This window comes from Streptomyces sp. CNH189, from assembly GCF_000527195.1.
Genome location: NZ_AZUS01000007.1, coordinates 1 through 55,377 on the forward strand (window position 1 = coordinate 1; position 55,377 = coordinate 55,377).

56 protein-coding genes and 2 pseudogenes (1 of these 58 only partly in view) are annotated in these 55,377 nt (G+C 73.3%); 31 read left to right on the plus strand and 27 right to left on the minus strand.

Going from position 1 to position 55,377, the window contains the following annotated elements; genetic code table 11:
- Positions 1-363 (minus strand): annotated as a pseudogene (locus B100_RS37575) (protein phosphatase 2C domain-containing protein); the annotation flags it as partial.
- A 182-nt stretch (positions 364-545) separates the two neighbouring features.
- On the opposite strand from B100_RS37575, the gene B100_RS0111520 reads away from it, so the two are divergent.
- Positions 546-1,028, plus strand: coding sequence for a DUF456 domain-containing protein (locus B100_RS0111520; RefSeq protein WP_024884586.1), 483 nt, complete (start codon positions 546-548; stop codon positions 1,026-1,028).
- 18 nt (positions 1,029-1,046) lie between these two features.
- Here the strand turns inward: B100_RS0111520 and B100_RS0111525 are convergent, their stop codons facing one another.
- Together B100_RS0111525 and B100_RS0111530 are read right to left on the minus strand one after the other, a co-directional pair.
- Positions 1,047-1,544, minus strand: coding sequence for a methylated-DNA--[protein]-cysteine S-methyltransferase (locus B100_RS0111525; RefSeq protein ID WP_024884587.1), 498 nt, complete (start codon positions 1,542-1,544; stop codon positions 1,047-1,049).
- 2 nt (positions 1,545-1,546) lie between these two features.
- Positions 1,547-2,932: an AlkA N-terminal domain-containing protein gene (locus B100_RS0111530; protein WP_024884588.1), complete on the minus strand. Its 1,386-nt coding sequence runs from the start codon at positions 2,930-2,932 to the stop codon at positions 1,547-1,549.
- A gap of 147 nt (positions 2,933-3,079) precedes the next feature.
- Here B100_RS0111530 and B100_RS33870 point away from each other — a divergent pair.
- A pseudogene (locus B100_RS33870) lies at positions 3,080-3,742 on the plus strand (HEAT repeat domain-containing protein); the annotation flags it as partial.
- Positions 3,743-4,029: 287 nt separating this feature from the next.
- Positions 4,030-5,034: a MerR family transcriptional regulator gene (locus tag B100_RS0111540; protein WP_024884590.1), complete on the plus strand. Its 1,005-nt coding sequence runs from the start codon at positions 4,030-4,032 to the stop codon at positions 5,032-5,034.
- Positions 5,035-5,105: 71 nt separating this feature from the next.
- On the opposite strand, the gene rsgA is transcribed toward B100_RS0111540, so the two are convergent.
- Entirely contained in the window at positions 5,106-6,107 is a 1,002-nt protein-coding gene (gene rsgA / locus B100_RS0111545; protein ID WP_486585632.1) for a ribosome small subunit-dependent GTPase A, read from the minus strand.
- Positions 6,108-6,922: 815 nt separating this feature from the next.
- Positions 6,923-7,369 (minus strand): anthrone oxygenase family protein, encoded by a 447-nt coding sequence (locus tag B100_RS0111550; protein ID WP_024884592.1) that lies wholly within the window; start codon positions 7,367-7,369, stop codon positions 6,923-6,925.
- 89 nt (positions 7,370-7,458) lie between these two features.
- On the opposite strand from B100_RS0111550, the gene B100_RS0111555 reads away from it, so the two are divergent.
- Entirely contained in the window at positions 7,459-8,037 is a 579-nt protein-coding gene (locus B100_RS0111555; protein ID WP_024884593.1) for a TetR/AcrR family transcriptional regulator, read from the plus strand.
- A 218-nt stretch (positions 8,038-8,255) separates the two neighbouring features.
- Here B100_RS0111555 and B100_RS0111560 read toward each other — a convergent pair whose 3' ends face one another.
- The gene (locus B100_RS0111560; protein WP_024884594.1) at positions 8,256-8,726 is read right to left on the minus strand and encodes a nuclear transport factor 2 family protein; all 471 of its coding nucleotides are present in this window, start codon (positions 8,724-8,726) and stop codon (positions 8,256-8,258) included.
- A 161-nt stretch (positions 8,727-8,887) separates the two neighbouring features.
- Between B100_RS0111560 and B100_RS0111565 the strand changes: the two genes are divergently transcribed.
- On the plus strand, positions 8,888-9,331 hold the full coding sequence (locus B100_RS0111565) for an Rrf2 family transcriptional regulator (RefSeq protein ID WP_024884595.1): 444 nt from the start codon (positions 8,888-8,890) through the stop codon (positions 9,329-9,331).
- Positions 9,332-9,429: 98 nt separating this feature from the next.
- Here B100_RS0111565 and B100_RS0111570 read toward each other — a convergent pair whose 3' ends face one another.
- A complete protein-coding gene (locus tag B100_RS0111570; RefSeq protein WP_024884596.1) occupies positions 9,430-10,944 on the minus strand; it encodes a cellulose binding domain-containing protein in 1,515 nt (504 codons plus the stop codon).
- Positions 10,945-11,183: 239 nt separating this feature from the next.
- Positions 11,184-12,506, minus strand: a complete 1,323-nt coding sequence (locus B100_RS0111575) for a radical SAM protein (protein ID WP_024884597.1) — start codon at positions 12,504-12,506, stop codon at positions 11,184-11,186.
- Between the two features lie 153 nt (positions 12,507-12,659).
- Here B100_RS0111575 and B100_RS0111580 point away from each other — a divergent pair, with 153 nt between their 5' ends.
- Entirely contained in the window at positions 12,660-13,913 is a 1,254-nt protein-coding gene (locus B100_RS0111580) for an FAD-binding protein (RefSeq protein WP_024884598.1), read from the plus strand.
- Between the two features lie 115 nt (positions 13,914-14,028).
- Here B100_RS0111580 and B100_RS0111585 read toward each other — a convergent pair whose 3' ends face one another.
- Positions 14,029-15,738 (minus strand): PHP domain-containing protein, encoded by a 1,710-nt coding sequence (locus tag B100_RS0111585; RefSeq protein WP_024884599.1) that lies wholly within the window; start codon positions 15,736-15,738, stop codon positions 14,029-14,031.
- A gap of 260 nt (positions 15,739-15,998) precedes the next feature.
- Between B100_RS0111585 and B100_RS0111590 the strand changes: the two genes are divergently transcribed.
- Positions 15,999-16,577, plus strand: a complete 579-nt coding sequence (locus tag B100_RS0111590; protein ID WP_024884600.1) for a TetR-like C-terminal domain-containing protein — start codon at positions 15,999-16,001, stop codon at positions 16,575-16,577.
- A 13-nt stretch (positions 16,578-16,590) separates the two neighbouring features.
- Here B100_RS0111590 and B100_RS0111595 read toward each other — a convergent pair whose 3' ends face one another.
- The 4 genes from B100_RS0111595 to B100_RS0111610 form a co-directional block, all read right to left on the minus strand.
- Positions 16,591-17,370, minus strand: a complete 780-nt coding sequence (locus B100_RS0111595) for an isocitrate lyase/PEP mutase family protein (protein ID WP_024884601.1) — start codon at positions 17,368-17,370, stop codon at positions 16,591-16,593.
- A 146-nt stretch (positions 17,371-17,516) separates the two neighbouring features.
- Positions 17,517-18,350, minus strand: a complete 834-nt coding sequence (locus B100_RS0111600; protein WP_024884602.1) for a class II glutamine amidotransferase — start codon at positions 18,348-18,350, stop codon at positions 17,517-17,519.
- A 148-nt stretch (positions 18,351-18,498) separates the two neighbouring features.
- Positions 18,499-18,921 (minus strand): DUF7144 family membrane protein, encoded by a 423-nt coding sequence (locus B100_RS0111605; protein WP_024884603.1) that lies wholly within the window; start codon positions 18,919-18,921, stop codon positions 18,499-18,501.
- 79 nt (positions 18,922-19,000) lie between these two features.
- On the minus strand, positions 19,001-19,438 hold the full coding sequence (locus tag B100_RS0111610) for an SHOCT domain-containing protein (RefSeq protein WP_024884604.1): 438 nt from the start codon (positions 19,436-19,438) through the stop codon (positions 19,001-19,003).
- 182 nt (positions 19,439-19,620) lie between these two features.
- Here B100_RS0111610 and B100_RS0111615 point away from each other — a divergent pair, with 182 nt between their 5' ends.
- Complete coding sequence (locus tag B100_RS0111615) at positions 19,621-21,027, plus strand: DUF2252 domain-containing protein (RefSeq protein ID WP_024884605.1); 1,407 nt, start codon at positions 19,621-19,623, stop codon at positions 21,025-21,027.
- 121 nt (positions 21,028-21,148) lie between these two features.
- On the opposite strand, the gene B100_RS0111620 is transcribed toward B100_RS0111615, so the two are convergent.
- The 3 genes from B100_RS0111620 to B100_RS0111630 form a co-directional block, all read right to left on the minus strand.
- The gene (locus B100_RS0111620; protein WP_024884606.1) at positions 21,149-21,346 is read right to left on the minus strand and encodes a hypothetical protein; all 198 of its coding nucleotides are present in this window, start codon (positions 21,344-21,346) and stop codon (positions 21,149-21,151) included.
- A 118-nt stretch (positions 21,347-21,464) separates the two neighbouring features.
- Positions 21,465-21,989 (minus strand): hypothetical protein, encoded by a 525-nt coding sequence (locus tag B100_RS0111625; RefSeq protein ID WP_037722645.1) that lies wholly within the window; start codon positions 21,987-21,989, stop codon positions 21,465-21,467.
- Positions 21,990-22,056: 67 nt separating this feature from the next.
- Positions 22,057-24,735: a winged helix-turn-helix domain-containing protein gene (locus B100_RS0111630; RefSeq protein WP_051489979.1), complete on the minus strand. Its 2,679-nt coding sequence runs from the start codon at positions 24,733-24,735 to the stop codon at positions 22,057-22,059.
- A 141-nt stretch (positions 24,736-24,876) separates the two neighbouring features.
- Here B100_RS0111630 and mmuM point away from each other — a divergent pair, with 141 nt between their 5' ends.
- Both mmuM and rho read left to right on the plus strand, forming a co-directional pair.
- On the plus strand, positions 24,877-25,791 hold the full coding sequence (mmuM, locus tag B100_RS0111635) for a homocysteine S-methyltransferase (RefSeq protein ID WP_024884609.1): 915 nt from the start codon (positions 24,877-24,879) through the stop codon (positions 25,789-25,791).
- A gap of 372 nt (positions 25,792-26,163) precedes the next feature.
- A complete protein-coding gene (gene rho / locus B100_RS0111640; RefSeq protein WP_024884610.1) occupies positions 26,164-27,333 on the plus strand; it encodes a transcription termination factor Rho in 1,170 nt (389 codons plus the stop codon).
- A 40-nt stretch (positions 27,334-27,373) separates the two neighbouring features.
- Here rho and B100_RS0111645 read toward each other — a convergent pair whose 3' ends face one another.
- The gene (locus tag B100_RS0111645) at positions 27,374-27,898 is read right to left on the minus strand and encodes a hypothetical protein (protein ID WP_024884611.1); all 525 of its coding nucleotides are present in this window, start codon (positions 27,896-27,898) and stop codon (positions 27,374-27,376) included.
- A 44-nt stretch (positions 27,899-27,942) separates the two neighbouring features.
- On the minus strand, positions 27,943-28,353 hold the full coding sequence (gene arr / locus B100_RS0111650; RefSeq protein WP_024884612.1) for an NAD(+)--rifampin ADP-ribosyltransferase: 411 nt from the start codon (positions 28,351-28,353) through the stop codon (positions 27,943-27,945).
- 173 nt (positions 28,354-28,526) lie between these two features.
- On the opposite strand from arr, the gene B100_RS0111655 reads away from it, so the two are divergent.
- Positions 28,527-29,360 (plus strand): hypothetical protein, encoded by an 834-nt coding sequence (locus B100_RS0111655; protein WP_024884613.1) that lies wholly within the window; start codon positions 28,527-28,529, stop codon positions 29,358-29,360.
- Positions 29,361-29,807: 447 nt separating this feature from the next.
- Positions 29,808-30,326: a GNAT family N-acetyltransferase gene (locus tag B100_RS0111660; protein WP_024884614.1), complete on the plus strand. Its 519-nt coding sequence runs from the start codon at positions 29,808-29,810 to the stop codon at positions 30,324-30,326.
- A 50-nt stretch (positions 30,327-30,376) separates the two neighbouring features.
- Here the strand turns inward: B100_RS0111660 and B100_RS0111665 are convergent, their stop codons facing one another.
- The gene (locus B100_RS0111665) at positions 30,377-30,910 is read right to left on the minus strand and encodes a 2'-5' RNA ligase family protein (RefSeq protein WP_024884615.1); all 534 of its coding nucleotides are present in this window, start codon (positions 30,908-30,910) and stop codon (positions 30,377-30,379) included.
- A gap of 324 nt (positions 30,911-31,234) precedes the next feature.
- Between B100_RS0111665 and B100_RS0111670 the strand changes: the two genes are divergently transcribed.
- Positions 31,235-32,695: a GAF domain-containing SpoIIE family protein phosphatase gene (locus tag B100_RS0111670; RefSeq protein ID WP_078540859.1), complete on the plus strand. Its 1,461-nt coding sequence runs from the start codon at positions 31,235-31,237 to the stop codon at positions 32,693-32,695.
- A 16-nt stretch (positions 32,696-32,711) separates the two neighbouring features.
- On the opposite strand, the gene B100_RS0111675 is transcribed toward B100_RS0111670, so the two are convergent.
- A complete protein-coding gene (locus B100_RS0111675; protein ID WP_024884617.1) occupies positions 32,712-34,262 on the minus strand; it encodes a carboxylesterase family protein in 1,551 nt (516 codons plus the stop codon).
- Positions 34,263-34,585: 323 nt separating this feature from the next.
- Entirely contained in the window at positions 34,586-35,233 is a 648-nt protein-coding gene (locus B100_RS0111680; protein WP_024884618.1) for a ThuA domain-containing protein, read from the minus strand.
- Between the two features lie 184 nt (positions 35,234-35,417).
- Here B100_RS0111680 and B100_RS0111685 point away from each other — a divergent pair, with 184 nt between their 5' ends.
- Complete coding sequence (locus tag B100_RS0111685) at positions 35,418-36,326, plus strand: LysR family transcriptional regulator (protein WP_024884619.1); 909 nt, start codon at positions 35,418-35,420, stop codon at positions 36,324-36,326.
- A 71-nt stretch (positions 36,327-36,397) separates the two neighbouring features.
- On the opposite strand, the gene B100_RS0111690 is transcribed toward B100_RS0111685, so the two are convergent.
- Positions 36,398-37,165 carry an SDR family oxidoreductase gene (locus tag B100_RS0111690; RefSeq protein ID WP_024884620.1) on the minus strand — a complete coding sequence of 256 codons (768 nt, stop codon included), beginning with the start codon at positions 37,163-37,165 and terminating at the stop codon, positions 36,398-36,400.
- A gap of 200 nt (positions 37,166-37,365) precedes the next feature.
- Here B100_RS0111690 and B100_RS0111695 point away from each other — a divergent pair, with 200 nt between their 5' ends.
- Positions 37,366-37,767, plus strand: a complete 402-nt coding sequence (locus tag B100_RS0111695) for a VOC family protein (protein WP_024884621.1) — start codon at positions 37,366-37,368, stop codon at positions 37,765-37,767.
- Positions 37,768-37,823: 56 nt separating this feature from the next.
- Here the strand turns inward: B100_RS0111695 and B100_RS0111700 are convergent, their stop codons facing one another.
- A complete protein-coding gene (locus B100_RS0111700; RefSeq protein ID WP_486585633.1) occupies positions 37,824-38,198 on the minus strand; it encodes a DUF6193 family natural product biosynthesis protein in 375 nt (124 codons plus the stop codon).
- Between B100_RS0111700 and B100_RS35455 the strand changes: the two genes are divergently transcribed.
- Both B100_RS35455 and B100_RS35460 read left to right on the plus strand, forming a co-directional pair.
- Positions 38,168-38,572 (plus strand): transposase, encoded by a 405-nt coding sequence (locus B100_RS35455; RefSeq protein ID WP_486585626.1) that lies wholly within the window; start codon positions 38,168-38,170, stop codon positions 38,570-38,572. The two genes, B100_RS0111700 and B100_RS35455, sit on opposite strands and share 31 nt — an antisense overlap.
- Positions 38,464-38,808 (plus strand): transposase, encoded by a 345-nt coding sequence (locus B100_RS35460; protein WP_078540863.1) that lies wholly within the window; start codon positions 38,464-38,466, stop codon positions 38,806-38,808. The genes B100_RS35455 and B100_RS35460 overlap by 109 nt, the downstream gene beginning before the upstream one ends.
- A gap of 44 nt (positions 38,809-38,852) precedes the next feature.
- Here the strand turns inward: B100_RS35460 and B100_RS34820 are convergent, their stop codons facing one another.
- Positions 38,853-39,644: a hypothetical protein gene (locus tag B100_RS34820; RefSeq protein WP_158686713.1), complete on the minus strand. Its 792-nt coding sequence runs from the start codon at positions 39,642-39,644 to the stop codon at positions 38,853-38,855.
- 119 nt (positions 39,645-39,763) lie between these two features.
- On the opposite strand from B100_RS34820, the gene B100_RS0111710 reads away from it, so the two are divergent.
- Both B100_RS0111710 and B100_RS0111720 read left to right on the plus strand, forming a co-directional pair.
- Positions 39,764-40,216, plus strand: a complete 453-nt coding sequence (locus tag B100_RS0111710; protein ID WP_024884624.1) for a hypothetical protein — start codon at positions 39,764-39,766, stop codon at positions 40,214-40,216.
- A 605-nt stretch (positions 40,217-40,821) separates the two neighbouring features.
- Positions 40,822-41,103, plus strand: coding sequence for a hypothetical protein (locus B100_RS0111720; protein WP_486585627.1), 282 nt, complete (start codon positions 40,822-40,824; stop codon positions 41,101-41,103).
- A gap of 189 nt (positions 41,104-41,292) precedes the next feature.
- Here B100_RS0111720 and B100_RS0111725 read toward each other — a convergent pair whose 3' ends face one another.
- Together B100_RS0111725 and B100_RS0111730 are read right to left on the minus strand one after the other, a co-directional pair.
- Positions 41,293-41,988 (minus strand): helix-turn-helix domain-containing protein, encoded by a 696-nt coding sequence (locus tag B100_RS0111725; protein WP_024884625.1) that lies wholly within the window; start codon positions 41,986-41,988, stop codon positions 41,293-41,295.
- Positions 41,989-41,998: 10 nt separating this feature from the next.
- Positions 41,999-42,937 (minus strand): AraC family transcriptional regulator, encoded by a 939-nt coding sequence (locus tag B100_RS0111730; protein ID WP_024884626.1) that lies wholly within the window; start codon positions 42,935-42,937, stop codon positions 41,999-42,001.
- A gap of 81 nt (positions 42,938-43,018) precedes the next feature.
- Between B100_RS0111730 and B100_RS0111735 the strand changes: the two genes are divergently transcribed.
- Positions 43,019-43,858, plus strand: coding sequence for an NmrA family NAD(P)-binding protein (locus B100_RS0111735; protein ID WP_024884627.1), 840 nt, complete (start codon positions 43,019-43,021; stop codon positions 43,856-43,858).
- A 165-nt stretch (positions 43,859-44,023) separates the two neighbouring features.
- On the opposite strand, the gene B100_RS0111740 is transcribed toward B100_RS0111735, so the two are convergent.
- The gene (locus B100_RS0111740; protein WP_078540865.1) at positions 44,024-45,172 is read right to left on the minus strand and encodes a YihY/virulence factor BrkB family protein; all 1,149 of its coding nucleotides are present in this window, start codon (positions 45,170-45,172) and stop codon (positions 44,024-44,026) included.
- Between the two features lie 112 nt (positions 45,173-45,284).
- On the opposite strand from B100_RS0111740, the gene B100_RS0111745 reads away from it, so the two are divergent.
- The 11 genes from B100_RS0111745 to B100_RS0111790 all read left to right on the plus strand — a co-directional run.
- Complete coding sequence (locus B100_RS0111745; protein ID WP_024884629.1) at positions 45,285-46,919, plus strand: acyl-CoA dehydrogenase family protein; 1,635 nt, start codon at positions 45,285-45,287, stop codon at positions 46,917-46,919.
- A gap of 349 nt (positions 46,920-47,268) precedes the next feature.
- Positions 47,269-48,606 (plus strand): GAF domain-containing protein, encoded by a 1,338-nt coding sequence (locus tag B100_RS0111750; RefSeq protein ID WP_024884630.1) that lies wholly within the window; start codon positions 47,269-47,271, stop codon positions 48,604-48,606.
- Positions 48,607-48,817: 211 nt separating this feature from the next.
- Positions 48,818-50,092 (plus strand): hypothetical protein, encoded by a 1,275-nt coding sequence (locus tag B100_RS0111755; protein ID WP_024884631.1) that lies wholly within the window; start codon positions 48,818-48,820, stop codon positions 50,090-50,092.
- An 87-nt stretch (positions 50,093-50,179) separates the two neighbouring features.
- Positions 50,180-50,752 (plus strand): GNAT family N-acetyltransferase, encoded by a 573-nt coding sequence (locus tag B100_RS0111760; RefSeq protein ID WP_024884632.1) that lies wholly within the window; start codon positions 50,180-50,182, stop codon positions 50,750-50,752.
- A gap of 127 nt (positions 50,753-50,879) precedes the next feature.
- Entirely contained in the window at positions 50,880-50,963 is an 84-nt protein-coding gene (locus B100_RS37580; protein WP_311136957.1) for a putative leader peptide, read from the plus strand.
- A 159-nt stretch (positions 50,964-51,122) separates the two neighbouring features.
- On the plus strand, positions 51,123-52,838 hold the full coding sequence (locus B100_RS0111765) for a nitrite/sulfite reductase (RefSeq protein WP_024884633.1): 1,716 nt from the start codon (positions 51,123-51,125) through the stop codon (positions 52,836-52,838).
- The gene (locus tag B100_RS0111770; RefSeq protein WP_024884634.1) at positions 52,835-53,014 is read left to right on the plus strand and encodes a hypothetical protein; all 180 of its coding nucleotides are present in this window, start codon (positions 52,835-52,837) and stop codon (positions 53,012-53,014) included. Before B100_RS0111765 ends, B100_RS0111770 begins: the two co-directional genes overlap by 4 nt.
- Positions 53,011-53,721 carry a phosphoadenylyl-sulfate reductase gene (locus B100_RS0111775; protein WP_024884635.1) on the plus strand — a complete coding sequence of 237 codons (711 nt, stop codon included), beginning with the start codon at positions 53,011-53,013 and terminating at the stop codon, positions 53,719-53,721. Before B100_RS0111770 ends, B100_RS0111775 begins: the two co-directional genes overlap by 4 nt.
- Positions 53,722-53,726: 5 nt before the next feature.
- The gene (gene cysC, locus B100_RS0111780) at positions 53,727-54,296 is read left to right on the plus strand and encodes an adenylyl-sulfate kinase (RefSeq protein ID WP_078540867.1); all 570 of its coding nucleotides are present in this window, start codon (positions 53,727-53,729) and stop codon (positions 54,294-54,296) included.
- Positions 54,293-55,231, plus strand: a complete 939-nt coding sequence (gene cysD / locus B100_RS0111785) for a sulfate adenylyltransferase subunit CysD (RefSeq protein ID WP_024884637.1) — start codon at positions 54,293-54,295, stop codon at positions 55,229-55,231. Before cysC ends, cysD begins: the two co-directional genes overlap by 4 nt.
- 2 nt (positions 55,232-55,233) lie before the next feature.
- Positions 55,234-55,377, plus strand: partial view of a GTP-binding protein gene (locus tag B100_RS0111790; RefSeq protein ID WP_024884638.1) — the 5' portion only. The gene runs 1,188 nt beyond the window's last position; the window shows 144 of its 1,332 coding nt (coding positions 1-144); it begins with the start codon at positions 55,234-55,236; its stop codon lies beyond the right edge, outside the window.

The following is a 55,377-nucleotide window of genomic DNA, read 5'->3' on the forward strand; positions in this document are numbered from 1 at the left end:
GGAGGGCGGGGGGTCCCAGGGGGCGCGCGGCGGTGTGACGGTGGCGTGGGGTGGTGCGGCGGGGGTGCGGGGAGGCGTCGCGGGGGCGCGCGGAGGGGTGTCCTCCGGCGCACGCGCCGGGGTCGGCCGGGGGGCCGGCACCGCCGGGGTGCCCGGGACGTCCCGGGGCGGAGGGGCCTCCGGAGGACGCGCGCGGTCGGGCGGCGCGTCCGGGTGCAGTGTGCCGGACGCCGACGCGAAACGATCGTCCAGGGAATCGGGCGCCGGTGCCGGGCCCGTGTCGTCGGAGGCGTCGTCGTAGAGCTGCCCCCACCAGTCGTCCTCGGGACCAGGACCGGCGGGCCTTCCCCCCTGCTGACTCATGCCCTCAATTGTCCACCGCACGGGCCGGATGAAAACGGGGCATCGGGAAAATCCCCACCCCGCTCCGCCAACCGGCACAAGCTCCCGTGTTCGCCCACGGGACAGGTGTGCGACCGAGGGCGACGGGGCACCGGCCCCGTCCTCGTTCTGCGCCGTCCCGCGCCCTCCTGCACCCTGGACAGATGGGAGCGTGGGACCTCCTGCTGGCCGGTTTGGTGCTCCTGCTCGGTCTGTGCGGAGTGCTGGTGCCAGGGGTGCCCGGGTCCTGGCTGGTGTGGGCCGCGGTCCTGTGGTGGGCGCTGAAGGACCCGCAGCCCGTCGCGTGGTGGGTGCTGGTGGGCGCGACCGTGGTGCTGTTCCTGGCCCAGGTGGTGCGCTGGGCGCTGCCGCCGCGCAAGCTGCGGGCGGGTGGCGCCGATGCCCGGGTGCTGTCCTACGCGGGTTGCGGCTCGTTCGCCGGGTTCGTCCTGCTGCCGGTGATCGGCGCGGTCCCGGGCTTCCTCGCCGGCGTCTACGTCCACGAGCGGCGCCGGCTGGGCCGCCGCGCCGAGGCGGTGGCGGCGGTGCGCACGGTGATGCGGTCGGGTGGCTGGAGCCTGCTGACGGAGCTGTTCACCTGCCAGCTGATCGCCGCCGCGTGGCTCGGCGCGGTCTTCTGGGGCTGAGCGGCGCCGACGGCGGGGTCAGGGGCGCGGCAGCACGCCCTCGTGGGTGAGCAGCCGTACCTTGCGCTCCAGGCCTCCCGCGTAGCCGGTGAGGGAGCCGTCGGCGCCGATCACCCGGTGGCAGGGGCGCAGGATCAGCAGCGGGTTCGCACCGATCGCCCCGCCGACGGCCCGTACGGCGGCCCGGGGCGCGCCGATCCGCGCGGCGATCTCGCCGTACGACACCGTGCCGCCGTACGGCACGTCGTCCAGGGCGGCCCACACCTTCTCCCGGAACGGGCTGCCGGCCGCGCGCAGCGGCAGGGAGAACTCCTTGAGGTCCCCGGCGAAGTACGCGGCGAGCTGCCGCTCCGCCTCCCGGAACGGCCCGGGGTCCCGCGTCCAGTCGTCCCGCGGCACGGGCGCCTTCTTCTGGCCGGGCACGGTGAGCGAGGTCAGTTCACCGGCCGGGGTGGCGGTGAGCTGCAGCGGCCCGACCGGGCTGTCCACCCGCGTCCAGTACGTGGTCGTGGTCATGGTTACTCCAACTCCCCTGCGACACGCAGGTGGTTCAGGGCGTACGAGCGCCAGGGGCGCCAGCTGTCGGGGGCGTCCGCGCCGGGCGGCGCCACGTCGGGGTCGCCGAGCGCACGGGTGCGGATCGCCGCGATCGTACGGTCGTCGAGGCCGGGGACGGCGGCGAGGGCGTCCCGGGCCTCCTCCCGGTCGGCGCCGGGCCCGAGCCGTACGGTGCCGTCGGCCAGGGCGGCGGTGAGCGCGCCCAGGGGGCCGTCCGGTTCGGCGCCGGCGAGGGCGGCGGCTTCGGGGAACAGATGGGTGAGGCCGCCGCAGGGCGCGTCGAGGCGCTTGCCGTAGCGGCGGACCAGCTCGGTGGCCGCCTCCCGCTCCACCAGCGCCCGCACCGCCACCTCGTCCGGGTCGGCGGCGCCCGGCGAGCGCAGCCCGGGGCGGGCCGCGACCAGCGGGGCGAGCCGGGGGTCGGCGCCGAGGCGGTCGTCGACGGCGTACGGGTCGGCGTCCAGGTCGAACAGCCGGCGCAGCCGCTGCACGGCGGTGGTCAGGTCACGGAGGTCGGTGAGGTGGACGCGGGCGTCGAGCCAGCCGCCGGGGCGGGCGCCGGTGCCGGTGTGCGGGCGCTCGTCGACGGCGGCGATGCCGGTGCCGTAGGGCAGGCGCAGGGTGCGCCGGTAGGTGCGGGCGCCCGGGGCGCCGGTCACCTCCTCGACGCCGGGGACGGCCTCCCGCTCCAGCAGGTCGAAGACGGGGCGCGCCTGGTAGGGGCCCCGGTGGGCGAGCCGCAGGGGCACGCCGGCGGTGGGGGTGCCGGGGCGGGGCCGGCCCCTGCGGGGCGCGGCGGCGCGCAGTCCGGTGGGCGTGGTGGCGTACACGGCCCGGACGGTGTCGTTGAACTGCCGCACGCTGGCGAAGCCGGCGGCGAAGGCGATCTCGGTGACCGGAAGGGCGGTGGTCTGCAGCAGGACGCGGGCGGCGTGGGCCCGCTGGGCCCGGGCCAGGGCGACCGGTCCGGCGCCCAGTTCCGCGGTGAGCTGCCGCTGCACCTGGCGGGCGCTGTAGCCGAGCCGCGCGGCGAGCCCGGCGACACCCTCCCGGTCGACGACGCCGTCGGCGATCAGCCGCATCGCGCGTCCCACGGCGTCGGCCCGTACGTTCCACTCGGCGGAGCCGGGGACGGCGTCGGGCCGGCAGCGCCGGCAGGCCCGGAAGCCCGCGCCCTGAGCGGCGGCCGCCGTGGGGAAGAACCGCACGTGGGGCCGCTTGGGGGTGACCGCGGGGCAGCTGGGGCGGCAGTAGATGCCGGTGGTCTCGACGGCGAAGAAGAACGCGCCGTCGAACCGGGCGTCCCGGCTGCGCACCGCCTCGTACCTGCTGTCCTCGTCCTTCATACGGTCCAGTGTCCTCCGGCGGGGGCGGCCCGGCTGGCGGGAATCGGACATGGAGCCCGGGGCGGAGTCGGGAGGGGGCGGCCTCGTGCGGCGCTTGACCCTGACACGGTGAGAAGGTCTTCACTTGCGGCCCAGGAGGTGCTCTTGATGACCATGCCGAAGGTGGAGACGATGTCGTCACGCGTGCGCGCGGGGCTGCGGCACGAGAGTGCGTCGGTGCGGCTGCGGTCGGCGCTGGCGGCCGGCTCGGACCCGGACCCGGAGTTCATGGAGACGCTGGTGGAGCGGTGCGCGGTGGAACCGGTGTTCCATGTGCGCGACATGCTCACCTGGGCGCTCACCCGGCATCCGGCGGCCCTGACGGTTCCCCGGGTGGTCGCCGAGCTGAGCTCGCCGTCCGCCCGGGCGCGGAGTCAGGCGCTGCACACGCTGTCCAAGATCGGGGATCGTGGCGTGTGGCCGGCGATCACCCGGTCGCTGCTGACCGACGCCGACGACGAAGTGGCGCGGACCGCCTGGCGGACCGCGGCGCTGCTGGTGCCGGAGGGCGAGGTGCGGGAGCTGGCGGAGGTGCTGGTGTCGCAGCTCGGGCGCGGCGGGAGGGAGACGCATCTCAGTCTCAGCCGGGCGCTGATCGCCCTCGGTGAGCCGGTCGCTCCGCTGCTGCGGGCTGCCGCGTCCGACCGGGACCCGGCGGTGCGGGGGCACGCGCTCGCCACTCAGCAGCTGTGGCGCGACCCCGACGCCGGGTTCGCGCACGCGGTGGAGGAGGCGAAGCGGGCTGTGTCGCTGGGCCCGGAGGGGCGGGAGGCGCTGGACGCAAACGGGGCGGAGGCCGGGGACGCGGACGCGGACGCGGACGGGCAGGAGTACCCGGGCGCAGGCGGGCCGGACGCCGTGGGCGCGGACAGGCAAAGGATGCCGGGCGCGGACGGGCTGGATGTTCCGGGCGCGGACAGGCAAGGAATGCCGGGCGCGGACGGGCCGGAGGTTCCGGGCGCGGAGGGGCCGGATGTTCCGGGCGCGGACGGGCAGGGGGCGTCCGGCGTGGGCGGGCCGGAGTGACGGGCGCGGGTCGGCAGGAGGAGTGAGCAGGGGTGTTGATCGGTGAGGTGGCGCGGCGGTCCGGGGTCAGTCCCCGGATGCTGCGGCACTACGAGTCGCTGGGCCTGGTGCGGCCGACGGGCCGCACCACGGCCGGGTACCGCGCGTACACGGAGGAGGACATCCGCCGGATCTTCCACGTGGAGAGCCTGCGGTCGCTGGGCCTGTCGCTGCGGGACGTGGGCCGTGCCCTGGACGACCCCGGCTTCACACCGTCCGGTCTCGTCGCGGACCTGGCCCGGCGGACACGCGAGCGCATCGCGCGGGAGACGGAGCTGCTGACCCGGCTGCGGCGGATCGACGCGGCGGAGCCCGCCGACTGGCAGGACGTCCTCCAGGTGGTCGCCCTGCTGCGGAACCTGCGGTCGGGGGACGCCGGCATGCGGCAGCGGGCGGCGCTGTCGTCGGTGGACGCGGCGCAGGTGCCGGTGGAGGCACTGGTGGAGGCGGTGCTGAGCGAGGCGGACCCGCATGTCGCCGGGGCGCTGCGGTGGGCGCTGGCGCAGGCGGGCGAGCGGGGGCCCGAGCTGCTGGCGGCCGGTCTGGAGTCGGCGTCGCCAGAGGTGCGCGGGCGGGCGGTGCGGTGCCTGGCGGAGATCCCGGGCGACCGGGCGACGGCGCTGCTGCGGGACACCCTCGGGGACGCGGACACGGCCGTACGCCGGACCGCCGCCCTGGAACTCGGGGCGCGGGGGGTGGCCGACGCGGTGCCGGAACTTCTCGGCATGGTGGTCGAGGAGGCGAACGACGTCGACGCGGCCGACGCGCTGGGCACGCTGGCGGGTGACGCGGCCGTGGCGGACCGTGTCGTCACGGCCCTGGCCGGCCGCCTCGCCGACGGCGCGCTGGACTCCTCCGCGCGCCGCCGGCTGACGCAGGCCCTGGCCGAGATCCCCGGCCGGGCGGCCTCGGAGACGCTGACGTCCCTGACCGGGGACCGGGACCGGACGGTGGCGCTGACGGCGACGTACATCCTGGAGCTGCGGGGCTCGGGCTGACCGTCCCGCCGGGGGCCCTCCTGGACACCCGGCGGCACGGCCACACCCCGCCACCCCCGCCGGCGGCCTACTTACCGGAGCCGGCCCCGCTTGGCCTCCATCGCCGCCTTGCCGATGGCGCCCTTGCGCTTCCAGTCCTTGCGGATCTCCGCGCGGAGCCGGGCGTCGGTCTTGGCGACGATGTACTGGTTCTCCCGGAGCAGCTTGCGGTAGCTGTCCAGGCGGCGCTGCGGCAGCTCGCCGGTCTCGATGGCGTCGAGGACGGCACAGCCGGGCTCGCTCTCGTGGGCGCAGTCGTGGAACCGGCAGTTCTCCGCGAGGTCCTGGATCTCGGAGAACACCTGCCCGACGCCGGTGCCGGCGTCCCACAGGCCGACGCCGCGCAGGCCGGGGGTGTCGATGAGGACTCCCCCGCCCGGCAGTGTCAGCAGGTTGCGGGTCGTGGTGGTGTGACGGCCCTTGCCGTCGACGTCCCGGGTGGCCTGGACGTCCATGACGTCCTCGCCGAGGAGGGCGTTGGCCAGGGTGGACTTGCCCGCGCCGGACTGCCCGAGCAGGACCGAGGTCCCGCCGGCCACGACCGCGGCGAGCACGTCGAGCCCTTCCCCGTCCCGTGCGCTGACGGGGAGGACGGGCACGCCCGGCGCGCTGGTCTCCACGTCCTGCACGAGGTGGGAGCGGGTCACCGCGTCCGGCACGAGGTCGGCCTTGGTGAGCACCACGACCGGCTGCGCCCCGGACTCCCACGCCAGCGCGAGGAACCGCTCGACGCGGGCGAGGTCGAGTTCCACGGCGAGGGAGACGGCGACGACCACGTGGTCGACGTTGGCGGCGAGGATCTGTCCCTCAGACCGCTTGGAGGAGGTGGACCGCACGAACGCCGTGCGGCGCGGCAGCAGCGTGCGTACGTAGCGGGGGCGGGCACCCTCGGGGTCGACGGCGGCCCAGTCGCCCGTGCAGACGACCTTCATGGGGTCGCGGGGGACGACGTACTCGGTGTCGGCGCGGATCACGCCGTCCGGGGTGGCCATGTCGCACAGCCCTCGGTCGACCCGGACCACCCGGCCCGGCACCAGCCCCTGCGCGGCGTACGGAGCGAACGCGGCCTCCCACTCCTCGTCCCAGCCGTAGGGAGCGAGCGAGTGCGACGAAGCCGGAAGAGAGGAGGAATTCAAGGGGGAACCCTTCGAAGGGCGGCCCCGGCAGCGCGCGTCACGGACGCGCGGGAAGAGGTGAGGTCAGCCGGAGGCCACGGAGGTGAACGAATCGAACGACTGAATGCGGGCAGCGCCCATCACAGAGACAGCCATCGGTCACACCTCCCACGAACCTCGTCACGAACGGCGCCCACGGGGCACCTTGCCGACACGGCACACACTAAGCGCCCGTACGACGCCCCGCCATCGATTTATCGGGCGCACCACCACGCGCCGGCGCCGGCCGAACGCTCGCACGCGCTCCTCGGCTTCCCGCCCATCACCGCGACGGCCGGCCCGAACCTCGCGTCGGTGCGTTCCCGCTGGTGAGCGACGTACTGTCGACTGCGTTGCGAGAGGGCGGTGCGACGGCGGCGCCGGATGATCCGTCCGCCCTTGCCGGACCGGCTCGTCCCGCACACGCGGGAGGCGATCGCCCACATCCGTGCCGGGCGCCCCTATGCGGCGATGGGGTGGGAGTGACCGCGCCGGACACTCGCGATCACTGAGCCCCTCAGGCGCCCGGGCCGCTTACACCACCGGGACCCGCGGCTGCTGCACGCCTTCCTCACCGAGCAGGTCGGCGGGCTGTCCGGTGTGCGGGCGGTGGAGACCGTGCCGACCCTGCGCAGGGTCAAGACGCTCACCGTCGGCTGACAGCAAGCGGTCACTCCCCGCTCGCCCCTCTCGCATCAGCCGCGGGCCACGGCCAGCAGGGCGAAGGCGCCGGCGATGACGGCCAGGCGGCCGTAGTGGTAGCGGGCCCAGCGGTCCTGCTGCTGCTTCCAGTCGGCCGGCCGGTTCTCGGGGGTCCAGGTCTTGACGCGGTCGTTGATCGGGACGAGCAGCAGGACCGACATGAGCACGCTGAGGATCAGCAGCGCGCCGGCGGTCACGACCAGGCCGGTGCCGTGGTCGTTCCATCCCGCGACGGCCCAGAGCGCGGCGAGGACGACCGAGCCGATGTACCAGAACGGCATCACGGCGCCGAGCATGCGCCCGCCGTGGGAGTGGGCGAGCTGGGTGCTGTCCTCGGGGAGCGCGTCGAAGATGCGGTTCATGACGAAGGCGACGGAGAACTCCACGCCGACCATCAGGCCGACGACGACGACGGTGACGACCTCGAGTGTGCTGAGCATGTGACCCTCCCGGGATCTAGCATTGCTAGCTGATGGGTCAACGCTAGACCTACTGCCGCTCGATTGTCTAGCGATGCTAGGGTTCAGTCATGTCGGTACAGGAACGCAAGCAGCGTGAGCGGGCGGAGCGGGAGCGCCTGATCGTCGCGACGGCGCGCGAACTCGCCGAGCAGCAGGGGTGGGACGCGGTCACCACCCGTCGGCTCGCCGAGCGCATCGAATACAGCCAGCCCGTGCTGTACAGCCACTTCCGCGGCAAGCGGGAGATCATCGGGGCCGTGGCCCTCGAGGGTGCCGCCGAGATGGCCGCGGAGCTGCGGGCCGCGGTCGTCCCGGCGGACGGACCGCGGGGGCGGGTCACCGCGCTGGCCCGGGCCTACCTCGATTTCGCCGAGCGGAATCCTGCTGTCTACGACGCGTTGTTCCGGCTCGACACCGGGTTGGCGTTCGCGGTCGAGGACACGCCGGAGCCGTTGAAGGACGCGTTCGCCGCGTTGCTGGAGACGTTGGCGGAGGTGGCGGGGGAGGATGTGCATCCGGGATTGTTCACGGAGGTGTTCTGGGCGTCCCTGCATGGGCTGGCCACGCTGACCCGGGCGGGGCGGTTGTTGCCGGGGGACGCGGAGCGGCGGGTCGACCTGCTGGTCGAGCGGCTTGCGGTGGTGTGAGCGGGGCGCGGGCGCTTGCGTCAGCGGGGGCGTTGGCGTGACCCGGGGGGCGTTGGCCCAGCCCGGCGCCGACGGGGCGCCGCCGCGCCCACCCGTGCCGCCCCAGGCGGCACGACTGCCCGCGAGGGGCGCCGGGGCCGTGGATGCCGGGCAGGGGCGCCGGGCATGCGGCCCGAAGGACGGGTCTCTTGTCGCATACTCGGCGCTGACCGGCAGAGTTACGCCGTCGTGGCTGCTGCCCCGGCGGCTTCGACTGCGGACTTGAAGTCGGGGTGGACCCCGATTTGGTCAAGCCACACGCTCATCGAGTTGTAGCAGTTGAACCTTTCGATCTTTCCGTCACGGAGGTACCAGAGGTCCGCCGCCGGCACGTCGATCCGGTTCCCGGTCGGTGGGATCTCGCCGGCCGGAGTCGGAAACCCTCCGAGATGCGTGCCCTGGATGCGCAACTCGACGGCGACGACATCACCGAACGCGTGCACCTCGAGCAGCTCACGGTGCACATCGGGGAACGAGCGGGCGAGGCCCGCGATCACCTGAGGAATCTGCTCTCCGCGGAAACTCTGCGAGGTCGACATGTCATTGAACGACCCGTCCTCGGCGAACAAGGCCAGGAAACCGTCACCGTCGAGAACGTCCCCTTCCGCGAGCCGGTAAGCCTCGCGAATGGTCTTTTCGTTACTTTCCATTCCTGTTCTCCTTCGGGTTCGCAACACGCTCACGGTCCGCGCCTGTCTTTGATTGGCCCGTCGCGACTGTCGTAACAGTAATCATTACGACAGGTTGTCGCAACTTGCACCGTTACGACTGCGCCGTCGTAACATGGAGCGTTGCGACCGGAGGAGGGATCATGAGCGCCAACAGCAGGCTGACCATCGCCGCCCATGCGCTGGCCTGGATCGGTCTCTACCAGCGCCAGGGCCACGGGGTCGCCACCTCCGAGAAGATCGCAGCCAGCGCGAACACCAACCCGGTGGTGATCAGGCGGCTGCTCGGCGAGCTGCGCAGGGCCGGGCTCGTGGAGTCCCGGCGGGGCGCGGGAGCGGGCTGGTCGCTGGCGCGCGAGCTGGAATCGATCACCCTGCTCGACGTGTACGAGGCAGTGGAACCCGGCCCCCTGTTCGCGATGCACCGCACCGCCCCGGACCAGGGATGCGTGGTGGGTCACGGCATCCAGCCGGCCATGCAGGGCGTCTACCAGGACATCGAGGAGACCCTGAGACACGAACTGGCCCGCGTCACTCTCGAGAAGGTACTCAGGGACGTACTCGCCGCACCTCGCCGGCCTCTCTGATCAGCACGAACCCGGCGTCGTCCGTGGGTAGTTCGTCATCGCGCAGCCCCGACACGATGACCAGATGGGTGCCGCCGTCGGCGTCGCTCTCTGCGGCGTCAGGCCGCCTCGCAGGTACGGCCGTTGAGTGTGAAGTCCGATGCCTGGACGTCCGTGCCCTGCCGGGTGGCGATGAAGCCGAAGACGAGCCGGCCGCCCGCCGCGACCCTCGCGTTGTAGCCGGCCGCGGCAGCGGTCACCCGCGTGCCGTCCTGGTGCGCCGTTGCGTCCCACATCTGGGTGACCCGCCGGCCGTCGGGAAGCGTGAAGCCGACCCGCCAGGAGTCCAGCGCGTGCCGGGTCGTCACGGTGACGGCCGCCTGGAAGCCGTCGGGCCACTGGTTGACCACGCCGTAGTCGACCAGGCAGGCGGACCGCCCGCCACTCCCCCCGGCACCCGGCTCGGCGGTGGCCGAGGCGGTGCCCTGGGGCTCCGGGTCGGGTTGCGGCGTCGGACCCGCCGTGCGGGAGGACGGCGGGGCGCTGCTGGGCCTCCGGCGCACTGCGGGAAGTTCCGGCGAGCCCGGGGTGGCGTCGCCGGACGGCGCCGTACCGACCGGGGGCAGCGACGGCGCGGGCGCGGCCACGGGACCGCCGCGGTCGGTTTCGGGGACGACGGTGGCGGGCTCGCCGCTCTCGCCGAACGGCATCAGCGAGACCGCGAGCGCGAGCAGCGAGACCAGGACGGCGGCGGCCATGGGCCCGTGCCGGGCGACCCGGGCGCGAGGTCGGCCGTCCGCGGGGTCGTCGCCGTCCAGGTCGGCCCGGCCCGGGTGGCCGGCCGCCAGCCGGGCCTCGGCGGCGCGGCGGCGGCGTTCCAGGTAGGCGAGGCCGCCCCAGCCGACGACCCCGCCGGCCAGCGCGCCGGGCAGGGTGCCGCCGTGCAGGCGCAGACAGGCGGCGGCCTCGGCGCACTGCCGGCAGGTGGCGAGGTGCCGGGAGAGGTCCTCGGGGGTCTCCGCGACGGGCGAGCGGGTGACGGCGTCGAGGAGCCGGGCGTAGCTGCGGCACTCGGCGTCCATCGGCGAGTCGAGGTGGTTGCGGTGGCAGCGGTCCCGGAACAGGCGGCCGACCTGGGCGAGTTCGTCGGCGGTGGTGGCGGGGTCGAGGCCCAGTCGGCGGGCCACCAGGGGCAGCGGCAGGGCCTCCGCCTCGGCCAGCCACAGCAGTTCGGCGTCCGCCTGCTGGAGGTCGCGCAGTCCGCGCAGGGCGACGGGGCGTTCGAGGGGCGGTCCGGTGTAGCGGGCGGCCTCGTCGGAGTGCAGCCACAGCCGCAGGTCGGGGTCGAGCTTGTGGCCCTGTCCGTCCCGCTCCCAGGCGGCCGCCGTGGTGCGCACCGCCGTCAGCAGCAGGGGGATCCGGGGCAGTCGGGAGGACCGGCGGCCGGTGCCCCGTACGCTTGCCGATTCGGCCGCCCGCAACTGCCGTATGCCCTGGGCGAATGCCTCGCGGGCCAGTTCCGCGGCGGCGGTGGATCCCGCCGTGCACAGGTCGGCGTAGGAGAGCACCGCGTCCCAGCATTCGGAGAACAGGTCGGCCTCGGTGGCGTCCTGAGGGCTCGGCAGGTCGGACATGAGACTCCTGCGTCCACGAGCGAGGTCAACTCGCCATACCGGCGGGTGGAGTTGAAGGGGAACCTCGCGGCAGTGGACGAGAGCTTTGCACGATCTCGACACAACTGACAAGCGCTGTCTTCACTTTGCGTGGCGGCGCCGCGACCCCTCGCAGGGACCATACGCAGGAAAGGCCGGAACGTCTCGATTCCGGCCTTTCCTGTTCCGCCCGGCTTGTCCGCCGGCCCTGTCGCACCTGGTCAGACCGCCTCGACGGGCGCCTGCGCGGGGAGGCTGTCCATGAAGGAGCTGACGGAGAACACCGCGCGGCCGGGTCCGGGCGGGCCGTACCCGGGGGGCGAGGACAGACCGAAGTCCTCCATGGTCTGGCGGTACGCCTGGAGCAGCCGGATGTGGTACTCCAGCGGCGCGCCCTGCGGGTTGGCCTTGCCGAGCGGGGTGGTCGGCTCCGGGCACCAGGTGGTGAAGCGCGGGGTGATGCCCTTCGACATGAAGAAGCGCAGGCCCTCGGTGGTGGACGCGATGGCCTCGTCGACCGTCTTGAAGCCGAACGGCTCGGCCATCTCGACACCGGCCACGAAGTTGGGGATCACGTTGCGCGCGCCGAAGATCTCCGCGGAGTCGAGGATGCGCCGGTGCCACTCGTCCCGGCCGACGTACCGCTCCTTGCCGGGGCAGTACATCTTGAACAGGTACTCGTCCCACACCTCGTAGTTGGGGTGGTAGATCTGCACGCCGTAGTCCTTGAAGCGCTGCACGTCGTCCTTGGGCAGCGCCTGGGCGACGACCTTGCCGATCCAGCGGCCGGGGAAGCGCTCCTCGATGGCCTTGGCGTAGTGGCCGTAGAAGTCGGCCTCGTCACGGCCGGAGACGGTCTTGGTGATCGCGCCGCCGGTCAGCGTGTAGGCGGTGGATGCCTTCGCCGTGTCGTACCGGTCGATGATCTCCAGGGCCTCGAGGACCTCCTCGACGTCCTTCACACCGGTGTAGGGCCGGCCGGCCGCCTTGTGCTGGCGCCAGTTGTGATTGATGTCGCAGTACTGGCACTCCTCCTTGGCGCCGAAGTACTGGCACACCCGGAAGACCGTCAGGTAGATCAGGTAGCCCCACTGGATGGTGGGGGCGACCTCCATCACCGACTTCCCGTTGGACAGCTTGTGCCGGTAGTACTCCGGCATCGGCGGCACGCCGACGTCGGCGATGCGCTTGCCGTCCAGGTACAGGCCGAGCATGCCGTGCTCGTCGGCGGCGACCCGGTAGGGGGACGTCGGGTTCACCCGGACGGACACGACCGTGCGGCGCAGGTCGTAGGGGCCGCCGGTGAGGATGATCTCCTCCGGCGGGCGGCGCAGCGCGGCCTCGCCCAGCTCCGGCAGCGTGCCGTGGTCGAAGGAGAAGATGAAGTACGACTTCGGTTTGACCTCGCCGCTCTCGTTGTCACTGAGCGCGGACGGGTCGAAGGCCACACCGCCGCGCAGCAGGTCCTCCTTGAAAACGGCCTCGCGCGGAACGTGCGGGAACCGCTCCATCAGATCCTCGACCAGCGCGGTACGGCTGCCCATCGCGTGTTCTCCTCCCGGTGCCGACGTACGACTCCTCACGGTATGCCCCCGCTCGGACGTCCGGGGCGCCGGGTCCCCCCACATGGAGCGTGCCACACCCGGGATAGGTTCCGGCGGGGGCCCCTTCCGGGGCCGGACCGGGAAGGACGAGGGATGACCGAGAGCGTGACCAACTGGGCGGGCAACATCACCTACGCCGCCAAGGAGCTGCACAGGCCTCGCACCGTCGAGGCGCTGTGTGCCCTGGTCGCGGACTCCTCCCGGGTGCGGGTACTGGGCAGCGGGCACTCCTTCAACGACATCGCCGAGCCGGGCGCGGACGGCGTGCTGCTGTCCCTCGCCGCGCTGCCCCCGGTGATCGAGGTGGACGCCGAGGCGCGCACGGTACGGGTCGGCGGCGGGGTGCGGTACGCGGAGCTGGCCCGGGAGGTGCACCGGCACGGGATGGCGCTGGCGAACATGGCGTCGCTCCCCCACATCTCGGTGGCCGGGTCGGTCGCCACCGGCACGCACGGCTCGGGCGTCGGCAACGGCCCGCTCGCGTCGTCCGTGCGGGCGGTGGAGCTGGTGACGGCGGACGGCTCGACGCCGACCCTGGAGCGCGGCGACGGGCGCTTCGGCGGCGCGGTCACCGCGCTGGGCGCGCTCGGCGTGGTCACCGCGCTCACCCTGGACCTGGAGCCGGCGTACGAGGTGGAGCAGCGGGTGTACACCGAGCTGCCGCTGGAGGTGCTGGACGCGGGCACGTTCGACGCGGTGATGTCGGCCGCGTACAGCGTGAGCCTGTTCACCGACTGGCGGGAGCCCGGTTTCCGGCAGGTGTGGGTGAAGCACCGTGCCGACCGGCCGCGGACGGACTTCCCGTGGGCGGCGCCCGCGACGGAGAAGATGCACCCGGTGCCGGGGATGCCCGGCGTGAACTGCACCGAGCAGTTCGGGGTGCCGGGCCCCTGGCACGACCGGCTGCCGCACTTCCGGGCGGAGTTCACCCCGAGCAGCGGGGCGGAGCTCCAGTCGGAGTACCTGCTGCCGCGGGAGACCGCCGTGGACGCGCTGCGTGCCCTGGACGGCGTCCGGGAGACGGTCGCGCCGGTGCTCCAGACCTGCGAGGTGCGCACGGTCGCCGCCGACGACCAGTGGATGAGCCCGTCCTACGGCCGGGACACGGTGGCCCTGCACTTCACCTGGATCGAGGACACGGCGACGGTCCTGCCGGTGGTGCGGCGGGTGGAGGAGGCGCTCGCACCGTTCTCGCCGCGCCCCCACTGGGGCAAGGTGTTCGCCACCCCGCCGGCCGACCTGCACGCCCGCTACCCGCGCCTCCACGACTTCCGTGCCCTGGTGCGTGGGCTGGACCCGGAGGGTGTGTTCGGGAACGCGTTCGTGCGGGGGGTGCTGGGCGACTGACCGGACGCGCGGGCGTGGGAGGCCCGAGAAGCTCCCACGCCCTCGCGCCGTCAGTGGTCGGCGCAGCAGGGCGTCGTGTCCCGGGCGCCCGCGTCCACGGTGAGCGCGTACGCCGTCACGACGGCAGCACCCACACGGGGTTCGAATAGAACCACAGGTCGAGCCAGGGGTCGGCGTCACCGATGACGTCCAGGGCGGGTCCCGCCGGGTCGGCCTTCGCGCCCATGGCGCCGACGGCGGACCGGTTGCCGTCGGTGCCGCGCAGCCGGACGTACAGCGGGCGGTCGACCGTGCCGAGGTCGTAGGTGAGCCGCACGCCGCCCACGGACTTCCCGATGTCGTACGACCGGACGACGGCCGCCGTCGGCGCGGTGAACGTGTCCTGGTCGGAGACCGGGCCGGTGACGTCGCCCTGGATGACGTCCACTCGGGCCAGTTCGGGCGTGAAACCGGCCCAGTTGGCGTCACCGGCGAGCGCCACGTCGGCGGTCAGCGTGACCTTCGTCCCCTTGCGGACGTGCAGGGCGCCGCCGAGGGTGGTCCAGCGCCCGCCGCCGGAGACGCGGACGTCGAGGCCGCTGATGAGCTGCCCGTGGTCGACCCAGATGCGGCCGGCGCGGATGCCGTCCATGACGGCGGCGTAGGAGAAGCCGTCGGCGCCGACATGGGTGCGGCTGTACTGGCCGGGCCAGTAGTCGACCGCCTGGGTGTCGATCTTCCCGGCGTACACCGGGTCGCCGTGCCGGCCGTCGGTGGCGAAGTCGCCGGGACCGCGGGCGGTGGTGTCGGCGTACACGTGGTGGGAGTCGGAGTTGGCGGTGATCCACCAGGGGCGGCCCTCGGCGAGAAGGCTGTCCCACAGGCCGCCGACGGTGGCGGTCATCCAGTCGAAGCCGCCCCAGGTGCGGTAGCTCTCCGGCGGGTAGCCGGGGAAGGAGTTCGCGCCGGGGCGGCCGTTGTAGTACCCGCGGGCGAGGCCCGGGCCGAGAGGGGCGGGCAGTCCGGCGGCCTGGTGGCCGGGGGCGCCCTCGAAGCCGACGGCGATCGGCCGGTCCGGGCCGGTGGCGTCGCGCCAGGCGCGGATCTCGTGCGGGGAGTCGACGCCCTTGCGGGAGGGGTGGTGGGCGAGCATCAGCGCGTCGTCCACCGTGCGGCGGCGCACCTGCTCGGCGAGGAACTGGAGGCCGGCGACGGCCAGGGCCTCGTTGGCGGGGGTGGAGTCGCCCGCGCCCTTCACGATGCCGTCGTAGTCGGTCTCGAACTGCTTGAGCACGGCGACCTCGTTGCGTCCGGGGTGGACGAACACGGTGCCGTGGTCGGCGGCCGGGACGTTCCACTCCAGGCCCTGGAAGACGAGGGTGTCCCGGTGGGCGGCGCGCGCCTGCCTGATGTCCGGGTTGACCTTCTCGACGCCGATCCTCGCGTGCGTCGCGCTGCCGTGGTCGGTGATGACCAGCCAGTCCAGGCCGTGCCGGGCGCCCTGGCGGACCTGGTCGACGACGCGGTACTTGCCGTCGCTGCTGTACTGGGTGTGTATGTGGTGGTCACCCGCGAGCCACAGGAAGTCTCTCCTGGGGCCTCTGCGGTCGCCTGGAGCGGGTAATGCCGCGGCCGCGCTGCCGGACAGCACGGTGCCCGCGGCAAGGCCCGCGCCCAGCAGGCCCGCCCGGCGCAGCACGGCGCGGCGGGACGCCTGTTCGGGATCCAGTGCCTCGTCGGGCACGGAGGTGTCGAAGGCGGCGGGCAGGGGCGCCGACGCGCCGGGCCCGTGGTCGTGGTGGTGATGATGGTGCGGTCCGTGTGCGTGCCCGTGCCCGTGCCCCAAGACTGCCTCCTCGTCTCCGACGCGCCGCAGTGGAGCATTCGGGCGGCGTGTGAACCACGGTCGTGCATGGCGTGACCGGCGCATGGCACCGACACGACGGCTGCGGGCCGTCGGGGGCCGGTCGCGCGGGTCCCCGCGCCCTTGAGAGGGCGCGGGGACCGCGCGAGCAACCACTACCCACCGGCAGGTGACCCGCAACCCGCCCGCGTCGGCTACATTCACCTGTCCGAAACCCGCCCGCCCGATCCCCGGAGGACCACATCCCCCGCGCCGGACTCACCGCCGACCGCCTCGTCGCGGCCGCCGCCGACCTCGCCGACGAGGCCGGCTACGAGAACGTCACCCTGTCCGCGCTGGCCCGTCGGTTCAACGTGAAGGACGCGAGCCTGTACGCACACGTCCGCGGGCTGCGGGACCTGCGCACCCGGATGGCGCTGCTGGCGGGCGGCGAGATGATCGAGGCCATCGCGGCGGCGGTGGACGGCCGCACCGGCAAGGAGGCGCTTGCCGCGTTCGCCGGCGCGTACCGGGACTACGCCCTCACCCACCCCGGACGGTACGCCGCCACCCAGATCCGTCTGGACGAGGCCACCGTGACGGACTCCCCCGCCTTGCGCCGCACCGCCGAGGTGACCTACGGCCTGCTGCGCGCCTACGGCCTGGAGGAACCCGATCTCACCGACGCCGTACGCCTGTTGCGCAGTTCCTTCCACGGCTACTGCGCGCTGGAGTCCTCCGGCGCGTTCGGCGCTCCGCGCGACCTGGAGGCGTCGTGGGACCGGATGATCGACGCCCTGCACCTGACGTTGCGGAACTGGCCCCGCAGAGCGGCGCCTTGACCTGCCGGATGCCTCAGCCGACGAGTTCCTGCACCTCCCGGTACGTCGGCACCGTGCCCTCCCCCGCCGCACGCCCTTCCCGCACCGCGACCACCGCGTCCAGCGCCGCGCCGAGGGCCCGTCGGTACAGCAGCGAGCCGAGGCTGACGCGCCGTACGCCGGCGTCGGCGAGGCGGGCGAGGGACGGACCGCCGGGCGCGTACAGGACGTTGAGCGGGCAACTGTCCAGGGCGCTTACCAGACCGGCGACGGCGTCAAGGTCGGTGAGACCGGGCACGAACACACCGTCCGCACCCGCGTCCCGGTAGGCCAGGACCCGGTCGAGGGCGCCCTCGCCGTCACCGAGCCAGTACGCGTCCGTCCGGGCGTTGACGAAGAGACCGGGCGCGGCGGCGCGTACGGCCTCGATCTTCGCCACGTGCCGGTCGACGGGCCCGAGCCCGTCCTCGAGGTTGATCCCGACCGCGCCGCGCGCCTGCAACTCCGCTGCGAAGACGCCTACTTCGCCGGGGTCGTCGCTGAAGCCGTCCTCCGCGTCCACGGACAGCGGGCAGGGCAGCGCGCCGAGGACACCGGTGAGGCGCAGGGTTTCCTCACGGGTGGCGCGGGTCCCGTCGGGCAGGCCGGCCGCCGCGGCGACGCCCAGGCTCGTGGTGCCGACGGCGGGGAAGCCGTGGGCGTGCAGGAGGAACGCGGAGGCGTAGTCCCAGGCGTTGGGCAGCAGCAGGGGGCGGTCGGCGTGGTGCAGCGCGGCGAAGGCGTCCGCGGGGCGGACGGGGATGTCGTCGGTCATGCGTCCACGCTAGGTGCCGGACGCTTCGGCACCCGCCGAACCGTCACGGGTCCGAGGGGGACGGGCACCTGGGACGCCCCGGTTCCGGTCGGAGCGCCCCAGGTGCTCACCTTCCGGGTTCCCTCCGACGCGGACCGTCACTCCCCTCACGCGGGGGCGAACACGTGCATCTCGTCGTCGTCGCCTTCCGGCTGCACCACGCCGTACGAGCCCTCCGGGACCTCGTTCCACGCTCCCTGCAGGTCACCGAGGGGTTCGGAGACGATGAGGCGGGCGTCGTCGGCGATGTCGCGCAGGAACTCCACGTCCGGGTGGAGGGCCTTCAGCGTCTCGACCCGGGTGCTGTAGAACAGCGAGCGCGACTGCTTCTGGCTGGAGTAGCGGAACGCCCACAGCCGCACCCCGTCGGTCACCGCGACCGTCATCTGCAGGGGGTACGTCACGCCGTGCGCGTGGCCGGTGCGTTCCACCAGGCCCGCCATGCGGGCGACGGCCCCCTTCGGGTCGTCCTCCAGGCCGAAGGTGAGCGCCAGGTAGAACATCATCTCGGAGTCCGTGGACCCCTCGACCGAGGGGAACAGGTCCGGGCGGACGGCCAGGGCGAGGTCACGCCGCAGCAAGGGGAATCCGTCGATCGCCCCGTTGTGCATCCACATCCAGCGGCCGTGGCGGAAGGGATGGCAGTTGGTCTGCTGCACCGCCGTACCGGTCGAGGCACGGATGTGGGCGAAGAACAGGGGTGAGGAGACGTGTCCGGCGATCTCCCGCAGGTTGCGGTCGCTCCAGGCCGGTCCGATGTCCCTGACCACGGCGGGACTGTCCTTGTCCGGTGTGTACCAGCCCACTCCGAAGCCGTCGCCGTTGGTGGTCTCGACGCCCATCCTGGCGTGCAGACTCTGGTCGATCAGGGAGTGGACCGGTCGGTAGAGGAGATTCTCGAGCAGGATGGGTGTGCCCGAATAGGCGAGCCATCGGCACATGTGCGGCGCCTTCCCGGTCGGGTCCGAACCGTGCGTGCCGTCCGGCCGGCGCGGGCCTGTTCACCCGCGGCGGCCGGCACGGCCGACGCTCCCACCGGGTACCCGGCGCGCCGCGCGCGACGCCTCCCGCGCGGCGGGTCGTCCGGCGTCAGGTACGGGAGCGGGGGGACACGCACAGCGCCCAGATGACGAACCCGGAGAAGGCGATCATCACGACCGACCAGACCGGGTAGTACGGCAGGGACAGGAAGTTGGCGATGACGACCAGCCCGGCGATCACCACGCCCGAGATGCGGGCCCACAGGGCTCCCCTGCCCAGTCCGAGGCCGACGAGCACCGCGAGCGCGCCGAGCACGAGATGGGTCCAGCCCCAGGCCGTCAGGTCGAACTTGAAGACGTAGTTCTGCGTCGTCACGAAGACGTCGTCCTCGGCGATGCCCATGATGCCGCGGAAGATGTCCAGCACCCCCACGAGCATCAGGGTGACGGCGGCGAAGACGGTCAGGCCGCCCGCCCACTCCCGCTTCGCCGACGGCGCGTGCGCGCCGTGTGTCGGATGTGTGGCTGTCATTGCGGTGCCTCGGTTTCTTGCCATGTCCGCGTCGCCGCGGGCGCTTTCCCCCTCGGTGCCGGCGGGAGGGCCCTCCCGGTCACGAGCGCGGCCCGTGGCCGCTCAGGACCAGTTCCTTGGCCCTGCGGAACTCGTCGTCCGAGATGTCCCCGCGCGCCTTGATCTCGGAGAGCCGGGCCAGTTCGTCCACGCTGCCCGTCCCTCCCGCGGCCCCCTTCGCCGTCTCGCGGATGTAGCTGTCGAGTGCCTCCTGCTGCGCGCGTGCCTGCGCCGTCTCCCGGCGCCCCATGTTCCTGCCGCGCGCGATCACGTAGACGAAGACACCCAGGAAGGGCAGGACGATGGTGAACACCAGCCAGCCGGTCTTGGCCCAGCCGCTCAGGGAGTCGTCACGGACGATGTCGACGACGACCCGGAAGAGCAGGATGAACCACATGATCCACAGGAAGAACACCACCATCGTCAGCAGCGCGCCGAGCAGCGGATAGTCGTACGCGAGATACGTCATGCCGGTCATCTCCTCTTCCGGGTCGCGGGCCCGTCGTGCCCGCCCCTGGGCCCGCGATCGCGTGCCGAGCCCAGCGTGTGCCGCGGAGCCGCCCGGCCGCCTCACCCGGGGCGGGTGATCCGCCCCGGGCGCGGGAGCGGTGGAATGGTCGGCGAGGAGCCGTGGTCCGTGCTCGCAGGCAGGAGACAGCGATGGCCCTACCGGACGCGTTCAGCGCCTCCGTCCCCCCGGCCGAGCGGGCCTCCCACGGCAGGCGGGCGCGCGGTCGCGTGCCCCGCTCCGCCCACGCCGCGTTCACCCCGGCCCCCGGCCGGCCGGACCCCGTGGGCGTGCTGGAGCGGCAGTCCGTGACCCGGCTCCCCGAGCTGGTGCCGGTGCGCTACGGCCGGATGCTCGAATCGCCCTTCCGGTTCTACCGGGGTGCCGCCGCGATCATGGCGGCGGACCTCGGGCAACTCCCGGACACGGGCCTGACCGTGCAGCTGTGCGGCGACGCCCACCTGCTCAACTTCCGGCTGCTGGCCTCCCCCGAACGGCACCTCGTCTTCGACATCAACGACTTCGACGAGACCCACACGGGTCCGTTCGAATGGGACGTCAAGCGGCTCGCGGCCAGCTTCGCCATCTCCGGGCGGGCCAACGGCTTCACGGTCGCCGAGCAGAGCGGCGCGGTGCGCGCCTGTGTCGCGGCGTACCGGCGTCGTATGCGGGAGTTCGCCGGGATGCGCACGCTGGACATCTGGTACGCGCAGGACGACACCGACCGGCTGCGGGAGCTGATGTCCTCGTCGGTGGACGCGGAGGTCCGGCGCCGTACCGCCGAGGCGACGGAGCGCGCCCGGACCCGCACCCACCTGCAGGCCTACGCGAAACTCACCCGTCCCACGGCGGAGGGGCGGCGCATCATGGCCGACCCGCCGCTGATCACGCCCCTGGGTGACCTGCTGGACGGGGCGTCCGCCGAGGAGAGGGGCCTGCGCGCGGTCCTGGACGGCTACGCGCGGTCGCTGGCGTCGGACCGCAGGCACCTGCTCGGCCGCTACCGCCTGGTCGACGTGGCCCGCAAGGTGGTGGGCGTCGGCAGCGTCGGCACCCGCTGCTGGATCGTGCTGCTGCTCGGCCGGGACGACGACGATCCGCTGCTGCTGCAGGCCAAGGAGGCGCAGGAGTCGGTGCTCGCGCCGTTCACCGGCGGCGAGGAGCCGGACAACCAGGGCCGCCGGGTGGTGGAGGGGCAGCGGCTGATCCAGACGACGAGCGACATCCTGCTGGGCTGGACGCACGCCCTCGGCCTCGACGGCAGGCCCCGCGACTTCTACGTACGGCAGCTGCGCGACTGGAAGGGCATCGCCCGCCCGGACACCATGGACCCGGGGATGCTGGCCCTGTTCGCGCAGTTGTGCGGGGCCAGTCTGGCGCGGGCCCACGCGCGGTCCGGCGACCCCGTCGCCATCAGCGCCTACCTGGGCCGGGCCGACCGCTTCGACCGGGCGCTCGCCGCGTTCGCGCAGGACTACGCCGACCGCAACGAGCGGGACTTCGCGGCGCTGGGCGAGGCCGTACGGACCGGGCGGGTGCGGGCGGAGGGCTGCCCCTGACGCGGTGGGCACGGTGACGCGCTGACTCGGACGACGCGGTGACGCCCGTGCGTCTGCACCGTGACGCCCGTGCGTCTGCCGGGGCTTCGGGGGCTCGGGGGCTCACTCAGGGACTCGGGGCTCACTCGGGTACCTGGCGCAGTTCCAGGATGCGAAGGCCGAGGGACTGGCAGCGGGCCAGCAGCCCGTACAGGTGCGCCTCGTCGACGACGGGCCCGAACAGCAGGGTCTGGCCGGACAGCGTGACGTGGTCGAGCTCAGGGAACACCTCGATCAGCGGTTGCGAGAGATGCCCGTCGACGCGGATTTCGTAGTGCATGAGCCGCTCCCCGGTGGTGCCTGGACGAGGCGGACCACGCCCACACCCTCCGATCGTCCGGCCCGGGACGCCGAAGCGGTTCACCCCGTACAGGTGAGAGTGTGCGACCGGGGAGCGGTCAGTGTTTCAGCCACAGCTTGCTCAGCAGGATGGCCAGCCCCAGGACGAGGTTCACCAGGGCCGACAGGACCAGCATCCGCCGGGTCGCTCCCGCCTGCCGGGCCGCGGCCACCGACCAGCCCACCTGTCCCGCCACGGCGACGGCCAGCGCGAACCACTGCCCGCCCTGCACGCCGAGCCCGAGCACAGGGCTGACGCCCACGGCGATCGCCGGCGGCAGGGCGGCCTTGACGATCGTCCACTCCTCCCGGCACACCCGCAGGACGGCGGCACGGTCCGGTGGGCGCTGCGCCAGCCGCGCACCGAACAGGTGCGCGTGCACATGGGCGATCCAGAACACCCCGCCGGTGAGCAACAGCAGCAGCATCAGCTCGATCCGCGGGAAGTCGCCGAGCGTGCCGGCACCGACGATCACGGACGCGGCGAGCATCGAGCCGTAGACACCGCCGGTGTAGTCGGCGTGCGTCCGGCGCACCGCGGGGTCCCCGACGGTCGCTCCCGAGCCCTGGCCGGTGGGCGGCACGGGGTCCGCGTCGCCGGGCCGGACGGGTGCGGGCCGGTCCCGCCGGCCGGTCACGTCGGCCGCCGGGTCACAGCAGGTCCAGTTCGCGGGCGCGGCGCACCGCCTCGTTGCGGCGGCCGACGGAGAGTTTGCGGTAGGCGCTCTTGAGGTGGGTCTTCACCGTGTTCACGGAGACGTACAGATCGGCGGCGATCTCCTCCGTGGACATCGCCAGCGCCAGCCGCCGCAGCACGTCACGCTCGCGCCCGCTCAGCTCCTCGACGAGCGGGGGCGGCGGGGCCGGGTTCCCGTCCGGTCCGGTGGCCCGGGACCGGCCCACGCGGGAGGCGGGCCGGTCGGACGTCAGGTAGGGACGCAGCCACGGGCCGGCCTCGGTGAAGGGGCGCCGCAGCCGCTCCGGGCGTGCCTCCGCCACGGCCCGCGCCACGAGTCCGCGTGCGGTGGCACCGTCCCCCGCCGCGTCGGCGGCGCGGGCCCGCACCAGCGCGGCCCGCACGGTCACCGCGGGACCGGCGCGTCCCTCGGGTGCCGCCCGGTCGAGCAGCCGTACGGCCGTCCCGGGCCGGCCGGCGGCGAGCTGCACCCGCGCGGCGGCCACCACGCAGGCCACCTGGTCGCGGGGCACCTCGGACAGCAGCGCGACGGCGTCCTGTGCCCGCCCCTCCGCGAGCCGCGCGGCCGCCGCGACGAGCGCCGTCTCGCCCCGTACCCACGGCGATTCGGTGTCGGCCTGTACGCCCGTCCGCACCGCCTTCCAGGCAGCACCGGGCTCGCCGCGCGCGAGGTGCAGCCGGGCGGCCGTCAGGGCGCGGCCGGCCTCCAGGACGGGGTCGCGCAGCGCGGGGTGCGACTCGGCCGCCGTGTCGAGCAGCGCCTGCGCCTGCCCCAGTTCCTCCCGCTCCACGGCCACGGCGGCCAGGACGAGCCGTTCGACGCCGGAGCCGGCGGGCCGCGCCAGCCCGAACCGTTCGGTCTCGGCGAGGGCCTCACGCGCCGTGCGTTCGGCCCTGCGCAGCCATCCCTGCAGGCAGTCGACGAGGGCAAGCCGGCCCAGGGCGTCCTCGCGCGGCAGGGCGGTCACGGCTCCCGGGGCCAGGTCCGCGGCCCTCGCCAGCGCGGACCTCGCGCCCGCGAAGTCCCCGGCCCACAGCCGCGTGGACCCCACGTGGTCCAGCAGCAGCGCGAACAGCTCGGGGTGCCGGTCCAGCAGCTCGACGGGGACGACGTCCCGCAGCGCTTCGGCAGCCCGCACGGCGTCCTCCGCAGCATCCGGCGCCCCGGCCAGCCGGGCGGCGAGGGCCTCCAGGAAGGCGCAGCTCAGCCCGGCCGCCGCCGCGTCCGCCGGGTCCGCCGAGCCGTCGTGGTCGCGCAGGAGGCGGCGCGCCCGGGACAGGTGGACGAGGCCGCCGCCGAGCTCGCCCCGGGACAGCCGGCCGGCCGCGCGCACCAGCTCGGGGGCCGGTCCGGTGCCCTGCCGCCCCATCCGCGCGAACAGCCCGGCGAGGGTGTCGGAGCGGGGGCCGGTGAAGAACTGGCCGAGGGCGAGGTCGTCGACCAGGGCACCGGCGGTGAAGTCCCAGTCGTCGGCGGCGGCCCCGTGCCCGAGCGCGGCGGGCAGGGCACCGGTCCCGCGCAGGGAGACGGCGGCCCGCCGGTGCAGCTCGGGTTCCAGGCCCGGCCGGCGCATCCGCAGATGGGCACGGAGGATCTCCCCGAACAGCGGGTGCAGGCGGTACACCCCATGTCCCAGATGCTCGACGAAGGCGTTGCAGCGGTGCAGCCGGGCCAGGACGGCCTCGGCGTCCGCGCGGCCCGTGACGGCGTTCGCCAGCCCCGGCCCGAAGCGGTCGAGGACGCTGACCCGCAGCAGCAGTTCCTGCGTTCCGTCGTCCTGCCGTCTGAGCACCTCCGCCAGCAGGAAGTCGGCGATCGGGCTCCGGTCGGCCTCGAACTCCTTGAGGTAGATCTCGGGGTCCGGGGCCTCCCTCGCCGCGAGGGCGCACAGCCGCAGTCCCGCGGCCCACCCCCGGGTACGCCGTACGACGCCGCGCACGGCGGCCAGGGGCAGGTCGAGGCCGTGCGCCTCCAGCAGCGCGGCCGCCTCCTCGGGGGTGAAGGCGAGTTCCGCGTCCCGGATCTCCGTCACCTCGCCCGCCGCCCGGTAGCGGTGCAGGGGCAGCAGCGGTTCCGTGCGGGTGACGAGCACCAGGCGCAGCCCCCGCCCGGAGTGCCGCAGCAGGAAATCCAGTTGCTCGGCGACCTCCGGGGCGGTGACCCGGTCGAACTCGTCCAGCACCACGACCACCGGCCGGTCCCGCCCGCTCAGCGCGGCGGCGAGCCGGGCCGGCAGGGCGGCGCCCACCCGGTGCGCGTCCGCCGGGAACCCGACGTCCTCCGGCAGCGGCACCCCCGACACACGCAGGGCCTGGAGCAGGTACGCCCAGAACATCCCGGGATCCTGGCCGTCGGCGTCGGTGGTGAGCCAGGCGACGGGCAGCTCGTCGAGCCCCGCCGCCCAGTCCGCGGCCAGCAGGGTCTTCCCCGCGCCGGCGGAGCCGTCGACCATGGTCAGCGGGGTGCGCAGGGCGTGGTCGAGATGGCCGGCCAGCCGCGCCCTGCGCAGGAACGTCACGGGACGGGCGGGGACGGCCAACCGGGTCCGCAGGAAGGGGTCACCGTGGGGGTCGTACAGATCACGGGAGGCGTGCGGGTCATGCGGGGCGTGCGGGTCATGGTCGCCGTCGATGCGCTCCACGGCCGGGGGGCCGTCACTCTGATGTGCGGTCGTCACGGCACTCACCGCCCTCGTCGGGCCGCGCTCCCTCTCAGCATCCCAGCAGTGGGCCCGCTCGGCGCGCCGTGCCGGTACCTCGGCTAGCGTCGGCGTATGAGCACCACGGCATCCCTCGCCTCGGCCCTGGCGGACGGCACGGTCGTCCTGGACGGCGGCATGTCCAACCAGCTCGCGGCGGCCGGCCACGACCTTTCCGACGAGCTGTGGTCCGCGCGGCTCCTCGCGGAGGACCCGGAGGCGGTCACGGCGGCGCACCTCGCGTACTTCGAGGCGGGCGCGGACGTGGCGATCACGGCCAGCTACCAGGCGACGTTCGAGGGCTTCGCGCGCCGCGGGACCGGCCGTGAGCGGGCCTCGGAGCTGCTGGCGCTGAGCGTGGAGTGCGCCCGTACGGCCGCCTCGCGCGCCCGGGGCCCGCGCCGCCCGCTGTGGGTGGCGGCCTCCGTCGGCCCGTACGGGGCGATGCTCGCGGACGGCTCCGAGTACCGGGGCCGCTACGGGCTGACGGTCGCGGAGCTGGAACGCTTCCACCGCCCCAGGGCGGAGGTCCTGGCGTCCGCCGCCCCGGACGTCCTCGCGCTGGAGACGGTCCCCGACACCGACGAGGCCGAGGCGCTGCTGCGCGCGGTGCGCGGCCTGGGGGTGCCGGTCTGGCTGTCGTACTCGGCGGCGGGCGGCCGGACGCGGGCGGGTCAGCCGCTGGAGGACGCGTTCGCACTGGCCGCGCGGGCCGACGAGGTGATCGCGGTCGGCGTCAACTGCTGCACCCCCGAGGACGCGGACCACGCGGTCGCCGTGGCCGCCCGCGTGACGGGGAAGCCGGTCGTGGTGTACCCCAACAGCGGCGAACAGTGGGACGCCCGTGCCCGGGCGTGGACCGGCGAGGCCACCTTCGCGTCCTCCCGCGTGACGGGCTGGCGGGAGTCGGGGGCACGGCTGATCGGCGGGTGCTGCCGGGTGGGACCGGAGACGATCACGTCGATCGCGGACGCGCTCAAGGCGTCGTAAGGCCCTTTCGGCCGCACTGCCGCGCATCGCACGGCGGCACGATCGCACGGCGGCCCGGCCCCGTCCGGCGCCGGCGAGTCCTCCCGCGGGCTCCGCGCACCGTGGTACGGTGCCATGAGTGCCATGCAGCGCCGCCGTCCGGCGCCGGGCCGATCTTCATCGCCGACACCTTCTTCGCTTCGGCTTCTCTTCTTTCGCCGTCACGTCGGCCTTCGCACCGCCCACGTACGGCTTCCCCGCATGCGTCGGTTGCGTCCCGCGATGCGACCGCGGTGCGGTTCCCGCCGCTAGGGAGGCGCGCGCACGCCCTCCCCCGAAGATCGCGGCTCCCGCCCTCCTCTTCGTGTTGCTGTCCCCGAAAGGACCGACCACATGACCACCGCTCTCGACCGCCCCGCCCTTCAGACCTCCGCGCGTCAGACCTCCGCGCGTCAGCAGTCCCAGTCCGTCACCGTCACCGGCGTCCTGGACGTCGACGCCACCGGCAAGGGGCACCTGCGCGGCGCCGGTCTCACGGCCGCCTCGTCCGACCCCGTCGTATCCGCCGCCCTGGTCCGCCGGCACGGCCTGCGCAAGGGCGACCTGGTGGAGGGCGTCCTCGGCGACCGGCGCTCGCTCAGCGAGGTGGCCCGGGTCGACGGCCGTACGCCCCGATCGCTCGCGGGACGGCCGCACTTCCGTGACCTGACTCCCCTTCACCCGCACCGCCGGCTGCGCCTCGAACACCGCGCGTCCGGGCTCGCGGGCCGGGTCATCGACCTGCTCGCCCCGGTGGGCAAGGGGCAGCGCGGACTGCTCGTGGCGCCGCCCAAGACCGGCAAGACCGTCCTCATCCAGCAGCTCGCGGCAGCCGTCGCGGGCAACCACCCCGAGTGCCGGCTGATGGTGGTGCTGCTCGACGAACGCCCCGAGGAGGTCACCGACATGCGCCGCTCGGTACGCGGCGAGGTGTACGCGTCCACGTTCGACCGCCCCGCCAAGCAGCACATCGCGCTCGCCGAGCTGGTGGTGGAGCGGGCCAAGCGGCTGGCGGAGGCCGGTGAGGACGTCGTCGTACTGCTGGACTCGCTGACGCGGCTGTGCCGCGCGTACAACAACGCGGCAGGACCTGGGGGCCGCACCCTCAGCGGTGGCGTGGACGCCGGTGCGCTGCTCGGTCCGAAGCGGTTCTTCGGCGCCGCCCGGCAGACGGAGGAGGGCGGTTCGCTGACGATCCTCGCCTCCGCGCTGGTGGAGACCGGGTCGCGTGCCGACGACTTCTACTTCGAGGAGCTCAAGGGCACCGGCAACATGGAGCTGCGGCTGAGCCGCGAGTCGGCGTCACGCCGGCTGTTCCCGGCCGTCGACATCACCCTGTCGGGAACGCGTCGGGAGGAACTGCTGCTCACCCCGCAGGAGTTGTCCGCCACGCAGGGCCTGCGGCGGGCACTGCAGTCCCGGGACGGCTCGGCCGACCTGGAGACCCTGCTGGGGCGCATGCGCGAGACGCCGGACAACGCGGCCTTCCTCCACCAGGTCCGCCCGACCCTGCCGGCCGGCTGACGCCACAGCGGTCGGCTGTCGCCACGACGGTCGTACGAACTCACAGCTGGTCGCCGACGGCGGCCCGTGCCGGCGGATGCTCCCCGCCGCCGTCCTTGATGTCCTCTTCGCAGGTCCGCCCGACGTAGGACTGGTCGTTGGCAATCACCAGCACGTCGGCGACGTGCTCGGGGTGGTCGACGGAGAACCACATGTCGGCGATGTTGTCACGGTTCGGGCCGGCATCCGACGTGTAGACCAGCTCACACCCTGCCGCCACGCGCTCCTTGTCGACCGCGCACACGTCCACCGCGACGCGGCTGACGGTCTCGGCGCCGTCGAAGCGGAGGCGGAAGTGGACGTGGTCGCCTTCGTCGGGGACCTGAGGGTGAGGTTCGAGACGCCAGTCGACGACTTCGGCGGTGATCCCCATCGGCCGCCCGGACGTGTTCTCGACCTCCACCTTGACCTCGGCCTCACCGCGTTCGGCGGTCGTGTCCTCGCACTGCCAGACGAGGGAGCAGCCGGACAGGGCGAACACCGTGAGAGCCGACGCGACTCCGACGACCGTCCGAGCGACGACCACGCGGGTGACCTCCAGTCAGGCAACGGGCGGCAACGGGCCACACGTCAGTTGATGATTTCGGCACGGTCGTCCGTACGAATGGCGGCCAGTCGGTCCCGCCACATCTGGAGGGCCTCGGGGGTCAGTCGCGTCCAGTCCGTGACCTCGCCGACGATCCGGAGCGGTTCCCTGCTGCGATACGAGCGGGTGGGATTGCCGGGGAACTTCTTGTCGGTGACGTTGGGGTCGTTCTCGAACTCCCCGGTCGGTTCGACGAGATACACGTGCGGGGTTCCGTCGCCGGAGGCGATCTCGGCGGCGAGGCCCGCACCGTCGCGCGACGCGGTGAAGTAGATGTGGTTCATCACGATCTCGGGCCGGTAGTTGGAACGGAAACCGGCGGTGAGGAGATCACCGGCCTGCAGCTCGGCCTTCGTACCGTGGTAGAACGGCCCCTCGTCCAGCACCTCATCCATTCGGCACAGGCTAGCAAGCGGGTGTCCGCGGACCTGACGGCCAGTCCGTCCCCTATGCTCTCGATCATGGGCATCTTCTCCTGAGCGCGCCACGACGCCCCCGGACATCGCCCGGCAGGTGCCGGGCTCCGCCAGCGTGCCCGCGCGCTCACCTCAGGAGACACCACCCCACCATGTCCGTTCACTCTGCCCGCCGTTCCGCCCTGGACGACCGCATCGCGCGCCTGCGAGAGCTCGCCCACGCCGACTCCCGGCTGGAGGGCGTGCTGCTCTACGGCTCGTGGACCGTGGGCGAGGCCGACGCCCACTCCGACATCGAGGCGTACCTCTACATCCAGGACGACCACCTCGCCGACTTCGACGGCCCTGCCTTCCTGGCACAGCTCGCACCGCTCCAGCTCGCCTACACGAACATGTACGGCATCCTCGCCGTCGTCTTCGACGACCTGATGCGCGGCGAGTTCCACCTCACCCCCGCCGGCCCCGGTGTCGACGAAGTCCCCACCTGGCAGGGCATGGTGCATCTGCCCCGCCCCGACGACGCCGTCCTGCTCGACCGGACCGGCCGCCTCACCCGGGCGGCCCGGCAACTGGCCGCCTTCCAGCCGCCCGAGCCGGTGACCACGGCCCAGCAGCTCACCGACGAGCTGACCAACTGGACCCTCATGCTCGCCCACGTACTGGCCCGCGGCGAGATCGCCCGTGCGCACGCCCTGCTGCACGGCGTCATCGCACCCCAGCAACTGCAACTGTGCCGGCTGCTGCGTGACAGCACGGCCCACTGGCTCACCCCGAGCCGCGCGCTCGAACAGGACCTGCCGGAGGCCGACCGCCGGCGTTACGTCACCACGACGGCTGTCGTCCGCGACGGGGACGTGCGCACGGCGGCACGTAACAGCTGGCGCTGGAGCCGCGACCTGGCGTCGGAGGCGGCCGACCGCTGGGCCGTCCACCTCCCACACGAACTCCACGACCGGATCACCGACCACCTGAACGCCCCACGCTGACCCCACCGGCCCGGGCCCCCGGACTCTTCCGGCGGCCCGGGCCCGGCCGCCCAGATCGCCGTACGACAGCCTCAGGCGGAGAGCGCGACTCCGCACCTGCCGGGCGTGGCCCCGCGCGGCCGCGGTGCCATGTGACAATCCGTCCCATGGCGGAGGAGCTCTCACGTTGGTACAGAGGTCGCCTGGCGGGCGGGCCGTTCAGACCGTTCGACCCGGGCGAGTGCGCTGCGCTCGAGCAGGAGATCGGGCTGCCCCTGCCACCCGAGTACCGCGCCCCCTTGGCGGAGGACCGTCGAGGAATGGCTGGACAAAGGCCTGCCGACCTGGCGAGCCGAACCCTGGGCCACACTCCGACCTGAAGCTGTTCGCTCCACTCACGGCTGCGAGTAGCGCCCGAGGCGCGCCAAGGGTGCCCCACGCCGCCTTCCTCATCAAGGCGGTCCCAGCATGAGCGTTCTCGCGGCCCAGGCCCTCAGCACCAGGCGGCTGGACCTGCTGCCGCTGCGCGTCGAGCACGCCGAGGAGATGGCCGCAGTGCTGTCGGATCCGGCCCTGCACACCTTCATCGGCGGCGCTCCCGACACCCCGCGAGCCCTGCGCTCGCGCTATCAGCGCATGACCGCGGGGTCTCCCGACCCGGCCACGTCCTGGCTGAACTGGGTGATCCGGCTTCGCGACGAGTCCTGCCTGACGGGCACCGTCCAGGCGACGGTCGGTCCCGCCGTCCACGGCCCCATCGCCGAGATCGCCTGGGTGGTCGGGACCCCGTGGCAAGGCAAGGGCATCGCCGTCGAAGCGGCCCGGGGACTCGTCGACTGGCTCAGCCTGCAGCCGGTACACACCGTCATCGCCCACATCCACCCCGAACACCGGGCATCCGCCTCCGTCGCCACTGCCGCGGGGCTCACGCCCACCGACGCATGGCACGAAGGCGAGATCCGATGGCAACGGACCATCGGGCGGTGAATGCAACGATCCACAGGTCGTGACTGCCGACTTCCGTCCGTTGCGGACCGTCAGGCGCGGGCGGTCAGGATTTCCAGGGTGCCCGTCTCGGTGTCGAAGCTTCGGAGGGTGGTGAGGTGGGCCGACAGGGGTGGGGGCGGGAGGAGTTCGGGGACTCGGCGCCCCGCGAAGGCGCCGGGGCGGCGGGTACGGCCGAGGGTGATGTGCGGGCTCCAGCGACCCGGCGCGTGGAAGGGACTGAGGGTCTCGGGCGGGCTGTCCGAGACCACCGCCTCCCACACCCTGCGGTGCAGGTCGGCCAGCGTGGAGTCGAGCTCCAGCGACCAGGCCAGCACCGAGGTGGGCCGCTCGAAACGGATCACCCCGTCGAACCGCACCGGCAGCGGCAGCGCGGCTGCCACCTCGGCCAGTTCCCAGCGGATCGGTGCCGTCAGCTCCGGGCAGGACGCCAGGGTCAGGTGCGGGCTGTTGGTCGGTGAACGGTGGCGCGCCTGACTCGGCAGCCCGGCGTCCGCGAGCCGCCGCCAGGCCTCCCGTACCGCCGCGTCCGCCGCCTCGTCCAACAACAGTTCCACCGTGCGCACCGCAGCAGCCTACGTGGACCTTCCTGCCCTCTCCTGCCCGGCAGGCCCCCGGGGCCGGCGCGGCTGCGCCGCGTCGAAGGGCCCGCGGCAGCCCTCAGCGACGCCATGAGCCCCAAGGTCGTAGACGTCCGCAGCGAGACCGCCGTCCCCCCCGCGTGTCGCGCTCACCGGTTGACGCCCACGGAGCGGCGCTCGCCTCCGCACCCCCGTCCGGGCGGCATGCCGACGGCCTACCAAAGCGAGAGATGCCCTGTTTGTCCGTGTCATGCTGTGGTTTTGTTCGATCACGGTCGTGCCGGGAGGCCGGGTGTACCCCTCGCATGGATGGCTGGACGGGCGGAGCCGCCGTGCCCGGCGGGCGACGGCCTCCTGGGCACCGGAGTGTGCCCGTTGAGCGAGCAGCAGGGGTCCGGGCCGCGGGACGGCCCGGCGGGCTCGCAGCCGCCCCAGGTCCCGGACCTCCGACTGCACCTGGACGCCGAGCTGGAACGGATCGGCACCCAGCTGCGGGCGCTCGCCGACGCCAAGGACCGCCTTCAAGGGCTGCTGGACGCGGTCCTGTCGATCAGCGGCGAGCTGGACCTCTCCTCGGTGCTGCGGCGGATCGTCACCACCGCGATGGACCTGGTCGGCGCCCGCTACGGCGCCCTGGGGGTGCTGCACGAGTCCGGTGAGTACCTGAAGGAGTTCATCACGGCGGGGCTCGACGAGGACGAGCGCGCGGCCCTCTCCGGGATTCCCTTTCCGCACGGCCGGGGCGTGCTCGGTCTGCTGATCCACAACCCGGAGCCGCTGCGCGTCGAGAGCATCCCGTCCCATCCCTCCTCGGCGGGCTTCCCGCCCGGCCATCCGCCGATGCGGACCCTGCTGGGGGTGGCCATCAGCGTCCGCGGCGAGATCTACGGCGACCTCTACCTCTCCGAGCGGAGCGACGGCCGCCCCTTCGACCCGGAGGACGAGGACATCGTCGTGGCCCTCGCCGGCGCCGCCGGCATCGCCATCGAGAACGCCCGCCTGTTCGGGCAGGTCCGGGACAGCGCCGAGCGGTTCCAGCGCCTGCTGCTGCCCGCGCTGCCCGACCTGAGGCCGTTCGAGGCCGCCACCGTGTACCGGCCCGCCACCCGGCCCAACCAGCTCGGCGGGGACTGGTACGACGCCGTCGTGCTGCCCGACGGCGCGGTCGGCGTGATGATCGGTGACGTCGGCGGTCACGACCTGTACGCGGCCGCCGCCATGGCTCGGATCAACAGCATGCTCCGTGCCCTGCTCTACGACCTCCGCAACCCTCCCAGCCAGGTCCTCGGGCAGTTGGACCGCACGCTGCTGACCACCACCGACATCCCGGTCACCACCGTCTGCCTGGCCCGTATCGAGCCGCAGGAGACCGGCTGGGTGCTGCGCTGGAGCACCGCCGGGCACTTCCCGCCGCTGCTGGTCGGACCGGACCTGGAGACCGAGTACCTGGAGGCCGAGCCGGGGCTGCCGCTCGGCGTGCGCACGGGCATGGAGCGGCCGGACCACACGCACCCGCTGCCCGCGGGCTCCATCCTGCTGTTCTTCACGGACGGGCTGGTCGAGCACCACGCGCGCTCCATCGACGAGGGCCTGACGGCGCTCGCCGACCTCGCCGCCACCCACGCCGAACGGCCGCTGAAGGAGTTCGTGCGGGTCCTGGCCGACCATCATCCGAGCGACGGCCAGGACGACATGGCGCTGCTCGCCCTGCGCATCCCCGCCGGCATCCGCTGCCCGCGGCCGGCCGCACCGGAGGACAAGGAGCGCTGACCCCTCCGAGGCGTCCTCAGGTCCGCCGCAGGGCGCCGCTGCGGCGCAGGCGGCGGACGACCGAACGGAGCTCGGGGGACTGTGGCGCCTGCGCGGCCCGTTCGGCGGCGGGCGTGGTCCACAGGGCCAGCTCGCGGTCACGGGGGCCGTGGACGGTGTGCGGCGCGCCGTCGCCGAACACCCGCACCGGGTGGTCCGGTCCCCACCGCTCCCAGCCCGGGGTGCCGTCGGTGACGAACCGTACCCACGCCCCGTGCATGGCGTCGGCCAGGTCCTGCGGTGCCCCCTCGCCCGCGAGCTTGCGGGCGTCGGGGCTGTCGCCGCTGTCGAAGACGAAGCCCAGCTCCAGGGCGTGGCAGGCGCCCATGCCGGGCCGGCTGGACGGCCAGGCGAACTCGAAGACGTACGACGGTTCCGTGCGGCCGTCGGACAGGCGGTGCAGGGGGTTGCGGAGCAGGTGGTCGGTGACCATCTGGCCGACGGTCCCGGCGGTGCCGGCGCCCGGGTGCAGGGCGCGGTAACCGCGTGGGACCTCGCTGCCGCAGCGGCAGCGGGCCATCGCGCCGGCCAGGGCGACGGCGCCGAGGCGGTCGACGCGTTCCGCCAGACCGCCGGGGACGAGCCACAGGCGGTACTCGTCGCGGGTCCAGCCGGTCAGCAGGGTGACGCCGGGGGCCGCGCCGTCGGTGAGGGCCTCCAGGGGGTCGCGCGGGACCAGATCGCCGTCGACGACGATGCCGAATGCGGGCCCGCCGAGCACCGGACCGCCGAGGCGGCCGACGTCGGCCTGCGCACGGAGCAGCTGCTCACGGTCGACGCCGGCGAAGGCCTCGGCGGTGGCGGGCACCTTGAGGCGGCCGGCCATCCGGCGCACCATGCGCCGCGCCTTGTCCCGCTCCGTGGACTCCGGCGGTCCGCTCTGCAGGACGGCCTGCCGCACCAGCCCCTGGGCCTGCGGAGCGGCGACGAGCGCGCCGGCGCTGATGGCCCCGGCGGACTGGCCGGCCAGGGTGATCCGGCCGGGGTCCCCGCCGAAGGCGGCTATCGACTCGTGCACCCACTGGAGCGCGGCGAGCTGGTCGCGCAGGCCGGCATTGGCGGGGGCGTCCGGGAAGAGGCCGTACCCCTCCACGCCGAGGCGGTAGTTGAGGGACACGAAGACCACGCCGTCGCGGGCGAAGGTGCTGCCGTCGTACACCGGGACGGCGGAGGATCCCCTGGTCAGGGCGCCGCCGTGCAGCCAGACCAGGACCGGGAGCCGGGCGTCCGGGGACGGGTCGGGGGTCCAGACGTTCAGGTTGAGGCAGTCGTCGCCCGCGATGTCGGGGTCGGACAGGTACTCGGCGAAGGCCGGGGAGTACGGGGGTTTCGGCGCCGTCGGGCCGAAGGCGCCGGCGTCGCGCACGCCGTCCCAGGGTTCCGGCGGGACGGGCGGGCGGAAGCGCCGCGGCCCGAAGGGGGGCGCCGCGTACGGGATGCCGCGGAACACGGCGACGCCCCGCTCCCACCGGCCGCGCACGGCGCCGTACGCCGTTGTGGTCACCGGGTTCTCGCGGTCCGCCGTCATGTGCCCACCAGCCCTTCGCCCGCACGTGCTCCCGCGCACCATGCCACCCGGCCGCCTGCCGCTCCGTCATCGCCACAGGCCCCGGCTCCGAGCCTGCGGCACCGGACCGAACCCACCGGTGACAACAAGAGCACCACACCGCCCAGCGGTATTCCTGCCCGCGCACGGGGGCGGACCCCCCGTCACGTGGAGAGGTTCTTCCCGCCCTGAGCCCTCGGCTACAGCGGGGAACGGTTTCCGTCCGGCGAAGAGGTGGGTGGGCCCGATGGGCCGAACGGGGCACAGTGACACCCGCCGCCGCGTCACGAAGGGGCTGCGGGAGGTCAGCGGGCCGCGGCCCAGGTGATCCCGCCGCGCAGGTGGGCGCGGAAGTCCGGGTCGTCGTAGATCTCGCAGGTGTGGCCGAGCGAGGTGTAGAAGACCCTGCCCGAGCCCTGCTCACGGCACCAGGCCAGGGGGTGGTCGGCGCCCATGGTGCCGCCGTCGTACGAGGACTCGTCCGCCGAGAGCAGGACGCGTACGGCGGGACGCGGGTTGGTGCGGAAGTCGTACCACTCGTCGGTGAGCCCCCAGACGGCCGGCAGGTGCCGGGTGGCCGGGTGGCCGTGGTCCTCGACGACCGCGCGGCCGGGCTGGAGCGGGGGGTGGTGGTCGAAGCGGGCGCCCAGGAGTTCGCCGTAGTACGGCCAGTCGTACTCGGTGCAGGCCGCCGCGTGCACGCCGACGAACCCGCCGCCCGCCTCGACGTACGCCGCGAGCCGCTCGCGGCCGGCGGGGGTGAGTACGTCACCGCTGGTGGAGAGGAACACGACCGCCGCGTAACGGTCGAGCGGCTCCTCGAGCGCCGCCGGGTCCTCGTGGGCGTGGACGTCGAAACCGCCGAGGGCGCGCAGGGCGGCGACACCGGCCGGGATGGAGTCGTGCCGGTAGTCGGTGGTGCGGGTGTAGACGAGCAGCGCGGGGTCGGACATGCGCGGGAGCCTACGCGCGCGTGCGCCGGGCGCCGTCAGGGGGGCGGCTGAGGCGGGGCACGGTCGCGAGGACGGCCGCGGCGTGGCGTGGGCCCGGAACCCGTCCCCGCCGCGTGCCGGCACCCGCACCTACGATGACGGCAGCGGCGGTCCGCCGCGGGAGCGGGAAGGGACGACGGAGCTGATGAGCCTGCGCCAGTACGAGTACGCCCTGGCCGTCGCCGAAGAGGGCTCGGTGACCGCCGCCGCCGAACGGCTGCACGTGGCCCAGCCGTCGGTGTCCCAGCAGATCCGCGGCCTGGAACGGGAACTCGGCGTGAAGCTGTTCGCCCGCACGCCGACCGGGCTGGTGCCCACCACGGTCGGCCGGGCGTTCCTGCGGGAGGCCGAGGTCGCCGTGAGCGCGTCCCGGAGGGCGCGGGCGACGGCCCGGGCCGGTGCCGAGGACCTGGTGGGCGAGCTGGTGGTCGCCGTGCAGATGGGCTTCGGTACCCGGCAGCTGCCCCGGGCGCTGGGCGAACTGCGGCGCCGCTTCCCCCGGTTGGAGATCACCGTGTTCGAGGAGCCGAGCGCGGCGGAGCTGGACCGGTTGTGCCGGCGCGGGGCGCTGGACTTCGCGCTGATGGCGGCGTGCACCCGGGCCCCCTCCGACGCCCATCACCTCGGTGACGAGGAGCTCGTCGTGGTGCTGGGTGAGGGTCACCCACACCTCGGCTCCGAGCGGGTGGAGTTGCGTGACCTGGAGGGCGAGCCGTGGGTGCGGTTCGACCGGGACAGCACCCTCGACGCCGTCCTGCTGAAGGTGCTGCGGGACAACGGCCTGGCGCCGGCCACCGCCGCCCGGGTGTCCCAGGCGGCGACGGCGGTGCGCTGGGCGGCGCAGGGGCTGGGCGTGACCCTCCTCCCGGCGTCGGCGGTGCCGCCCGAGCACGAGCACCTCGCCCGCCCGGTGTCCCCGGCCCTCTCCCGGCCGGTCATCGCCGTGGTCCGGCAGGACGGCGGCCCCGCCGAGATCACCCTCCTCGACCTGCTCCGCCACGAGAACTGGCCCGGCTCCGCATCGGAACCCTTCACCCTTTCCCGGGTTTCTTGACCCGCCCTCCGCCGCCCTGCATCGCATTCACGGATTTCGCGGACTCACGAAATTCACGAAATTCACGAAATTCACCGGGGGAATTCGCCGCCGTCCACGACGAGATTGGTGCCGGTCACCCAGCTTGCGCGGTCGGAGACGAGGTACAGGACCGCGTGGGCGATGTCGTCGGGCAGTCCCTCGCGGCCGAGGGGCGGGGTCGACGTGGCGCCGGTGGTGTCGCTCAGGGCCGCCCACTGCCGGCGCGTCTCCTCGCCGCCGGGGGTGGCCGTCCGGCCCGGTGTCACGGTGTTGACCCGGACGCCGGCGGGGGCCAGTTCGGTGGCCAGTCCCCGGCTGTAGTTCTCCAGGGCCGCCTTGGCCGCCGTGTAGTGCAGGAACAGCGGTCCCGGGACGGGTACGACGGCCGACGACACGTGGACGATCGCCCCTGCCCGCCGGTCGCGCATCCCCGGTGCGAGCAGGGCGTCCAGCCGGACCGCCGAGAGGTAGTTGAGGTCCAGGGCGTCCTGCCACTCCTCGTCCGGGATGGCCAGCGCGCTGGGGTGCGGGCCGGCGCCGCCCGCGTTGTGGACGACGATGTCCACCCCGCCCAGGGCGTCCGCCACGGCCTCGGCGAGCGACTCCGCACCCGCCCGGGTCCGCACGTCGGCCGCCGCGAACCGGGCGCCCTCCGGGACGGTCCCCGACTCCGACCGGGCGGTGGTCAGCACCTCGGCGCCGGCATCGAGGAGCTGCCGTACGACGGCCGCTCCGATCCCCCGCGTGCCGCCGGTGACGAGGGCCCGCTTTCCGGCGAGTTCCCCGGTGGCGGACTTCTCGTTCTGCTCTGTGGACATTGCACGGTCCTTTCACTGAATCATCCATGCGATTTCCTCGGTGGAAACCGGGATTCGCGATGAGAAAACCGTACGTTCGCGTCGAATCATGAAGCAAAGACGAAATGTGAGCGGAGGACATAGGCATCGCCTATGGCGCCGAGGGCGCCGTGTCCGATTCGTTCAAGACGCCCGGCGCCGGCCTCCCTACGGTGGGCGGCATGAGTGCACGATTCGATGCCATCGGGATGGTCGTCTCGGACATGGCCGCCTCCGTCGCCTTCTACCGGCGCCTCGGGCTGGCGTTCCCCGACGGGGCCGGGACACAGGGACACGTGGAAGCGGAACTGCCGGGCGGCATGCGCCTCTTGCTGGACAGTGAGGAGGTGGTCCGGTCCTTCCACCCGCGGTGGCGGGCCCCCTCGGGCGAGGGCCGGACCTCCCTGGCCGTACGGTGCGACAGCCCTCCCGAGGTCGACGCGCTGTTCGCCGAGATGGTGGAGTCCGGCGCCCACGCCGAGTTGAAGCCGTGGGACGCGGAGTGGGGACAGCGGTACGCGGTCGTCCTCGACCCGGACGGCAACGGCGTGGACCTGTTCGCGCCGCTGTCCACGGGCGAGTAGGCCCCGTTCGCAGTTGCTCGAGGGGCCGCTTCCGCGGAGCCCCGGGCTGACCGTCTTTACCTGCTGTCCTGTGCCCTCTCGTAGGCGGCCAGTTCCGCCGCATTGCCGATGGAGGCGGGGCCGCAGTGCGGCGGCAGGCGATCAATGACCATCGCCACCGCAGCTTGGGCGCTGTCCGTCTCGGCGATCCGCGGGCTGGTTCGGCTCGGCCCTTCCACGTAGTACCGGCCGTCCCGCAGCATGCCGATGTAGGGGATGTCCCAGGTGTGGCGGATCTCTGTGCACCTGCTGAAGTGCAGCTCCCACATACCGGTCCACGGGTGGAGCTGACGAAGCAGCGGTTGCGCATGCGCCACGAGCACCAGCTCGGCGAACGGAGCGAACAGCGGCGATCCTTTCGGTGGGCAAGGTTCGCCCGCAGTGGTCAGGATCTTGCGTCAGGCTGCTTCGACGGTATTGGTCATGCCGTGATTGTGCGGGTCGTTGGATACCGCGGTCGTCCACCCGCTGGCTGTGCCTGCAGGGCATCTTGTACGTGCTCTACAACGACGTCAGTTGGCAACTGTTGCCGCTTGAACTCGGGTTCGACTCCGGACAGACCTGCTGGCGCCGACTGGGCCGGTGGCACGAGCCCGGTGTCTTCGAGCAGTTGCACCGTCTCTTGCTCGGCGAGTTGCACGTGGCCGGCGACCTGGAATGGTCGCGGGCCTGCGTGGATGCCTCCCACATCCGCGCGAAGAAGGGGGCGAGGCCACTGGCCCGTCACCCGTCGACCGCGGGAAGACGGGCAGCAAACACCATCTGATTTGCGACGGGAAGGGCACCCCGTTCGAAGTCATCACTACCGCCGCCAACGTCAACGACGTAACCCAGAGCCTGGCCTTGGTCGACGGGATCCCGGCCGTGGCCGGCAGGCTCGGCCGTCCACGGCACCGCCCCGACGCCGTGCTCGGCGACAAGGGGTACGACAGCAATCCCAACCGCCGTGAGCCACTTCAAGCGCCTGGCTGTCCGCTGGGAGCGACGGCTCGACCTGCATGACGCCCTCGTCTCACTCGCCTGTGGCCTCATCTGCTGGAGACGCCTCAAGACGGCTGGTCCAGGTCGCCCATGAACTGCTGTGCCTGGAAGGCCGCGATCTGGTCCGCTACCGAGAACTCTGACGCACAGGCCGGACAGGTCGTGTGGCCGAACAGATGGGTCAGATGGTCTGCGACCGATGACTGCTCGGCCCTGACGGCCAGCCGGTGCACCCGGGACGCCGGCGGTGGCAGGTCCGCGGGGGCTGCCCGGCGAACCTCGGTGAGTATGGGGCCCTCGTGGCCGACAACCCGAAAGTGCGCGTTCGGGTCCCGATGGCGAGTGCCTCGGAGTCTGCGGGAGAGGTCGATCTCCAAGCTCAGCGCGCAGGAGGGGCACACCACGGGGTGCTCATCGCGGCGCAGGTTACGCCTCCAGAAAGCCACCCCCTCGAAAGCCAGAAGGTGCTCCAGCCAGTACAGAAAGTCGTCTTCATCGCCCTCGAAGGGCCTTGCAGTCACGTGGTTCTGCGTCAGCTGGTGCAGCTCGTTGATCGCAGCCGGGTAGCGCGCCTGGACGTAGCCGGGCTCGTGAAGCTGCTGTTCCTCGACGACGATGCGGCCAGCCAGCCCAAGGGCCTGCCAACGACCGCCCGGCTTACGACCGGTAGCGATGTCCGCCAAAACGGGCACGGCGGCAAAGCTAGCCGAGTACACCGACCCCTGGTGGTAGAGAGAGGCCCAAAGCTCCTCCCACGCCTCGTCAGCCAGCTCGGGATCACCGATCTCATCGAAGAGCCGTGGTAGGTCGGATGCGAATCCATAGGCGTGCTTCAGAGACGACCAATCCAGTGGCATGCCCCCAATCATCCCAGCAGCATCCGACCGGCGTACCCCACCAAGATCGTGTTACGAGTGCTTAGCCATCGACCCCAAAGCCCGTGGCGGTGTGGCAGTGGGTCCGGCATCATTCCCGTGTGATCGTGATGGGGCCCGTTCTGGAGATCGTCGCTGCCGACGACTTCACGCTCTGGCCCATCGGCGAGCACGAGTCGTGCGGCTACCTCGTTCTGGGCGGGGAGCTGACCGAGGTGGAGGTCGGCACGGCAGTGAGGCGGATCGCCGACTGCAACGGCTTCGAGCAGGAGGCGGAGCACGGACCGTGCCCGTCCGACCCGCTCGGCGCGTTCCTGCGCGGACTGCTCACCCTGCCGGACCTGTTCGCCGCCGGCGGGTTCCGGGTGGCCGACGAACCCGCCCATACCGCCTTCGTCGAGCCGGGTTGCTGCTGCGCCTGGCGGGACTGGTTCGAGGTGCTCGACGGAACCGGCTGCGCCTCCTTCGGCCATGACCCCTCCTCCATGACCGAACGCGTCGGCGACCGTGTCCGGCCGACCTTCGGCGCCCCGGACCTCGGGCGTACACAATGACCAGCTTCCTGACCCACCGGGCGCGCGTGCACGACACCCGACTCCCGCTCCACCGTCGGCACAGCGCGCTGCGGACCTGCATCACCCTCTTCGCGCCCTACGGCTTCCGGGCGACGTACCACCACCTCACGCTCAGCGCCGCGATCCCCCGACGGCTGGAGACGGACCCGGACGCGCTGGTGCGGGCGGTGGAAGAACTGCACGAGGCGAGGGTCCTGTGGCTCTCGCGAGCGGAGGCTTACGCCCGGCAGCGCCGGGCGGAGAAGCGGGCGGGGCGGCGGGCTGTGGCCGATCCGCGACCGTGGTGGCTGCGGCTCGGGTGGGACGGCCCGGCCCGCGCCTGGCACGAAGACCCTGTACGCCACCCGGCATTACGGCTTCCCGCATACGTCCGGCGACAGAACGCGAGTCTGGACGGCGCTGGTCTCCCCGGCTGCCCGGCCTGCGGGGCCGAGGGGCCACCGGAACTCCACTCGACCGGGCACGGCTGGGTCGAGTTGTGTCGTGGGTGTGCGTGGGCGCTGGTGCCATGCCCGTGTGGACAGCGACACCGGCTCGTGCCGGAAACTCCGCACCGATGGAAAGAGATCTGGCAGCGAGCGCACATGAGCGACGACACCACGCCGAACCCCCACCGGCCCCGCAAGGGCCCTGAGGTCGTTGAGGTGACGCGTAACACCGTTGACCCGGCGACGATCACACCGGAGATGGCTGCCCGGATCCGCACATGGCGGTGCGACGAGGACTACTCTTTCCGCGCGGTGGCCCAGGCCGCATCCGATCTGTGGGGCTCGGAATGGGGCAGCAACCAACTCTTCGGCGAAGACCTCTGCATCATCGCGGCGAAGCTGCTGGGCGAAAACCCCAACCGTGAACCGTGGAACTGATCCCCGGATGAGGGACGCTCGGCGGCGCCGAGGAGCATCGGGCCAGGATCCTCCACAGTGACATCGTCGACCGGCTCGAACCTCAAGCCGGCCTCGTCCCCGTCGATGCGCCCGGTGCGGGTCGGCCGGGCGGGCGGGCGGAGGGGGCCCGTCAGGGATCAGGACGCGGGCCGAGGTTACCGGAAGCCGTCACGCGTGCGGGGCGGCAGGCACCAGCTCGCGTAGCGGTACCCCCGTCAAGCCGCGTACTTCGCGCGAGAGATGGGGCTGGTCGGCGTAGCCCGCGCGGGCCGCCGTCTCCGCGAAGGGGACGCCCGCCCGGGCGAGGGCCAGCGCGCGGTGCAGGCGGAGGATGCGGGCCAGGGTCTTGGGGCCGTATCCGAAGGCCGTGAGCGACCTACGGTGCAACTGGCGTGCGCCGAGGCCGAGTTCGTCGGCCGTGGCGGCGACCGGGCGGCCCGCGGCGAGCGCGGTGACGAGGCGGGCCAACGAGGGGTCGGGCGGCGCGGCCTCGGCGGCCAGACGCTGGGCGACCTCCTCCAGACCCCGTGCCGGACGGTCCGCCGCGTGCACGCGGGCGGTCGCGCGCCGTACCTCCGCCGTCGGCCACAGGTCGGCCAGGTCCACCCGGCTGTCGCGCAGTTCGTGGGCGGGTACGCCCAGCAGGGCGGGCGCGGTGCCGGGGTGGAAGCGGACGCCCGCCCAGGCGCTCGGCTCGCCGACCAGATGCGCGCGGGTGTCGGGGCCGGCGACCAGCAGACGTCCGTCGTGCCACAGCAGGTCCATGCAGCCGTCCGGCAGCACCAGCCCCGAACCCCGGTCACCGGACGGGGTGCTGGTCCACACGACCGCTCCCGGCAGCCGGGACGCCCACTCCCTGTACATGCCGTCCAGGCTACGCGGCGGCCCGGCCGCGCCACTCCTGCGGACTGACGCCGAAGGCCCGTTTGAAGGCCGTCGACAGGGCGAAGGCGCTGCCGTAGCCGACGTGGCGGGCGATCGCACCGATGGTGTCGTCGGTGTCGCGCAGCCGGTCGGCGGCCAGCGCGAGGCGCCAGCCGGTGAGGTACGTCATCGGGGGTTCGCCGACGAGCCGGGTGAAGCGGCGGGCCAGCGCGGCCCGGGAGACGCCCGCCTCGGCGGCGAGGCCCGCCACCGTCCACGGGCGGGCCGGGTCGTCCTGCACCAGCCGCAGCACCGGGCCGACGACCGGGTCGGACAGGGCCTCGTACCAGGCGGGCGGCTCCGCCTCGGGGCGGGCGAACCAGGCCCGGAGCGCGGCGATGACCAGCAGGTCGAGCAGCCGGTCCAGGACGACCTCCTGGCCGGGTGCGTCGCGCGTGACCTCCCGCATCAGGAACGGGGTGAACGGGCATTCCCACACGTCCGCGCCGAGGGACAGCAGCGGCGGCAGCGCCTCCAGCAGCCGTCCGCCGATCTCGCCGCGCATCTGGTAGGTGCCGATCAGCAGCACCGTCTCCCCGTCCGGGCGGTCGCCCCAGGTGCGCACCCCGAGGTCCATCACGCCGTTGAGGGGCCGCCCGTCGGGGTAGTGGCACTCGCCGCCGGGCAGGATCAGCGCCTGCGGTGCCGTGTCCGGGTGGTCGGCGCAGGTGTACGGGTCGGGGCCGCGGGCGACGGCGAGGTCCCCGGCACGCAGGAGCACCCGCTCCCCCTGGTCCGGCAGCAGCCACGCCTCGCCGCGCACCAGGAGCATCACCGTCAGCGGGGCGCCGTCCTCCACCCGCACCGCCCACGGCGGGTCGAAGCACGCCCGGATCATGAACGCCCCGCGGGCGCGGGGCCCCTCCAGCAGACCGGTGAGCGCGTCCATGCCGTCAGCGTAGACGCGGGCGTATGGGGACGCGCCGTTCGGCGATGGTTCCGCGCACGGCACGGCAGTTGAATCGGCGGCATGGACGAGAAGACGGACACGAAGGACATGACCCTGGTCGTCACCGGCGCCTCGGGCCGTACCGGGAGCCGGGTGGCGCGGGCCGCGGAGGCGGCCGGAGCGACGGTGCGGCCGGCGTCACGGGCGACCGGCTTCGACTGGGAGGACCGCTCGACGTGGGCGGACGCCCTGCGCGGGGCGGACGCGGCCTATCTGGTCCACCCGGCCGACGTGGGCGCGCCCGGCACCGCCGAGGCCGTGGGCGCCCTGGCCGACGTGGCCCTGGGCCTGGGTGTGCGACGGCTGGTGCTGCTGTCGGCGCGCGGCGAGGACCAGGCGCTCGCGACCGAGGAGGCGCTGCGGGCGTCCGGCGCGGACTGGACGGTCGTGCGGGCCGCCTGGTTCGCGCAGAACTTCAGTGAGGGGCCGCTGGCGGAGGAGCTGCGGCGCGGGGAGCTGGTGTTCCCGGCCGGTGAGGTGGCGGAGCCGTTCGTCGACGTGCGGGACATCGCGGAGGTGGTGGTGGCCGCGCTGGCGGACGGGGAGCGGTACGCGGGGCGGACGCTGAGCGTGACCGGTCCGCGGCTGCTCACCTGGGCGCAGGCGGTGGCGGAGATCGCGGCGGCCACGGGCCGGCCGCTGACGTACCGGGCGGTGCCGGTGGACGCCTACCGGGAGGCGTTGGAGGGGTTCGGGCTGCCGGGCGAGGAGGCCGCGTTCCTCACCGACGTGTTCGCGACGCTGCTCGACGGGCGCAACGCGCACGTGGAGGACGGGGTGCGGCAGGTGCTGGGCCGGCGGCCGAGGGACTTCGTCGGCTTCGCACGGGAGGGGGCGGCGGACGGGACCTGGACGGCGTGAGCCCACGACCGCCGCCGGCTTCGTACGGAGGGGCGGCGGCCGGAATCTGGACGGCGTGAGCCCCGGACCACCGCGGGCTTCGTACAGGAGGGCGCGACGGCCAGGACCTGGACGGCGTGAACAGGACCCCCTGCCCCGGCCCCCGACCCCCGGCCTCCGGCGGGCTCACTCCCCGCGCTTGTCGTCGTGCCCCGGGCCGTTCCCGCCCCGTGGGTGGGAGGACTTGGTGTGGGTCCGCAGGCGGGCCGTGACGTCCTCCGGGGGCAGGAAGCGCGACCAGCGCTCGGGGAACTCGGAGGGCATGTCGGGGTCCGCCTCCCCCGACGCGCTGGTGCGGGCGACGTACTCGGCGACCTGCGCCTGCCGCTGCCGCTCGTTGGCCTCGCGGGCCGCGGCGGTGGCGGCGGCCGGCCAGACCCGGTCGATGGCCGCGTTGACGGCCGCGCCGACCAGCACGGCGAACGCGGACACACCGATCCACAGCAGGACGGCCACGGGCGCCGCGAGGGAGCCGTAGATGGTGGGGCCCTCGACGGTGCTGGTCAGGTAGATGCGCAGCAGGAAACTGCCGAGCACCCACATGGCGAGGGCGACCAACGCGCCGGGCACGTCCTCGATCCACGGGGAGCGCACCGGCACGGAGACGTGGTACAGCGTGGTCAGGAACGCCACGGACAGCAGGATCACGACCGGCCAGTACAGGATCTGGACGACCGTCGTCGACCACGGCACCACGTCCACGACCGCGTCCGGGCCCGCGACCATCAGTGGCAGCGCCACCGAGCCGATCAGCAGGGCCACGATGAACAGCAGGAAGGCCAGCAGCCGGGTCTTGACGATGCCCCGCACACCGTCGAGGCCGTACATGACGGTGATGGTCTCGATGAAGACGTTCACCGCGCGGGAGCCCGACCACACGGCGATCAGGAAGCCGAGGGAGATCACGTCCGGGCGGCCGCCCTTGGTCACGTCCCGCAGGATCGGCTCCGCGACCTCCCTCACGCCCCGGTCGGACAGCACCGTGCGGGAGGCGTCGAGGAGGTTGCGCTGCACGCTCTGGATGGTGTCGGCGCCGGTCCACGCGTCGACGTAGCCGAGCAGGCCGATCAGGCTGAGCAGCAGCGGGGGCACCGACAGCAGGGTGAAGAACGCCGCCTCGGCCGCCAGGCCCAGGATGCGGTACTCCATGCACGAATTGACGGTGTCCTTGAGCAGCAGCCAGGCCGTCCTGCGTTTGGAGACGTTCCGGTACAGGGCGCGGGCCCGGTGGAGGCGACCGGAGGGCGCGTCTGGGGATTCACTTGCTGGCTGCACGAACCAAAGGTATCCGCCGGGCCCGGGCCCACTCACCCACAGGCCCCGTCCTCCTCACCCGCGGGCCCCGTCCGCGCGTGAGGCGGGGCGGACCCCGGGGTAGGTTCGCCCCATGGCAGGCATCACGCACACCGTGACCAACCAGGCTCCGCCGCTCGTCCAGTACGACGTGTTCGGTTCCGACCGGGCGCTGGTGGAGGCGGTCGAGCGGCACCTGGCGCCCGAGGTGCGCGAGGACGGGCTGGCGGAGCTGTCGGCGCTGGGGCATACGGCAGGGTCCGCGCAGGTGCAGGAGTGGGGGGTGCAGGCCAACGAGAACCCGCCGCGGCTGCGCACCCACGACCGCTACGGCCGGCGGATCGACGAGGTCGAGTTCCACCCGGCCTGGCACCGGCTGCTCGGCAAGGGCGTCTCGGCGGGGCTGACGGCGGCGTGGGGGCGGCCCGGCGGGCATGTGCGGAGGGCGGCGGCCTTCCTGATGTGGACGCAGGTCGAGGCGGGCAACGGCTGCCCGCTGTCGATGACCCATGCGGCGGTGCCCGCGCTGCGCACGGACCCGGCGCTCGCCGCCGAGTGGGAGCCCCGGCTGACGTCGGTGATCTACGACCGTGCCCTGCGGCCGCCCGGGCAGAAGCCCGGCGCGCTGTTCGGGATGGGGATGACCGAGAAGCAGGGCGGCAGCGACGTACGGGCGAACACGACGGCCGCGCGGCCGCTGGCCGAGGACGGCACCTACGCGCTGACCGGCCACAAGTGGTTCTGCTCGGCGCCGATGTCGGACGCCTTCCTGGTGCTGGCGCAGGCGCCCGGCGGGCTGACCTGCTTCCTGGTGCCCCGGGTGCTGGCGGACGGCAGCCGCAACGTGTTCCTCCTCCAGCGGCTCAAGGACAAGCTGGGCAACCGCTCCAACGCCTCCGCCGAGGTCGAGTTCGACGGGACGTGGGCGCGCCGGGTCGGCGAGGAGGGGCAGGGGGTGCGCACCATCATCGGGATGGTCGCGGCGACCCGCCTGGACTGCGCGCTCGGCTCGGCGGGGCTGATGCGGCAGGCCGTGGCGCAGGCGGTGCACCACTGCGCGTACCGCGAGGCGTTCGGCGGGAAGCTCGCCGACAAGCCGCTGATGCGCAACGTGCTGGCCGATCTGGCGCTGGAGTCGGAGGCGGCGACGACGCTGGCGCTGCGGCTGGCGGCGGCGTACGACGACGGCGGTGAGCAGGAGCGGGCGCTGCTGCGGATCGCGGTGCCGGCGGCGAAGTACTGGGTGACCAAGCGGTGCGCGCCGGTCGCGGTGGAGGCGGCGGAGTGTCTCGGCGGCAACGGCTACGTCGAGGAGTCGGGGATGCCGCGGCTGGTGCGGGAGTCGCCGCTGAACTCGATCTGGGAGGGCGCGGGCAACGTGCAGGCGCTCGACGTGCTGCGGGCACTGCGCCGTGACCCGGGGACGCTGGACGCCTATCTGCGGGAGGTCGGGCAGGCGCGCGGGGCGGACCACCGGCTGGACGCGGCGATCAAGGACCTGCTGACCGACCTGGCGGACCTGGAGGGCGTCGAGGGGCGGGCGCGGCGGCTGACGGAGCGGCTGGCGCTGGTGCTGCAGGGGTCGCTGCTGGTGCGGCACGCGCCGCCGGAGGTGGCGGACGCGTTCTGTGCGGGACGGCTCGGCGGCGACGCGGGCAGCGCGTTCGGGACGCTGCCGCACACGCTGGATCTGGCGTCGGTCGTGGAGCGGGCCCGCCCGCTGTCCTGAGGCCCCTGACCCCACCGCCCAAGGGGCGCGGGGAACCGCGCGACCAGCCACCACGCGCGCGCACCCGTCGACGCGCGTCAAACCGCACCCCGTGCCGCGCACCGCCCGGCTGCCGCGGGCATGACGCGGGGGTGGTGCTGCGCCGACACGGCACCACCCCCGCCGCAACGGACTCCCGAAGAGCCGTGCACGCCGCTCGGGACGGCGTCGCTCAAGTTTCAATCAGTGACCGGTCGTGCCACCAGAGTTGCAGGGGGTTGCAACTTGCTGCTTCCGTTCCGGTACTGAGCGTCGACATCGGGGGCAGGCGGCAGTATGTGGTCCCACAGGTTTTCTCCCGGGAGGTGCAGTGGCGCTCTCGCCGACGGACGTGACGCATCTGGCCGCCGTCGACACCCGGCGCGCGGCGCGGGTACTCAGCGAGGTCCGTTCCGCCGCGCTGTCCGGGCGACCCGCGCCTCTCGCTCCCCGTCCGGTGATCGGACAGTCCTGGGAGCGGGTGCTGCGCAGCGGGGTGGACCCGGACCGCGGCCTGCGCAGCGGGCTGCTGTCCATGGACGAGGTGCGCAGGCGGCGGGAGTCGTCGGCGCTGCGGCACGTGCTGCCGGTGCTGCGGGAGGGGCTGCTGTCGGTCGCGGACGTCGCCCACCACATCATGGTGGTGGCCGACGACGAGGGCCGGGTGCTGTGGCGGGAGGGCAGCGCGCCGGTGCTGCGCAGGGCGGACGTACTGGGTTTTGAGCTCGGTGCGGACTGGCGTGAGGACGTGGTCGGCACCAACGGGGTGGGCACGCCGGCGGTGACCGGGCGCCCCGTGCAGGTCTTCGCCTCCGAGCACTTCGTGCGGTCGCACGCCACCTGGACCTGCGCGGGCGCGCCGATCACCGATCCGCGCGACGGGCGGCTGATCGGTGTGGTGGACGTCAGCGGGCCGCTGGAGACGATGCACCCGGCGACGCTGGCCTGGGTGGACTCGGTGGCGAAGCTGGCCGAGGCGCGGCTGCGGGAGATGCACGTACGGTCGCTGGAGCGGCTGCGTGCGGTGGCGGCGCCGGTGCTGGCCCGGATCGACGGCCGGGCGCTGGTGGTGGACCGGCACGGGTGGACGGCGGCGGTGACCGGGATGCCGTACACGGAGCGGCTGGCGCTGCCCAAGTCGCTGTCGGCGGGCCCGCGGTGGCTGCCGGCGCTGGGCCGGTGCTCGCTCGAACCGCTCGCCGGGGGCTGGCTGGTGCGGGCGGCGGACGAGCCGGCACCCCGGGCCGCGAGCCGGATCGTGCTCGACCTGGGCGAGCCGCGCCGCCGCACGGTGCGGGTGTCCGACGGCGCGGGCTCGTGGACCCGGGAACTGAGCCCGCGGCACGCCGAGTTGCTGTACCTGCTGGCGGTGCACCGCGCGGGGCGCAGCGCGGCCGACCTGGCCCGGGACGTCTTCGGAGACCCGGCCCGTACGGTGACGGTGCGTGCGGAGATGTCGCGCGTCCGACGGTATCTGGGGTCGCTGCTGGAGCACCGTCCTTACCGGTTCACGGAGTCCGCCGAGGTGGAGGTGGTCCTCCCGGACGCCTCCGGCGGCCTCCTCGCCCGTACGGCGACGGCTCACGCGGCCACGAGCGGTACGGCGCCGGCCGACACGCATACGGCGACGGCCGACACCACCTCTGCGCTGGTGCGCGGTTCGGACTGAACCCGGGCGGGACTCCTGGCCGGAATCAGGTGCGTCGAGGGCGTACAGGTGTACGCGGACCGGCGCCCGGCGGGCGGTCGCCGCGTGAAATTGCAGGGTCTTCGTGTCGTCCGGCGGCCGGCTGCCGTAGCATCCCGTTACGGGCCGTCCCATCTGCTCCACGGTCAACCCGCGGATCACCGGACGCAGTTGGCTCGCTCGGGAGGACGCTATGAAGCATCGCGGCAGACATCGCCGGCGCCGCAGGGGCAGAGCGCTGCGGGGCGCGCTGGCCGGGACCGCCCTCGCGCTCACCGCGGCGGCCACCATGATCAGTACTTCGCAGGCCACCGACGCCGACGACCCCGGTGCGTTGAAGCCGCTGACGACGGCAGCCGACACCGCCCGGCTCACGCTGACCGAGCACGCCGTCCCGGGTGCCGAACTGAACCGCCTGGCCGCCTCGATGGGCAGGCCCGTGGGTGTGGGCGCCGTGCTCGCCGACTCCGACGGCGCGCTGAGTGACGCCGGGGACTGTACGGACGACGACCGGCGGGCGCTGCCCGTCGAGCCGGCCGCGACCCGGGCGTACTGCTGGCCGGACCGGGACACCGACGGCTGGCGGGCCGGCGCGGTCACCACCTCGGGGGACGCGGACGAGGACGGCCGCTGGGGCGCGCACCGGGTGGTGCTGTCCGGATGGACCCGCAGCACGGGGACGCCCGCCGAACAAGGGCTCGCGCGGGTCGCCTTCGTGGCCGCCGACGACGACCGGGCGCCGCGCTACACCTGGGCGCTGCTCGCCGTCCCGGTGGACGGCGGCCGGGACTACCGCGGCCTGGGCTCCGACGTGTCCGGCATGGTCTGGTACCAGGACAAGCTGCTCGTCACCGCGGGCCGGGGCGAGGGCAGCGCGCTCTACGTGTACGACCTGGACCGGGTGCAGCGGGCCACGGTGGACGGCACCTCCGTCGGGCGGGTGCCCGGCGGCTGGTCGGCGGCGGGCGCCCGGTACGTGCTCCCGGCGGTCGCGTCCTACGGGACGGCCGGCACCGACGCGCCGCGTCCCGGCGGCATCGCCCTGGACCGCAGCACCGCGCCGGACAGCCTGGTGGTGCACGAGGCGACACCCCCGGACGACGAGGGGCCGACCCTGCTGTGGCGGTACGCGTTCGGCACCCGGCCGGAGCGGGCCGGGCCGCTGGAGGCGGAGCCGGTCGCGGTGTACGAGACCGAGCTGACCCATGTGACCGGTGTGCTGGCGCACGGGTCGGACTGGTACGTGAGCCGCACCACCGGGGCGCCGGACGAGCGCTCCACGCTGTGGCGGCAGGACCTCGAGGGCGCGCGTCCGGTGCGCTGCGGCGCGGACGAGACGTACCGCTGCTGGAGCGGTCCCGCGACGTCCCTGTCGTACTGGCAGGCGACCGGTGACGTGTGGTCGCAGTCGGGGCGGATGCTGTTCGCGCTGCCGCTGGCGTCGGTCGAGCGGTCGCTGGAGCGGTAGCGGTAGCGGTAGCGGTAGCGGGCCGGGGTGTCCGAGGCCTGGCCAGGCGTTCGACACGGGCGTGTGCCGGATGGTTGTCTTTCGGCCATGACGACCATCTCCGTGACCACCTGGTCCCTGGAGCAGACCGCGCCCACCGATCTCCGTCCGGCCGCCGTGCCCGAGGGGGACGTACGGGTGGTCCGCTCCGAGGTGCCCTCCCCCGAGTTCAGCCGGTTCCTCTACGCCTCGGTGGGCGGCGACATCCGCTGGACCGACCGGCTGGGCTGGCCGTACGCGCGGTGGCGGGAGCACCTGGACCGGCCGGGTGTGGAGACGTGGGTGGCCTACGACCGCGGCACGCCGGCCGGGTACGTGGAGCTGGAGGCGCAGCAGGAGGGGGCCGTGGAAATCCTCTATTTCGGACTGCTGCCGGCCTTCCGGGGCCGCCGCATCGGCGGGCACCTGCTGTCGTACGGCGTGGCGCGCGCCTGGGACCTGGCCGACCGGTGGCCGGGGCTGAAGCCGACCGCCCGGGTGTGGCTGCACACGTGCAGCAAGGACGGCGAGCACGCCATGGACAACTATCGGCGTCGGGGTTTCCGGCTGTTCGACACCAAGGTCGAGGAGGAGCCGGAGGCGGCCACGCCGGGCCCCTGGCCGGGCGCCTACTCCGCCTGACGGACTCCGGCAAGACCTCGCGCCACGCTTGTGACCAAGGACACCCTTGTCTCGCCCTACGAGACAAGGGTGTCCACATTTCGGAAGACGGTGGACTGCCTCCAGAGCGCCGTGCCAGGCTTCCGTCATGCCTGGAACTGGAACCGCCTTGGTGAGTCGGCGGCACGTCGACCTCGGCCGCATGTCCAGCGCCATCTGTCCGGCGCGCTGAGAGCACCCAGCAGCGCCCGACACCCCTCTCCCCGCTTCATCTGCGCAAGGACGCGCACTCTTCTGCCCGCCCGCCCGTAGGCGCAGGTCAGAGCCGCTTCCCGGTACGGCGCCGCGCGCCGAGAGACCATCCACCGCTGTCCCGAAGGACGTATCAACCATGGCCGCCACCCCGCAGAAGCCTGCCGCCGCGCAGAAGCCTGGCGCCGCGAACCCCCGCCGCAAGGTGAGCCGTCACCGCGGTGAGGGACAGTGGGCCGTGGGGCACCTCACCCCCCTCAACGGCAACGAGCAGTTCAAGAAGGACGACGACGGTCTCAATGTGCGGACACGCATTGAGACGATCTACTCCAAGCGGGGCTTCGACTCGATCGACCCCAACGACCTGCGCGGCCGGATGCGGTGGTGGGGCCTGTACACCCAGCGCAAGCCGGGGATCGACGGCGGCAAGACCGCGATCCTGGAGCCGGAGGAGCTGGACGACAAGTACTTCATGCTGCGGGTGCGCATCGACGGCGGCGCCCTGACCACCCGCCAGCTGCGGGTGGTCGGTGAGATCTCGCAGGAGTTCGCGCGCGGCACGGCCGACCTGACCGACCGGCAGAACGTCCAGTACCACTGGATCCGCATCGAGGACGTGCCCGCGATCTGGGAGCGGCTGGAGGGCGTCGGCCTGTCCACCGTCACCGCCTGCGGCGACACGCCCCGGGTGATGATCGGCTCCCCCGTCGCGGGCATCGCCGAGGACGAGATCATCGACGGCACCCCGGCGCTGGAGGAGATGAAGCGCCGCGTCCTGGGCAACAAGGCGTACTCGAACCTTCCGCGCAAGTTCAAGACGGCCATCTCCGGCTCGCCGGTGCTCGACGTGGTGCACGAGATCAACGACGTGGCGTTCGTCGGTGTCCGCCACCCCGAGCACGGGCCCGGCTTCGACCTGTGGGTCGGCGGCGGCCTGTCCACCAACCCCAAGCTAGGGGTGCGGCTGGGCGCCTGGGTGCCGATCGAGGACGTGCCGGACGTCTACGAGGGCGTCCTGTCCATCTTCCGCGACTACGGCTACCGCCGGCTGCGCAACCGCGCCCGGCTGAAGTTCCTGGTCGCCGACTGGGGCGCGGAGAAGTTCCGGCAGGTCCTTGAGGACGAGTACCTGAAGCGCGAGCTGACCGACGGGCCCGCTCCCGAGCAGCCCTCGCAGCTGTGGCGCGACCACATCGGGGTGCACCGCCAGAAGGACGGCCGCTTCTACGTCGGCTTCGCGCCGCGCGTCGGCCGTGTCGACGGCACCACCCTCACCAAGATCGCGGACGTCGCGGAGGCGCACGGTTCGGGCCGGGTGCGGACCACGGTCGAACAGAAGATGATCATCCTCGACGTCGAGGAGTCCCAGGTCGACTCCCTGGTGGAGTCCCTGGAGGCGCTGGACCTCAGCGCCCGCCCCTCGCCGTTCCGGCGCGGCACCATGGCCTGCACCGGCATCGAGTTCTGCAAGCTCGCCATCGTCGAGACCAAGGCGCGCGGCGCCTCGCTGATCGACGAACTGGAGCGCCGCATGCCGGACTTCGAGGAGCCGATCACCATCAACCTCAACGGCTGCCCGAACGCCTGCGCGCGCATCCAGGTGGCGGACATCGGTCTCAAGGGGCAGCTGGTCCTGAACGACGAGGGCGAGCAGGTCGAGGGCTACCAGGTGCACCTGGGCGGCGCCCTGGGTCTGGAGGCCGGCTTCGGCCGCAAGGTGCGCGGCCTGAAGGTCACCGCGGACGAGCTGCCGGACTACGTGGAGCGGGTGCTGGGGCGTTTCCAGGCGGAGCGCGCGGACGGCGAGCGGTTCGCCGCCTGGGTGACCCGGGCCTCCGAGGAGGCCCTGTCATGAGCGAGCGCGCGGCGCCGTTCCACTGCCCCTACTGCGGTGACGAGGACCTGCGCCCCAACGAGGAAGGGCACGGCGCCTGGGAGTGCGCGGCGTGCAACCGGGCCTTCCGGCTGAAGTTCCTCGGGCTGCTGTCCCGGGGGCTCGACCGATCCGACACGGGAGGGGAGCCGACATGACGGCCGTATCGGACGAGCACGGCACCGTCGAGTTGCGGGAACTGGCCGGGCAGGCGGGCCGGGACCTGGAGGACGCGACCGCGCTGGAGATCCTCCGGTGGGCGGCCGACACGTTCGGCAAGCGCTTCTGCGTGACCTCGTCCATGGAGGACGCGGTGGTCGCCCACCTCGCCTCCCGGGCGATGCCCGGGGTGGACGTGGTGTTCCTCGACACCGGCTACCAATTCCCCGAGACCATCGGCACCCGGGACGCCGTGGAGGCCGTGATGGACGTCAACGTCATCACGCTCACCCCCCGGCAGACGGTCGCCGAGCAGGACGCCGAGTACGGTCCGAAGCTCCACGACCGCGACCCGGACCTGTGCTGCAAGCTGCGCAAGGTGCGGCCGCTGGAGGAGGGCCTGAAGGACTACCTGGCCTGGGCGACCGGCCTGCGCCGCGACGAGTCCCCGACCCGGGCGAACACCCCGGTGGTCGGCTGGGACGAGAAGCGGCGGAAGGTGAAGATCTCCCCCATCGCCCGGTGGACCCAGGACGACGTGGACGCCTACGTCGCCGAGCACGGCGTCCTCACCAACCCGCTGCTTCAGGACGGTTACGCCTCCGTGGGGTGCGCCCCCTGCACCCGCCGTGTGCTGGAGGGCGAGGACGCCCGCGCCGGCCGCTGGGCGGGCCGCGCCAAGACCGAGTGCGGACTGCACGGCTGACCGCCATGACCGCGCCTTCGACGAACCAGGAGAACCACGTGACGACCGGAGCCACCGTCTGGCTCACGGGTCTGCCGAGTGCGGGCAAGACCACCATCGCGCACGAACTCGCCGCCCGGCTGCGCGAACAGGGCCGGCCGGCCGAGGTGCTCGACGGCGACGAGATCCGCGAGTTCCTCTCGGCGGGCCTCGGCTTCAGCCGCGAGGACCGGCACACCAACGTGCAGCGGATCGGCTTCGTCGCCGAACTGCTCGCGCGCAACGGCGTCATCGCACTCGTCCCGGTGATCGCCCCGTACGCCGACAGCCGCGAGGCCGTCCGGAGCCGCCACGAGACGAACGGCACGCCGTACGTGGAGGTGCACGTGGCGACGCCGGTGGAGGTGTGCTCCGTGCGGGACGTGAAGGGCCTGTACGCCAAGCAGGCGGCGGGTGAGCTGACCGGGCTCACCGGCGTCGACGACCCGTACGAGGAGCCCGAGAAGCCCGATCTGCGCATCGAGTCGCAGCACCAGACCGTGCAGGAGTCCGCGGCGGCCGTTCACGCCGTGCTCAGCGAAAGGGGACTGGCATGACGACGACCGTCGCCACCGTCGAGGAGGGTACGGACAGCCCGTACGCCCTCTCCCACCTGGACGCCCTCGAGTCGGAGGCCGTGCACATCTTCCGTGAGGTGGCGGGTGAGTTCGAGAAGCCGGTGATCCTGTTCTCCGGCGGCAAGGACTCCATCGTCATGCTGCACCTGGCGCTGAAGGCGTTCGCGCCCGCGCCGGTGCCGTTCACGCTGCTGCACGTCGACACCGGGCACAACTTCCCCGAGGTCCTCGACTACCGCGACCGCACCGTCGCGGCCCACGGGCTGCGGCTGCACGTCGCATCGGTGCAGGACTACATCGACCGCGGTGTGCTCAAGGAGCGCCCGGACGGCACCCGCAACCCGCTGCAGACGCTGCCGCTCACGGAGAAGATCCGTGAGGAGGGCTTCGACGCGGTGTTCGGCGGCGGACGGCGGGACGAGGAGAAGGCCCGCGCCAAGGAACGGGTGTTCTCGCTGCGCGACGAGTTCTCCCAGTGGGACCCGCGCCGTCAGCGCCCCGAGCTGTGGAACCTGTACAACGGCCGGCACGCGCCCGGTGAGCATGTGCGGGTGTTCCCGCTGTCGAACTGGACCGAGCTGGACGTGTGGCAGTACATCGCCCGCGAGAACATCGACCTGCCCGAGATCTACTACGCGCACGAGCGCGAGGTGTTCAAGCGCGGCGGGATGTGGCTGACCGCCGGCGAGTGGGGCGGCCCCAAGGACGACGAGGCGGTGGAGAAGCGCCTGGTGCGCTACCGCACCGTCGGCGACATGTCCTGCACCGGCGCGGTCGACTCCGACGCCGACACCATCGAGAAGGTGATCACGGAGATCGCCGCGTCCCGGCTCACCGAACGCGGTGCCACCCGCGCCGACGACAAGATGTCCGAGGCCGCGATGGAAGACCGCAAGCGCGAGGGGTACTTCTAAGCATGAGCACCGTCACGACCGAGGAACTCTCGGCCACCACCCTGCTGCGGTTCGCCACCGCCGGCTCCGTCGACGACGGCAAGTCCACCCTGGTGGGCCGACTGCTGCACGACTCCAAGTCCGTGCTCACCGACCAGCTGGAGGCC

Coding starts and splice junctions, on each gene's coding strand:
- B100_RS0111520 (WP_024884586.1), top strand. CDS start 546: ATGGGAGCGTGGGACCTCCTGCTGGCCGGTTTGGTGCTCCTGCTCGGT.
- B100_RS0111525 (WP_024884587.1), bottom strand. CDS start 1,544: ATGACCACGACCACGTACTGGACGCGGGTGGACAGCCCGGTCGGGCCG.
- B100_RS0111530 (WP_024884588.1), bottom strand. CDS start 2,932: ATGAAGGACGAGGACAGCAGGTACGAGGCGGTGCGCAGCCGGGACGCC.
- B100_RS0111550 (WP_024884592.1), bottom strand. CDS start 7,369: ATGCTCAGCACACTCGAGGTCGTCACCGTCGTCGTCGTCGGCCTGATG.
- B100_RS0111555 (WP_024884593.1), top strand. CDS start 7,459: ATGTCGGTACAGGAACGCAAGCAGCGTGAGCGGGCGGAGCGGGAGCGC.
- B100_RS0111560 (WP_024884594.1), bottom strand. CDS start 8,726: ATGGAAAGTAACGAAAAGACCATTCGCGAGGCTTACCGGCTCGCGGAA.
- B100_RS0111565 (WP_024884595.1), top strand. CDS start 8,888: ATGAGCGCCAACAGCAGGCTGACCATCGCCGCCCATGCGCTGGCCTGG.
- B100_RS0111570 (WP_024884596.1), bottom strand. CDS start 10,944: ATGTCCGACCTGCCGAGCCCTCAGGACGCCACCGAGGCCGACCTGTTC.
- B100_RS0111575 (WP_024884597.1), bottom strand. CDS start 12,506: ATGGGCAGCCGTACCGCGCTGGTCGAGGATCTGATGGAGCGGTTCCCG.
- B100_RS0111580 (WP_024884598.1), top strand. CDS start 12,660: ATGACCGAGAGCGTGACCAACTGGGCGGGCAACATCACCTACGCCGCC.
- B100_RS0111595 (WP_024884601.1), bottom strand. CDS start 17,370: ATGACCGACGACATCCCCGTCCGCCCCGCGGACGCCTTCGCCGCGCTG.
- B100_RS0111600 (WP_024884602.1), bottom strand. CDS start 18,350: ATGTGCCGATGGCTCGCCTATTCGGGCACACCCATCCTGCTCGAGAAT.
- B100_RS0111605 (WP_024884603.1), bottom strand. CDS start 18,921: ATGACAGCCACACATCCGACACACGGCGCGCACGCGCCGTCGGCGAAG.
- B100_RS0111610 (WP_024884604.1), bottom strand. CDS start 19,438: ATGACCGGCATGACGTATCTCGCGTACGACTATCCGCTGCTCGGCGCG.
- B100_RS0111615 (WP_024884605.1), top strand. CDS start 19,621: ATGGCCCTACCGGACGCGTTCAGCGCCTCCGTCCCCCCGGCCGAGCGG.
- B100_RS0111620 (WP_024884606.1), bottom strand. CDS start 21,346: ATGCACTACGAAATCCGCGTCGACGGGCATCTCTCGCAACCGCTGATC.
- mmuM (WP_024884609.1), top strand. CDS start 24,877: ATGAGCACCACGGCATCCCTCGCCTCGGCCCTGGCGGACGGCACGGTC.
- rho (WP_024884610.1), top strand. CDS start 26,164: ATGACCACCGCTCTCGACCGCCCCGCCCTTCAGACCTCCGCGCGTCAG.
- arr (WP_024884612.1), bottom strand. CDS start 28,353: ATGGATGAGGTGCTGGACGAGGGGCCGTTCTACCACGGTACGAAGGCC.
- B100_RS0111655 (WP_024884613.1), top strand. CDS start 28,527: ATGTCCGTTCACTCTGCCCGCCGTTCCGCCCTGGACGACCGCATCGCG.
- B100_RS0111660 (WP_024884614.1), top strand. CDS start 29,808: ATGAGCGTTCTCGCGGCCCAGGCCCTCAGCACCAGGCGGCTGGACCTG.
- B100_RS0111670 (WP_078540859.1), top strand. CDS start 31,235: ATGGCTGGACGGGCGGAGCCGCCGTGCCCGGCGGGCGACGGCCTCCTG.
- B100_RS0111675 (WP_024884617.1), bottom strand. CDS start 34,262: ATGACGGCGGACCGCGAGAACCCGGTGACCACAACGGCGTACGGCGCC.
- B100_RS0111680 (WP_024884618.1), bottom strand. CDS start 35,233: ATGTCCGACCCCGCGCTGCTCGTCTACACCCGCACCACCGACTACCGG.
- B100_RS0111685 (WP_024884619.1), top strand. CDS start 35,418: ATGAGCCTGCGCCAGTACGAGTACGCCCTGGCCGTCGCCGAAGAGGGC.
- B100_RS0111690 (WP_024884620.1), bottom strand. CDS start 37,165: ATGTCCACAGAGCAGAACGAGAAGTCCGCCACCGGGGAACTCGCCGGA.
- B100_RS0111695 (WP_024884621.1), top strand. CDS start 37,366: ATGAGTGCACGATTCGATGCCATCGGGATGGTCGTCTCGGACATGGCC.
- B100_RS35460 (WP_078540863.1), top strand. CDS start 38,464: ATGGTCGCGGGCCTGCGTGGATGCCTCCCACATCCGCGCGAAGAAGGG.
- B100_RS34820 (WP_158686713.1), bottom strand. CDS start 39,644: ATGCCACTGGATTGGTCGTCTCTGAAGCACGCCTATGGATTCGCATCC.
- B100_RS0111720 (WP_486585627.1), top strand. CDS start 40,822: ATGAGCGACGACACCACGCCGAACCCCCACCGGCCCCGCAAGGGCCCT.
- B100_RS0111725 (WP_024884625.1), bottom strand. CDS start 41,988: ATGTACAGGGAGTGGGCGTCCCGGCTGCCGGGAGCGGTCGTGTGGACC.
- B100_RS0111730 (WP_024884626.1), bottom strand. CDS start 42,937: ATGGACGCGCTCACCGGTCTGCTGGAGGGGCCCCGCGCCCGCGGGGCG.
- B100_RS0111735 (WP_024884627.1), top strand. CDS start 43,019: ATGGACGAGAAGACGGACACGAAGGACATGACCCTGGTCGTCACCGGC.
- B100_RS0111745 (WP_024884629.1), top strand. CDS start 45,285: ATGGCAGGCATCACGCACACCGTGACCAACCAGGCTCCGCCGCTCGTC.
- B100_RS0111755 (WP_024884631.1), top strand. CDS start 48,818: ATGAAGCATCGCGGCAGACATCGCCGGCGCCGCAGGGGCAGAGCGCTG.
- B100_RS0111760 (WP_024884632.1), top strand. CDS start 50,180: ATGACGACCATCTCCGTGACCACCTGGTCCCTGGAGCAGACCGCGCCC.
- B100_RS37580 (WP_311136957.1), top strand. CDS start 50,880: ATGCCTGGAACTGGAACCGCCTTGGTGAGTCGGCGGCACGTCGACCTC.
- B100_RS0111765 (WP_024884633.1), top strand. CDS start 51,123: ATGGCCGCCACCCCGCAGAAGCCTGCCGCCGCGCAGAAGCCTGGCGCC.
- B100_RS0111770 (WP_024884634.1), top strand. CDS start 52,835: ATGAGCGAGCGCGCGGCGCCGTTCCACTGCCCCTACTGCGGTGACGAG.
- B100_RS0111775 (WP_024884635.1), top strand. CDS start 53,011: ATGACGGCCGTATCGGACGAGCACGGCACCGTCGAGTTGCGGGAACTG.
- cysC (WP_078540867.1), top strand. CDS start 53,727: ATGACCGCGCCTTCGACGAACCAGGAGAACCACGTGACGACCGGAGCC.
- cysD (WP_024884637.1), top strand. CDS start 54,293: ATGACGACGACCGTCGCCACCGTCGAGGAGGGTACGGACAGCCCGTAC.